Annotated in this window: 53 protein-coding genes (2 of these 53 only partly in view); 22 read left to right on the forward strand and 31 right to left on the reverse strand. The window is 72.7% G+C overall.

The window, feature by feature from the left end:
- Together MQN93_RS00965 and MQN93_RS00970 are read right to left on the reverse strand one after the other, a co-directional pair.
- On the reverse strand, window positions 1–896 hold the 5' portion of the coding sequence (locus tag MQN93_RS00965) for an MbnB/TglH/ChrH family RiPP precursor modification enzyme (protein WP_242707880.1). Its footprint begins 412 nt before the window's first position; 896 of the gene's 1308 nt are visible here — the first part of the coding sequence; its start codon is at window positions 894–896; its stop codon lies off the left edge, out of view.
- Window positions 897–1132: 236 nt separating this feature from the next.
- Complete coding sequence (locus MQN93_RS00970; RefSeq protein WP_242707881.1) at window positions 1133–1849, reverse strand: aminoacyl-tRNA hydrolase; 717 nt, start codon at window positions 1847–1849, stop codon at window positions 1133–1135.
- A gap of 51 nt (window positions 1850–1900) precedes the next feature.
- On the opposite strand from MQN93_RS00970, the gene MQN93_RS00975 reads away from it, so the two are divergent.
- Both MQN93_RS00975 and MQN93_RS00980 read left to right on the forward strand, forming a co-directional pair.
- Window positions 1901–2764, forward strand: coding sequence for an ABC transporter ATP-binding protein (locus MQN93_RS00975; protein ID WP_242707882.1), 864 nt, complete (start codon window positions 1901–1903; stop codon window positions 2762–2764).
- Window positions 2761–3432, forward strand: a complete 672-nt coding sequence (locus tag MQN93_RS00980; protein ID WP_242707883.1) for an ABC transporter — start codon at window positions 2761–2763, stop codon at window positions 3430–3432. Before MQN93_RS00975 ends, MQN93_RS00980 begins: the two co-directional genes overlap by 4 nt.
- Before the next feature lie 510 nt (window positions 3433–3942).
- On the opposite strand, the gene MQN93_RS00985 is transcribed toward MQN93_RS00980, so the two are convergent.
- The 10 genes from MQN93_RS00985 to zapE form a co-directional block, all read right to left on the reverse strand.
- Window positions 3943–4131, reverse strand: coding sequence for a hypothetical protein (locus MQN93_RS00985; protein WP_016432053.1), 189 nt, complete (start codon window positions 4129–4131; stop codon window positions 3943–3945).
- Between the two features lie 18 nt (window positions 4132–4149).
- A complete protein-coding gene (locus MQN93_RS00990) occupies window positions 4150–5004 on the reverse strand; it encodes a polysaccharide deacetylase family protein (RefSeq protein ID WP_242707884.1) in 855 nt (284 codons plus the stop codon).
- A gap of 85 nt (window positions 5005–5089) precedes the next feature.
- On the reverse strand, window positions 5090–5941 hold the full coding sequence (locus tag MQN93_RS00995) for a PPK2 family polyphosphate kinase (RefSeq protein WP_242707885.1): 852 nt from the start codon (window positions 5939–5941) through the stop codon (window positions 5090–5092).
- Window positions 5942–5968: 27 nt separating this feature from the next.
- Complete coding sequence (locus tag MQN93_RS01000) at window positions 5969–6520, reverse strand: YbhB/YbcL family Raf kinase inhibitor-like protein (RefSeq protein WP_242707886.1); 552 nt, start codon at window positions 6518–6520, stop codon at window positions 5969–5971.
- A 33-nt stretch (window positions 6521–6553) separates the two neighbouring features.
- Window positions 6554–7921, reverse strand: coding sequence for a PhoX family protein (locus tag MQN93_RS01005; protein WP_016432049.1), 1368 nt, complete (start codon window positions 7919–7921; stop codon window positions 6554–6556).
- A 93-nt stretch (window positions 7922–8014) separates the two neighbouring features.
- Window positions 8015–8833 carry a slipin family protein gene (locus tag MQN93_RS01010; protein WP_016432048.1) on the reverse strand — a complete coding sequence of 273 codons (819 nt, stop codon included), beginning with the start codon at window positions 8831–8833 and terminating at the stop codon, window positions 8015–8017.
- A gap of 120 nt (window positions 8834–8953) precedes the next feature.
- Window positions 8954–10459, reverse strand: coding sequence for a SulP family inorganic anion transporter (locus MQN93_RS01015; protein ID WP_242707887.1), 1506 nt, complete (start codon window positions 10457–10459; stop codon window positions 8954–8956).
- Between the two features lie 8 nt (window positions 10460–10467).
- Complete coding sequence (locus MQN93_RS01020) at window positions 10468–11046, reverse strand: carbonic anhydrase (protein WP_016432046.1); 579 nt, start codon at window positions 11044–11046, stop codon at window positions 10468–10470.
- A 77-nt stretch (window positions 11047–11123) separates the two neighbouring features.
- Window positions 11124–11273 (reverse strand): hypothetical protein, encoded by a 150-nt coding sequence (locus MQN93_RS01025; protein ID WP_016432045.1) that lies wholly within the window; start codon window positions 11271–11273, stop codon window positions 11124–11126.
- 187 nt (window positions 11274–11460) lie between these two features.
- Window positions 11461–12576 (reverse strand): cell division protein ZapE, encoded by a 1116-nt coding sequence (gene zapE, locus MQN93_RS01030; protein ID WP_242707888.1) that lies wholly within the window; start codon window positions 12574–12576, stop codon window positions 11461–11463.
- 37 nt (window positions 12577–12613) lie between these two features.
- Between zapE and MQN93_RS01035 the strand changes: the two genes are divergently transcribed.
- From MQN93_RS01035 to msrB, 4 genes are all read left to right on the forward strand, one after another.
- Window positions 12614–13399 carry a pyrimidine reductase family protein gene (locus MQN93_RS01035; RefSeq protein ID WP_242707889.1) on the forward strand — a complete coding sequence of 262 codons (786 nt, stop codon included), beginning with the start codon at window positions 12614–12616 and terminating at the stop codon, window positions 13397–13399.
- A 133-nt stretch (window positions 13400–13532) separates the two neighbouring features.
- Window positions 13533–14006, forward strand: coding sequence for a hypothetical protein (locus MQN93_RS01040; protein WP_016432042.1), 474 nt, complete (start codon window positions 13533–13535; stop codon window positions 14004–14006).
- 83 nt (window positions 14007–14089) lie between these two features.
- Window positions 14090–15478: a UDP-N-acetylmuramate--L-alanine ligase gene (murC, locus tag MQN93_RS01045; RefSeq protein ID WP_242707890.1), complete on the forward strand. Its 1389-nt coding sequence runs from the start codon at window positions 14090–14092 to the stop codon at window positions 15476–15478.
- A gap of 13 nt (window positions 15479–15491) precedes the next feature.
- Window positions 15492–15899 carry a peptide-methionine (R)-S-oxide reductase MsrB gene (gene msrB / locus MQN93_RS01050; RefSeq protein WP_016432040.1) on the forward strand — a complete coding sequence of 136 codons (408 nt, stop codon included), beginning with the start codon at window positions 15492–15494 and terminating at the stop codon, window positions 15897–15899.
- A 40-nt stretch (window positions 15900–15939) separates the two neighbouring features.
- On the opposite strand, the gene MQN93_RS01055 is transcribed toward msrB, so the two are convergent.
- Entirely contained in the window at window positions 15940–17079 is a 1140-nt protein-coding gene (locus MQN93_RS01055; protein ID WP_242707891.1) for a sensor histidine kinase, read from the reverse strand.
- Entirely contained in the window at window positions 17076–17744 is a 669-nt protein-coding gene (locus tag MQN93_RS01060) for a response regulator (RefSeq protein ID WP_016432038.1), read from the reverse strand. The genes MQN93_RS01055 and MQN93_RS01060 overlap by 4 nt, the downstream gene beginning before the upstream one ends.
- 213 nt (window positions 17745–17957) lie before the next feature.
- Here MQN93_RS01060 and MQN93_RS01065 point away from each other — a divergent pair, with 213 nt between their 5' ends.
- Both MQN93_RS01065 and MQN93_RS01070 read left to right on the forward strand, forming a co-directional pair.
- On the forward strand, window positions 17958–19205 hold the full coding sequence (locus MQN93_RS01065) for a DUF418 domain-containing protein (RefSeq protein ID WP_242707892.1): 1248 nt from the start codon (window positions 17958–17960) through the stop codon (window positions 19203–19205).
- Between the two features lie 106 nt (window positions 19206–19311).
- The gene (locus MQN93_RS01070; RefSeq protein ID WP_016432036.1) at window positions 19312–19809 is read left to right on the forward strand and encodes a hypothetical protein; all 498 of its coding nucleotides are present in this window, start codon (window positions 19312–19314) and stop codon (window positions 19807–19809) included.
- Window positions 19810–19823: 14 nt separating this feature from the next.
- On the opposite strand, the gene nhaA is transcribed toward MQN93_RS01070, so the two are convergent.
- The 3 genes from nhaA to MQN93_RS01085 form a co-directional block, all read right to left on the reverse strand.
- Window positions 19824–21701 (reverse strand): Na+/H+ antiporter NhaA, encoded by a 1878-nt coding sequence (gene nhaA / locus MQN93_RS01075; protein ID WP_242707893.1) that lies wholly within the window; start codon window positions 21699–21701, stop codon window positions 19824–19826.
- Between the two features lie 44 nt (window positions 21702–21745).
- On the reverse strand, window positions 21746–21946 hold the full coding sequence (locus MQN93_RS01080) for a hypothetical protein (protein WP_242707894.1): 201 nt from the start codon (window positions 21944–21946) through the stop codon (window positions 21746–21748).
- Window positions 21947–22062: 116 nt separating this feature from the next.
- Window positions 22063–22968, reverse strand: coding sequence for a lysylphosphatidylglycerol synthase transmembrane domain-containing protein (locus tag MQN93_RS01085; protein ID WP_242707895.1), 906 nt, complete (start codon window positions 22966–22968; stop codon window positions 22063–22065).
- 613 nt (window positions 22969–23581) lie between these two features.
- Here MQN93_RS01085 and MQN93_RS44340 point away from each other — a divergent pair.
- Window positions 23582–23863, forward strand: a complete 282-nt coding sequence (locus MQN93_RS44340) for a hypothetical protein (protein WP_372504237.1) — start codon at window positions 23582–23584, stop codon at window positions 23861–23863.
- Window positions 23864–24022: 159 nt separating this feature from the next.
- The gene (locus MQN93_RS01095; RefSeq protein WP_242707896.1) at window positions 24023–26956 is read left to right on the forward strand and encodes a SpoIIE family protein phosphatase; all 2934 of its coding nucleotides are present in this window, start codon (window positions 24023–24025) and stop codon (window positions 26954–26956) included.
- Window positions 26957–26963: 7 nt separating this feature from the next.
- On the opposite strand, the gene MQN93_RS01100 is transcribed toward MQN93_RS01095, so the two are convergent.
- Window positions 26964–28307: a hypothetical protein gene (locus MQN93_RS01100; RefSeq protein ID WP_242707897.1), complete on the reverse strand. Its 1344-nt coding sequence runs from the start codon at window positions 28305–28307 to the stop codon at window positions 26964–26966.
- Between the two features lie 114 nt (window positions 28308–28421).
- Here MQN93_RS01100 and MQN93_RS01105 point away from each other — a divergent pair, with 114 nt between their 5' ends.
- Together MQN93_RS01105 and MQN93_RS01110 are read left to right on the forward strand one after the other, a co-directional pair.
- Entirely contained in the window at window positions 28422–29639 is a 1218-nt protein-coding gene (locus MQN93_RS01105; RefSeq protein ID WP_242707898.1) for a molybdopterin-dependent oxidoreductase, read from the forward strand.
- On the forward strand, window positions 29639–30094 hold the full coding sequence (locus MQN93_RS01110) for a hypothetical protein (protein ID WP_242707899.1): 456 nt from the start codon (window positions 29639–29641) through the stop codon (window positions 30092–30094). The genes MQN93_RS01105 and MQN93_RS01110 overlap by 1 nt, the downstream gene beginning before the upstream one ends.
- Before the next feature lie 372 nt (window positions 30095–30466).
- On the opposite strand, the gene MQN93_RS01115 is transcribed toward MQN93_RS01110, so the two are convergent.
- From MQN93_RS01115 to MQN93_RS01125, 3 genes are read right to left on the reverse strand one after another with little or no spacing between them, the layout of a single operon-like run.
- On the reverse strand, window positions 30467–31246 hold the full coding sequence (locus tag MQN93_RS01115; protein WP_242707900.1) for a class I SAM-dependent methyltransferase: 780 nt from the start codon (window positions 31244–31246) through the stop codon (window positions 30467–30469).
- Window positions 31243–31851 carry a TIGR04282 family arsenosugar biosynthesis glycosyltransferase gene (locus MQN93_RS01120; RefSeq protein WP_242707901.1) on the reverse strand — a complete coding sequence of 203 codons (609 nt, stop codon included), beginning with the start codon at window positions 31849–31851 and terminating at the stop codon, window positions 31243–31245. The genes MQN93_RS01115 and MQN93_RS01120 overlap by 4 nt, the downstream gene beginning before the upstream one ends.
- Window positions 31848–32561 (reverse strand): glycosyltransferase family 2 protein, encoded by a 714-nt coding sequence (locus MQN93_RS01125; RefSeq protein WP_278190307.1) that lies wholly within the window; start codon window positions 32559–32561, stop codon window positions 31848–31850. The genes MQN93_RS01120 and MQN93_RS01125 overlap by 4 nt, the downstream gene beginning before the upstream one ends.
- A 157-nt stretch (window positions 32562–32718) precedes the next feature.
- Between MQN93_RS01125 and MQN93_RS01130 the strand changes: the two genes are divergently transcribed.
- Both MQN93_RS01130 and MQN93_RS01135 read left to right on the forward strand, forming a co-directional pair.
- Complete coding sequence (locus tag MQN93_RS01130; RefSeq protein WP_242707902.1) at window positions 32719–33495, forward strand: response regulator transcription factor; 777 nt, start codon at window positions 32719–32721, stop codon at window positions 33493–33495.
- 2 nt (window positions 33496–33497) lie between these two features.
- Window positions 33498–34610, forward strand: coding sequence for a sensor histidine kinase (locus tag MQN93_RS01135; protein ID WP_242707903.1), 1113 nt, complete (start codon window positions 33498–33500; stop codon window positions 34608–34610).
- A 60-nt stretch (window positions 34611–34670) separates the two neighbouring features.
- On the opposite strand, the gene MQN93_RS01140 is transcribed toward MQN93_RS01135, so the two are convergent.
- The 3 genes from MQN93_RS01140 to MQN93_RS01150 form a co-directional block, all read right to left on the reverse strand.
- Window positions 34671–35672: an NAD-dependent epimerase/dehydratase family protein gene (locus tag MQN93_RS01140; RefSeq protein ID WP_242707904.1), complete on the reverse strand. Its 1002-nt coding sequence runs from the start codon at window positions 35670–35672 to the stop codon at window positions 34671–34673.
- A gap of 92 nt (window positions 35673–35764) precedes the next feature.
- Window positions 35765–37201, reverse strand: coding sequence for a sensor histidine kinase (locus tag MQN93_RS01145; protein ID WP_242707905.1), 1437 nt, complete (start codon window positions 37199–37201; stop codon window positions 35765–35767).
- A complete protein-coding gene (locus MQN93_RS01150) occupies window positions 37198–37953 on the reverse strand; it encodes a response regulator transcription factor (RefSeq protein WP_016432020.1) in 756 nt (251 codons plus the stop codon). Before MQN93_RS01150 ends, MQN93_RS01145 begins: the two co-directional genes overlap by 4 nt.
- A gap of 91 nt (window positions 37954–38044) precedes the next feature.
- On the opposite strand from MQN93_RS01150, the gene MQN93_RS01155 reads away from it, so the two are divergent.
- The 4 genes from MQN93_RS01155 (at window position 38045) to MQN93_RS01170 (ending at window position 43932) form a co-directional block, all read left to right on the forward strand.
- Window positions 38045–39382, forward strand: coding sequence for a ferredoxin reductase family protein (locus tag MQN93_RS01155; RefSeq protein ID WP_242707906.1), 1338 nt, complete (start codon window positions 38045–38047; stop codon window positions 39380–39382).
- Window positions 39383–39399: 17 nt separating this feature from the next.
- Complete coding sequence (locus MQN93_RS01160) at window positions 39400–39798, forward strand: FMN-binding protein (RefSeq protein WP_016432018.1); 399 nt, start codon at window positions 39400–39402, stop codon at window positions 39796–39798.
- A gap of 22 nt (window positions 39799–39820) precedes the next feature.
- Window positions 39821–40543 (forward strand): FAD:protein FMN transferase, encoded by a 723-nt coding sequence (locus tag MQN93_RS01165; RefSeq protein WP_242707907.1) that lies wholly within the window; start codon window positions 39821–39823, stop codon window positions 40541–40543.
- Between the two features lie 251 nt (window positions 40544–40794).
- Complete coding sequence (locus MQN93_RS01170; protein WP_242707908.1) at window positions 40795–43932, forward strand: ATP-binding protein; 3138 nt, start codon at window positions 40795–40797, stop codon at window positions 43930–43932.
- 8 nt (window positions 43933–43940) lie between these two features.
- On the opposite strand, the gene MQN93_RS01175 is transcribed toward MQN93_RS01170, so the two are convergent.
- Complete coding sequence (locus MQN93_RS01175) at window positions 43941–44735, reverse strand: ABC transporter permease (RefSeq protein ID WP_242707909.1); 795 nt, start codon at window positions 44733–44735, stop codon at window positions 43941–43943.
- On the reverse strand, window positions 44732–45694 hold the full coding sequence (locus tag MQN93_RS01180; protein ID WP_242707910.1) for an ATP-binding cassette domain-containing protein: 963 nt from the start codon (window positions 45692–45694) through the stop codon (window positions 44732–44734). The genes MQN93_RS01175 and MQN93_RS01180 overlap by 4 nt, the downstream gene beginning before the upstream one ends.
- 234 nt (window positions 45695–45928) lie before the next feature.
- On the opposite strand from MQN93_RS01180, the gene MQN93_RS01185 reads away from it, so the two are divergent.
- Genes MQN93_RS01185 through MQN93_RS01195 form a run of 3 tightly spaced genes read left to right on the forward strand, consistent with a single transcriptional unit; the run spans window position 45929 to window position 48473 of the window.
- Entirely contained in the window at window positions 45929–47083 is a 1155-nt protein-coding gene (locus MQN93_RS01185; protein WP_242707911.1) for an ABC transporter ATP-binding protein, read from the forward strand.
- On the forward strand, window positions 47080–47808 hold the full coding sequence (locus MQN93_RS01190; protein ID WP_242707912.1) for an ABC transporter permease: 729 nt from the start codon (window positions 47080–47082) through the stop codon (window positions 47806–47808). Before MQN93_RS01185 ends, MQN93_RS01190 begins: the two co-directional genes overlap by 4 nt.
- Window positions 47805–48473, forward strand: coding sequence for an ABC transporter permease (locus MQN93_RS01195; protein WP_016432011.1), 669 nt, complete (start codon window positions 47805–47807; stop codon window positions 48471–48473). Before MQN93_RS01190 ends, MQN93_RS01195 begins: the two co-directional genes overlap by 4 nt.
- 78 nt (window positions 48474–48551) lie before the next feature.
- On the opposite strand, the gene MQN93_RS01200 is transcribed toward MQN93_RS01195, so the two are convergent.
- From MQN93_RS01200 to MQN93_RS01215, 4 genes are read right to left on the reverse strand one after another with little or no spacing between them, the layout of a single operon-like run.
- On the reverse strand, window positions 48552–49154 hold the full coding sequence (locus tag MQN93_RS01200; protein WP_016432010.1) for a GTP-binding protein: 603 nt from the start codon (window positions 49152–49154) through the stop codon (window positions 48552–48554).
- Window positions 49141–49557: a DUF742 domain-containing protein gene (locus MQN93_RS01205; RefSeq protein ID WP_016432009.1), complete on the reverse strand. Its 417-nt coding sequence runs from the start codon at window positions 49555–49557 to the stop codon at window positions 49141–49143. The genes MQN93_RS01200 and MQN93_RS01205 overlap by 14 nt, the downstream gene beginning before the upstream one ends.
- 22 nt (window positions 49558–49579) lie before the next feature.
- On the reverse strand, window positions 49580–50059 hold the full coding sequence (locus MQN93_RS01210; RefSeq protein ID WP_016432008.1) for a roadblock/LC7 domain-containing protein: 480 nt from the start codon (window positions 50057–50059) through the stop codon (window positions 49580–49582).
- On the reverse strand, window positions 50056–53079 hold the full coding sequence (locus MQN93_RS01215; RefSeq protein ID WP_242707913.1) for an ATP-binding protein: 3024 nt from the start codon (window positions 53077–53079) through the stop codon (window positions 50056–50058). The genes MQN93_RS01210 and MQN93_RS01215 overlap by 4 nt, the downstream gene beginning before the upstream one ends.
- A 357-nt stretch (window positions 53080–53436) precedes the next feature.
- On the opposite strand from MQN93_RS01215, the gene MQN93_RS01220 reads away from it, so the two are divergent.
- A complete protein-coding gene (locus tag MQN93_RS01220) occupies window positions 53437–54393 on the forward strand; it encodes an ABC transporter substrate-binding protein (RefSeq protein WP_016432006.1) in 957 nt (318 codons plus the stop codon).
- A gap of 79 nt (window positions 54394–54472) precedes the next feature.
- Here the strand turns inward: MQN93_RS01220 and MQN93_RS01225 are convergent, their stop codons facing one another.
- A protein-coding gene (locus tag MQN93_RS01225; RefSeq protein ID WP_242707914.1) for a glycoside hydrolase family 43 protein crosses the window boundary here: on the reverse strand, window positions 54473–55612 show its 3' portion. Its footprint extends 255 nt past the window's final position; only the last 1140 of its 1395 coding nucleotides appear in the window; its start codon lies beyond the right edge, outside the window — the gene reads right to left on this strand; it ends in the stop codon at window positions 54473–54475.

Raw genomic sequence — 55612 nt, forward strand, 5'->3', positions numbered from 1 at the left:
GCGTCGGTGGCCGCGGAGGGGGTGGCCAGGGTGTCGTGGCCGGTGGGCGTCGCGGCCTCGGCCCGCACGGCCGCGCCCTTCTCCACGGCGAGGCGGATCGCCGTCAACTCGCCCTCCAGCTCCGCCGGTTCGGGGAAGTTCTCGTCCCGCTCCAGCAGCACGCCCGGCGGTGCGACGCGTGAGGCGAGGTCGGTCAGGATGTCCAGGACCGGCCGCGGCACCGGGTGGGCGTGGCTGTCGTGCCAGACGCCGTCGCGCTCGAAGCCGCCCGCGACATGGACGTACGCGATGGCCTCCAGCGGCAGCTCGGCCAGCGCCTTGGCCGGGTCCTCGCCGCGGTTGACGTGGTTGGTGTGCAGATTGGCGACGTCGATCAGGAGCCGTACGCCCGTCCGGTCGGCGAGCTCGTACAGGAACTGCCCCTCCGTCATCTCCTCGCCCGGCCAGGAGATCAGTGCGGCGATGTTCTCGACGGCGAGCGGCACCGGCAGGGCGTCCTGCGCGATGCGGACGTTCTCGCACAGCACGTCGAGGGCGTCCCGGGTGCGCGGCACGGGCAGCAGATGCCCGGCCTCCAGGAGCGGGGAGGCGGTCAGCGGGCCGCCCGCCCGTACGAACGCGATGTGCTCGGTGACCAGCGGCGAGCCCAGCGCCTCGGCCCGCTCGGCCAGCGCGGCGAGCCGCCCGGCGTCCGGGCGGTCCGCGCCGCCGAGGCCCAGCGAGACGCCGTGCGGGACCACGGTGACGCCGCGGGCGCGCAAACGCTGCAGCGAGTCGGGGAGGTGGCCCGGGCACACGTTCTCGGACACGGCCTCGACCCAGTCGATGCCCGGCATGCGCTCCACGGCGTCCGCGATCTCCGGCCGCCATCCGATGCCCGTTCCCAGTCGCTCCATGGTGTTTCCCCCTCCTCGGCCGTGTCCCGGCGTCCGGCCGTGTCCCGATGTGCGGCCGTGTCCCGATGTCCGGCCGTGTCCCGACACCCGGCTGCGTCTCGATCCGGTGATCGTCCTCGGCGATGCGTCTCCTTCGGTACGTCAGCGTCGACGTGACGGAGGTATGGCCCCGCCGCCGGGAGCCGAATCCCGACCCGCGCACCTTCAGAGCAAGATTTGAGGTTGTTCGAGGTTGTTCAGCGCAGCGCCGGGTGATCGGCCACCACCGTGCACGAGCCGGGGGCGATCTCCGTGAAGCCCGCGTCGCGCACCAACGGCAGCCCGGCCAAGGTCAGTTCGTCCCAGTGGGCCGGGTCGGCGGTGCGCACGGCGAGGGCGAAGCCGGTCTCGCGCCAGGCCGTGCGCTCCTCGTCCGACAGCTCCCACCAGGCCAGTTGGGCGGCGTGGCCCGCCTGTGCCATCGCCTTGCCCGCGGACATGTCCAGACCGGGGTTGAGCCACAGGACGGGAAGCGTGCCATCCGGGCGGGCCGGGGGCTCCGGGTCGTCGAGATCGGTGCCGGACACCTGCAGCTTGACCAGGTCCTTGGGCCAGCCGTCGAGCGGAACCGGCGGGAACACCCGCACCTCGGCCGTCTTCCCGCTCACCGTGATGCCGGGCAGCGCCTCGGCCCGCCGCCACTCCGCGCCGCGGGCACGCCGCACCACCTTGCGGATCCGGGCGTCCTGCCAGTCCCGCACCGCCTCGGCCCACTCGCCGTCCCCGAGGGACCGCTCGTCGCTGAGCATCACCAGTACGGCACGGGCGGCGGTCTCCAGCGCGTCGGTGCGCGCAGGTGGCGCGGTCTTCTCGATGCGTACGACGAGGGGGAGTACGAACTGGGGTGCCTGGTCGCGCTCGCTGGGCTCGGAGCGGAAGGGGCTGTCGGCGGAGGACGTCACATCATGGCTCACATCGGTCAACCCTAAGGGCGTGGGACAGTGCTTCTTTGCGAGGATGCCTGCATGCGAAGCGATCTGCGGCTGGACGGCGTCGGCCGCCGCTACGGCCTGCGCGGCCCCTGGGTCCTGCGCGGGGTCCACCTCGCGGTGACGCCGGGGACGCTGACCCGCGTCGAAGGAGCGAACGGCACCGGAAAGTCGACACTGCTGCGGCTGCTCGCCGGCATCGACGCCCCCACCGAGGGGCGTGTCATCGGCCGCCCCCGCACCGCCTACGTCCCCGAACGCTTCCCGGCGGCGCTCCCCTTCACCGCGCACGGCTATCTCACCCACCTCGGCGCCGTCCACGGCCTGTCCCGCACCGCCGCCGCCCGCGCCGCGGAGGAGTGGCTGGAGCGTTTCGGCGCGGCCGGGTACGCCCGCACCCCGATGGCCCGGCTCTCCAAGGGCAGCAGCCAGAAGGTCGCCGTGGCGCAGGCGCTGCTCGCCGAGCCGGAGCTGCTCGTCCTCGACGAGGCCTGGACGGGCCTGGACGCCGCGGCCCGCGCGGAGCTCGAACGGGCCGTGGCCGAGCGCACCGCCGGGGGCGGGGCCGTGGTGTTCGTGGACCACGATCCGCGGCGCCTCGCGGGGGCGCCGTACACCATGTACACCGTGCGCGACGGCGCGCTGGAGAGGCGTACGTCTGCTGCCTCCGTACCGGACGACGGCCCGCTGGTCGTGATCGAGGCGCACGGCCCGCAGGGCGCGCAGCCGCCCGCCGGCGCACTGGGCGCGCTCTTCTCGGCCGAGGAGCACGCGCCGGGGCGTCACCGCCTCACCGTCCCCGCGTCCCACTCGGACGTCGTGCTGCACGCCCTGCTGACGGCCCGGCCGCCGTGGCACGTGGCGGGCGTGCACCCCCTCGACAAGGACAGCCACCGATGATCGCCCTCCTGCGCTACCAGGCCGCCCTCCTCCTGCGCTCGCAGCGCTGGCTGCCGCCGGTCATCCTGTACGCGGCCTTCCTCGGCATCGGCGTCCAGGGCGGGCAGCCGGTGCTCGACTCGCTCGGCTACGCGGCCGCGGCGCTGCTGCCCGTCGCCGCCTGGCTGGTGCGGATCTGCGTGACCGTCGAACCGCCCGCGGCACGCGCGTGCGTGGCCGCCGCGTCCGGGCCCGGCCGAACGCATCTGGCCCGGCTCCTGGTGGCGTTGACGGCCGCTACGGCGCTCGGTACGGCCGCGACCCTCCTCGTGACGCTGATCAGCGACCCGACGACCACCGACCACCACACGCGCGTACCCCTGCTCCCCGCTGCCGCGGCCGGCCTCCTCGCCACCCTGGCCTGCGCCCTGCTGGGCACAGCCGTCGGCGCCCTCACCAACTGGCCCGTACTACGCACCCCCGGCCGCGCCGTCCCCACCATGCTCCTCGCCGCCCTCCTCTCAGCGGTGGCCACAGGCTCCCCGGCCCAGGCAGCAGTCAGCGGCCTGGTCACGGGCTCACAGTCGGGCAAGGTCCCCGCCCCCCTACTACCCCTGTCCGCAGCCACCGCCCTAGCGGCAGCGGCAACAGCGACGGCGTGCACCCTGTCGTCCCGACGTTCGACCTGACCGGGCAACCAGCCCGAGGTGCCGGGCCCGCGCTGCTGCCGGTGGTGGGTTCGGGATCCACCGGCCCAGGCGCCTTTGCCGCCGCTCCCGTCGGCCGCGGCAGCCGTCCTGGCGGTGCCGGCGACCGCGGTGGCCTGCACGCTCCCGTCCTGGCGCGCGGCTTGAGCAGCCGCTCGCCCGAGTCGCCGTCCTGTTGCCGCGCTGCTGTCGCTGCGGCGACTCGCCCAGGCGCCGGTCAGCGGCCTGGTAGCGGGCTCGCGGTGGGGCAGCGTACCTGTGCCCTCTCCGGCCGGCCGCGGCAACCGTGCTCGCTGCGGCGCGCTGTTGTCCCGCCGCTCGACCTGACGGGCCGTTCGGCCCGAGCCGGCGGTGCGCCGTGCCTCCCGCTACTCGTACACCGCGCACATGGTGATCCCCGGAAGTCCGTGTGCCTCTGCTCCGGTCGGCCGCGGCGGTGGTGCCAGCGGTGGGGTGCGCGCTGTCGTCACGCCGCTCGGCCCGATCGGTCGATCAGCCGGAGCAGGCTGTGCGTTGGGCCTCCTGCCACTCGCAGACCGGGCACAACGTGATGCCCTTGTACGACTCCGGGTATTCGGTCGGTTTGCGGCACAGGACGCAGTCGGCGTAGGGCGGGCCGTCGGCCTTGGGGGGCCTGGTGGCGTCGATCAGGCAGTAGGTGTCGTCGCTGTCGTCGCTCATGTCTTCAGGGTAAGGCGGTCAGCGGTGTCCGCTCGTGGCGCCGATCAGCTGGGACACCTTCACGAACCGGAAGCCCTGTGCGCGCAGCTCGGGCACGATCGTGCGGAGGGCCCGCTCGGTGACCGGGGCCGCGCTGCGGGTGCAGTGCATGACGACGACCGAGCCCGGCCGCACCCCGTCCAGCACCTGCCGGGCCACCGCGTCCGCGTCCGTCGCGAACGCGTCCCCGCTCACCACGTCCCACTGCACGGCGGTGGCGCCGGTCGGAGCCAGCGCCTTGAGCGCCTGCCGGTCGTAACACCCGCCCGGGAAGCGGAAGTACGGCATCGCGTTCGGCACTCCCGCCCGGCGCAGTGCGGTGTACGCCCGCTCCACGTCCGGGCGCAGCCGGTCCACGGAGAGGGTCGGCAGGCCGTAGCAGCTCCCGGTGAAGGCGTAGTGGCTGTAGGAGTGGTTGGCCACTTCGAAGAGCGGATCGCGGCCGATGGAGCGTGCCTGTCGCGGATACTCCTCGGCCCATCGCCCGGTCATGAACACGGTCGCCGGCACCTTCAGCCGCCGCAGCGTCGCGATCAGCTGCGGATTGTCGAACCGCTCGCCCGCCTCGGCCCGCGGCCCCTCGTCGGCGGTCATGTCGGCGTCGAAGGTGAGCGCGACGGTCCTGCCCCGCGTGCGCGGGCCGTGCTCGAAGACGCGGGCGAGCCCGGCGGGGCCGGGAGCGAGGGTGGGCGGCCGGGACGGCGCGGCGGAGGAGGCGGAGGGCGCCGGGCGGGCGGCGGGGGGCGCGTCGGGCGCGCCGCAGGCGGTGAGCACGGCGCCGGCTGCACAGGCGAGAGCGCAGAGGGCGGCCACGTGGCGTACTTGAATGATCACCGCATGAACATAACGGTGCAAAACGGGCAATCAGCGGACCGGCACGCTCACCCAGACCCGGCACGCTCACCCAGGACCGGCCCGCTCACTCCCCGAGCAGCCGCCGCCGACACTCCTCCACGTCGTAGCCCGGCTTCGGGTACTGCGGATCCAGGGCCCGCATATGTTCCAGGAGCAGCCGTCCCACCGCCCAGTTCCGGTACCACTTGCGGTCGGCCGGGATCAGATACCAGGGGGCGTGCGGGGCGTTGCAGCGGCTCAGAGCGATCTCGTACGCCCTCTGGTACGCGGGCCACAGCGCGCGGTCGTCGATGTCGTCGGGGCTGAACTTCCACTGCTTGTCGGTGCGGTCGAGGCGCCGCAGCAGACGGCGGCGCTGCTCCTCGTAGGAGATGTGCAGGAAGCACTTGACGAGGGTGACCCGGTCGTCGGCCAGGCGCTGCTCGAAGCGGTTGATCTCGTCGTAGCGGCGCTCGATTTCCTCGGGCGGGGCGAGTTCGCGGACGCGGACGGCGAGGACGTCCTCGTAGTGGGAGCGGTCGAAGGTGCCGATCTCGCCGGCCCGGGGGACCTCCTTCTCGATGCGCCACAGGAAGTGGTGCTCCCGCTCCTCGGCCGTGGGCGCCTTGAACGCCTTGGTGTGGGTGCCGTACGGGTGGAGCATCCCGATGACGTGCTTGACGGTGCCGCCCTTGCCGCTGGTGTCCATGCCCTGCAGCACCAGCAGCACCCGGCGCGGGTCACCGGCGGTGCTCGACGCCCACAGCCGGTCCTGGAGGCCCGCGAGCTCCTCGCCCATGTCGGCCGTGGCGGCCAGGCCCGCCTTCTTGTCCCGTGGGCCGCCGGGCTTCGCCCCCGCGTCGTACGCCGACAGATCGACGCCGCCGGCGGGCACGCGCAGCAGCTTGCGCAGAGGGGTCTTGCCTTGCTCGGGCACGGGTTCTTCCCCTTCGTCGGCGGTGGGTCAGCGGCCGTAGCGTCCGGTCAGGGAGCCGTAGGCGAGGGCGTGGCCCTTCAGCGCCTGCTTCAGGTCGTCGGCCGAGGCGTCGGAGGGCAGACGGAGGGCGCGGTCGACGGCGTAACCGGAGAAGACGTAGTGGTGCGGCTTGCCCTGGGGCGGGCAGGGGCCCGAATAGCCGTTCTTGGTGAAGCCGTTGCGTCCCTGGGCGGCGTCCCGCGGCACCTGCCCGGCCGGCCAGCGGGTCTGCGACGGGTCCGCGTCGTACACCACCCAGTGCGTGAAGGGGCCGCGCGGGGCGTCGGGATCCTCGACCAGGACCGCGAGGCTCTTCGTGCCGGACGGCACCTTGGAGAAGGACAGCGGGGGCGAGATGTTCTCGCCGTCGCAGGTGTGGCGGCGCGGGATCGTGCCGCCGTCGGCGAACGCCGAGCTGGACAGGGTGAGCCGCTCGGAGGCGCCGAATGCGGGGGCCGACGAGTCGTCGCCGTCGTCCCCGCACCCGGAGGCGAGCCCCACTGCCGCCGCGAGGGCGACGATCACGAGCCTGCGCTGCATGGACGGAACGCTAGTCGCGCCGCTGTGCCGCCGCTACCTGCGCCAGGGCCCCGTGACGGCGAACGTCGTGCCCGGCGTGTAGCAGTTGACGTACATCGTGCGTCCGTCGGGGGAGAAGGTGACCCCGGCGAACTCGCCCCACTCCGGGGCGTCCGGTGTGCCGATGTTCTGTCTTCCGCGGGCCATCGCGTAGACCTCGCCGTGCCGGGTGACGCCGAAGACGTGCTGGGCGCCGTTGCCGTCCTCGCAGACCATCAGGCCGCCGCCGGCCGCGAGGCAGATGTTGTCCGGCGACTCGCCGGGCAGCTGTACGTCGGTGTCCGGGCCGAAGACGATCACCAGGGTCAGCCGGCGCGCGGCGGGGTCGTAGCGCCAGATCTGGCCGAAGTGGTCGGCCGCCGAGCCCTCGGCGCTGTGCGCGAACGACGACACGAAGTACACGCACCGCCCGCCCCAGTAGCAGCCCTCCAGCTTCTGCGCGTGTGTGATGCCCTTGGGTCCGAAGTCCTGCAGCCGCACGGGGGTCTCGGCGGCCAGCGGGTCCGGTACGTCCACCCACTCGATGCGGTCGAAGGTCGTGCCGGTCTCCTGCACGGTGGACAGATCGGGTACGCCCGGTACGCGCATCGCCTGCAGCCGGCCGCCCGCGCGCAGTGAACCGACGCCGCCCTTCGGCTTGTTCGGCAGGAAGCGGTAGAACAGGCCGAAGGGCTTGAGGAAGGCGTCCTCGGTCTCGTAGACGACCCCGTGTCTCGGGTCGATCGCGATCGCCTCGTGCTGGAAGCGGCCCATCGCGGTCAGCGGTACGGCGCCGGTGCGGTGCGGGTCGGCCGGGTCGACCTCGAAGATGAAGCCGTGGTCCTTGGTGTAACCGCTGGTGCCGGCCTTGTCCTCGGTCTCCTCGCAGGTCAGCCAGGTGCCCCACGGGGTGGGCCCGCCCGCGCAGTTGACGGCCGTACCGGCGATGGCGACCCGCTCCGACAGGACGTTGTTGTGCCCGTCGAGCGTCAGCGCCGTACAACCGCCCTTGCCCTGCGGGTCGTAGGTGAGGCCGGCGACGGTCGGGACGGCGTGCGTCGCCGTGGGGCGGTTCTCGTGGTTGCGGACCAGATGGACCCGGCCGCGCCCGGCGGGCAGGGCGGTCATGCCGTCGTGGCTGGAGGGGACGGTGCCCTCGCCGGAGCGGAGCTGGTCGCCCTCGCGGGAGAGGACCTTGTAGCGGAAGCCCTTCGGCAGGTCGAGGAGGCCGTCCGGGTCGGGGACGAGGGGGCCGTAGCCGCTGTGGCCGAGGTCCTGCGCGGCGGCGGTTCCGGCGAAGAGTTCGGACAGGGCGCCGGTGAAGGCGATCCCTGCTCCCAGGGCACCGGATCGGGCAAGGATCTGACGTCGTGTCGCAGACATGGGGGTGCAACCTTCCTGCTGGCGGACAGGAACTGTGACCCCGCTGTGTCTATCACCCGCTGCCCGGCTCGGGAACCACGCGCGTAGCTCGTGTCACGGCTCCAGTCGGCGGCCGTCCTCGGCGCGCCCGGGGAGCCGGTCGTCCTGCGGATGCTCCTGCGCCTTCTCCAGGAAGCGCAGCAGCTCCACCGGGAAGGGCAGGACGAGCGTGGAGTTCTTCTCGGCGGCGACCGCCGTCACCGTCTGCAGCAGCCGCAGTTGGAGCGCGGCGGGGGTGTCCGCCATCTGCTGGGCGGCCTCGGCGAGCTTCTTCGAGGCCTGGAGTTCGGCGTCCGCGTTGATGATGCGGGCCCGGCGGTCACGGTCGGCCTCGGCCTGCCGGGCCATCGAGCGCTTCATCGTCTCCGGCAGGGAGACGTCCTTGATCTCGACGCGGTCGATGGTCACGCCCCACTCCACCGCCGGGCTGTCGATCATCAGCTCCAGTCCCTGGTTGAGCTTCTCGCGGTTGGAGAGCAGGTCGTCGAGGTCGCTCTTGCCGATGATCGAGCGCAGGGAGGTCTGCGCCATCTGGGAGACCGCGAACTTGTAGTCCTCGACGTTCACGAGCGCCGCCGCCGCGTCGACGACCTTGAAGTAGACGACGGCGTCCACGCGCACGGTCACGTTGTCGCGGGTGATGCCTTCCTGCGCGGGAATGGGCAGCGTGACGATCTGCATGTTGACCTTGCTCAGCCGGTCCACGAACGGGACGATCATGGTGAAGCCGGGTGATCGCACCTCACCGGCCAGCCGGCCCAGGCGGAACACCACACCGCGCTCGTACTGCTTGACGACCCGCGCCGCGGCCGCGAGGTAGACCACCCCCGCGGAACCGGCTGCCACGACCGCCGTCACCAGCTCGGGAACCATGACGACCCCCTTTGTCAGAGGTCTCGCACCATCAGAGGTCTCGTATGTCTGCTCCTGCAACGATATGCCCGGTCACCGGTCCCGGACCACGACGGGCTCCGGGACCGGTGAGCAGGGTGGCTACGGCTCTGTCGGCCGGGCCTGTTCCGTCGGCGCCGTCACCCGGACCGGCTCGGTGCCGGCCGCGCTGTGCCGCTCGGCCCAGCTCTCCAGTGCGGTGCGGCAGGCGTGGTCCAGGTGGTGCAGCCCGGTCATGTCCAGCTCCACCGGGCGGTCCTGGGGCAGCGCCTCCAGGCTGTCGAGGATCTTCGGCAGCCTGAGGAAGGTCGCATTGCCGAACAGATGGGCCTGGACCGGGCCCGCGCCCTTGTCGACGATCTCCAGCTTGAGGTGCGAGGCCTCCCAGGCGGCCTTGACGACCGAGAGCGCCAGACCGATCAGCACGCCCTCGAACATGCTGACCGCGACGATGCACACGGCCGTCGCCACGAGGATCAGCGCCTCGCCGCGGTGTTCGCGCCACAGCGTCACCAGCCCGCGCAGGGGGATCAGCTTGGCGCCGGAGTACACCAGCACGCCGGCGAGGGCCGGGATCGGGATGTAGGCGAGGCCGCCCGGCAGCAGGGCCGCGAACAGCAGCAGCCATATGCCGTGCAGCACCCGGGACGCCTTCGTGCGCGCGCCCGCCCGGACGTTCGCCGCGCTGCGCACGATCACCGCGGTCATCGGCAGGGCGCCGAGGGCACCGCACAGGGCGTTGCCCGCGCCCTGCGCGACCAGCTCCCTGTCGTACTCGGTGCGCGGGCCGCGGTGCAGCCGGTCCACCGCGGCGGCGCTGAACAGCGACTCGGCGGAGGCGATCAGGGTGAAGGCGACGACGGTGCCGAGCACACCGACGTCCGTCAGGTGACCGAAGGCGCTCGGTGGCGGCGGCTGGACGGAGCCCAGCAGACCGTGCACCTCGACCGTGGCGACCCGCAGCGAGAACACCACCGTGACGAGTGCGGCGAGCCCGACCGCGGCGAGCGGCGCGGGGATCGCGCGCAGCTGCTTCGGCATCCGCGCCCACAGCACCAGCACGGCGATGGTGCCGGCGCCCACGAGGAGCGAGGTGAGCGGCCGGGCGCTGCCCAGGGCGCCGACGAGCGCGCCCGGGAGCCGGACCAGCTTCTCCGGGCCGGACGCGGGCGCCGCCGCGTCCGCCATCGAGTAGAGCTGCCCGGCGATCAGTACGAGTCCGATGCCGGCCAGCATGCCCTCGACGACCGAGACGGAGATGGCCCGGAACCAGCGCCCCAGCTTCAGGACGCCCATCAGGATCTGGAGCAGGCCGGTGGCGAGCACGAGCACGCCGAGGACCGGCAGCCCGAACTCCCGCACGGCCTCCAGGACCAGCACGGTCAGGCCCGCCGCGGGCCCGGAGACCTGCAGGCTGCTGCCGCGCATGAGGCCGGTGACGAGGCCGCCCACGATGCCGGTGACCAGGCCCAGCTCGGCCGGGACACCCGAGGCGACGGCCACGCCCACGCACAGCGGCAGCGCGACCAGGAAGACGACCAGTGAGGCGGCGAAGTCCTGCCGCAGATGGGGGTGCCGCGAAAACGCCGTCCTGAGCATCGTCCTCATCGCGGTGCTCACAGGGCCGTGAAGGCGTCGGTCTGCGGGTCGTGCGCCCGGACGGCGCCGGTGTGGACCTCGTAGAACCAGGCGTGCAGGGCCAGTTGGCCGTCCCCCAGTTTCTTCTCGATGCAGGGGTACGAGCGCAGTCGCAGCAGCTGGGTCAGGACGTGGCCCTGCACGCCCTCGGCGACGGCCGGATCCTGCTGCTCACCCGCCGGGCGCGGGGTGGCGTGGGTGAGCCAGTCCCGCACGGCCGGTACGGCGTTCAGGTCGTCGCCGCGCACCAGGGCGCCGACGGCGCCGCAGTGCGAGTGCCCGCAGACCACGATGTCGCGCACGCCGAGCACCTGGACCGCGTACTCGATGGTGCAGGCCTCGCTCGTGGGGTGCGCGGATGTGTACGGCGGGACGATGTTGCCCGCGGTGCGCAGCTCGAAGAGCTCGCCCGGGCGGGCGCCGGTGATCAGGGCCGGGACGACCCGGGAATCGGAGCAGGTGATGAAGAGCACCTGCGGGGACTGGCCTTCGGCGAGTTTGGCGAACTCCTCAGGGCGCTGTCCGAACAGACGGGCGTTGTCGATGAGGGGCTGCATGGTGTGTGACTCCTCCTGGCGCGCCGCGGGGTGCGCGTCGGTGTGGGCAGGACAGAAGTGGGGGTACTGCTCTGCTGTCAGCGTTCGTTTTCGGGCGCTGCTTTGGCCTCGGCTTGACGGATCGTGTGCGCGGATGCGAAGGGTTCGGCGAGAGCGAAGAACCGGACGGCGGGCAGGGTCGCGGCAAGGAGCGCGAGCGCACTCCGGCCCGCGGCGATGCGGAACATGCGCCCCCTTCCAGGTGCTTCGCGCCGTTCGATCGCACCAAAGGCAGCTCAATCATTGGCCAATGAAAGGTCTGCAGCGAGTCAACGGCTGGTCAAGAAGCAGGTTAACCCGGCGAGGTTCTTTGCAGGGTCAACTTCACGCTGCGAACCCAAGAGAGCCTGAAATGCGCTGCTGGGGTGGCGAGAACTAGTCGCTCTCGGTGAGTCCCTTGGCGTCGCGCGCCAGCGCGGTGAGCCGGGAGATCGCCCGGAAGTACTTCTTGCGGTAGCCGCCGTTCAGCATCTCCTCGCCGAACAGCCGGTCGAAGGGCTGCCCGGAGGCCAGGACCGGCACCTCACGGTCGTAGAGCCGGTCCGCGAGGACGACGAGCCGCAGCGCCGTCGACTGGTCGGGGACGGGCTGCACATCGGTGAGGCAGACGGCGCTCAGTCCGCCGGTCAGCGCGCCGTAGCGGCTGGGGTGGACCTTGGCGAGATGGGCGAGAAGCCGCGGGAAGTCGTCGAGCGAGGCGCCCGGGGTGGCGTACGCCGCCTTGGTGACCTGTTCGTCCGAGAAGGGCGCCGGTGCCTCGGGCAGACCGCGGTGGCGGTAGTCCTCGCCGTCGATGCGCAGGGTGCGGAAGCGGGCGGACAGGCCCTGGATCTCCCGCAGGAAGTCGGCCGCCGCGAACCGGCCCTCGCCGAGCTTGCCGGGGAGGGTGTTGGAGGTGGCGGCGAGCGCCACACCGGCGTCGACCAGCCTGCCCAGCAGCGTGGACACGAGGACCGTGTCGCCCGGGTCGTCGAGCTCGAACTCGTCGATGCACAGCAGCCGGTGGCCGGAGAGGGTCTGCACGGTCTGCTGGAAGCCCAGGGCGCCGACCAGATTGGTCAGTTCGACGAAGGTGCCGAACGCCTTGAGCGCGGGCTCCGCCGGGGTGGCGTGCCACAGGGAGGCGAGCAGATGGGTCTTGCCCACGCCGTAGCCGCCGTCGAGGTAGACGCCGCGCGGACCGGCCGGGGGCTTCGGTGCCCTGGCCCTCCCCAGTCCGAGGAAACCGCGCCCCGCACGCTTCGAGCCGCCCACGGCGTGCGCCCCGCCGAGGCCCGCCGCGAAGTTCTCGAGGACTGCGACGGCCTCGGTCTGGCTCGGCTGGTTCGGGTCGGGTATGTAGGTGCTGAAGCGCACCGAGTCGAAGCGCGGCGGGGGGACCATCTCGGCGACCAGCCGGTCCGCGGGGACGTGCGGCATGCGGTCGCACAGCGACAGCGGCCCCGCGTCGGCTATCGGACTGCGGTCGGTGGCGGAAGGGGAGGACGACACGGTTCACCATGCTAAGCGCCGTGCCACACTGCACGACATGCGACGCCTGTTCCCTGTGACCGATGAGACAGTGCCGAACACGCACGGTGACGGCGAGTGGAGCTTCGCCGAACTCGCCGCGGCCTACGCCTACCCCGAACCGGCCGGCGGCGCGGGGCCCGTGCCCTGGCTGCGGGCGAACATGGTGTCCACGCTGGACGGCGCCGCCCAGCACGACGGCGGCTCGCGGCCCATCTCCAGCGCGGCCGACATGCGGATCTTCGGCACCTTGCGGCAGCTGGCGGACGTCGTGATCGTGGGCGCGGAAACGGTACGGCAGGAGGGGTACCGGCCCGCCCGCGAACGGGCCGACTTCGCGCAGCGGCGCAAGGCGGCCGGGCAGACGGTGGCGCCGGCGATCGCGGTGGTGAGCGCGAGCCTCGACCTGGACCTGTCCTCGTCCCTCTTCGCCGAGCCCCTGGTGCCCACCCTGATCCTCACCGGCGCGGCGGCACCGCCCGACCGCATCGCCGCGGCCGAGAAGGCGGGGCCGCGGGTGGTGATCGCCGGCGACGGCGTCGGAGTCGACCCCGTCCGTCTCGTGCGGGAGCTGGGGGAGCTGGGGCACACCCGGCTGCTGACGGAGGGCGGTCCCCGGCTGCTGGGGCAGTTCGTGGCCGCCGGGGTACTGGACGAGCTGTGCCTGGCCGTGTCCCCGATGCTCACCGCCGGCGACGCGCAGCGTGTCGCCGGCGGTCCCCCGGTCGCGGTCCCGCAGCGCCTCGTCCTCGCGTCGGTCCTGGAGGAGGAGGGGTTTCTCTTCACCCGTTACCGGCGGACCTGATATTCGGTCAGCGGTGCCTTCGGTCCCGAAAACGGCGGAATCAGCCGTTCCGCTTGGTGTCGGGCGGGCACACTGAATTTCGCAGTCCCCGTGACACCACGGGGCAGGATGGTTTCCGCAGAAGGGGCGCCCGGTGTTCACAAGCGTATTGATGATCGAGAAGGCCCTGACGTCCGCAGACGTGGAGTTCGTCACCGGCCTGCACGGGGACGAGGAGGTCTTCTTCCACGTGCTGCTCCAGCCCCGCGGCGATCAGGCGGACCGCCTGCTGCGGGCCATCGACGACGTGGCGCTCGGCGAGCTGGACGAGGCGGCGCGGGAGCGCGAGGTCCCGGAAGGGGACGCCGCGAAGGACTTCGGCACCCGGGCCCTGGAGGTGTCCCTGCAGGCGCTGCGGTCCTCCGGGAGCGAGGCCGAGGGGCGGTTGATCGAGGATCATCCGCTGGACGCGCTCAAGGGGCTGGTGACCGAGGTCGGTGCGGATGAGGTGATCGTGCTCACCGATCCCCACTACGTGGAGGAGTTCTTCCATCGGGACTGGGCGTCGCGTGCGCGGCACAAGGTGGGGGTGCCGGTCTTGAAGCTGTTCTCGCACAGCAAGGCGTGACGGCTTGAGGGAGGTGCGGGCACCCGCCTCGCATAGGGTGGCGGCTGAACGTCCGTCGTACGCAGCACGCACAGGAGAAACGCATGGCACCCGGCCTCCCTCCCGCCATGGATCGACCGCACTTCATCGGCATCGGTGGGGCCGGGATGTCGGGGATCGCGAAGATCCTCGCGCAGCGCGGGGCGAAGGTGGCGGGCAGTGACGCGAAGGAGTCCGCGACCGCCGGCGCGCTGCGGGACCTGGGCGTGACGGTGCACATCGGGCACGCGGCCGCGCACATCGCCGACGACGCGAGCTGTGTCGTCGTGTCGTCGGCGATCCGGGCGGACAACCCGGAGCTGGCCCGGGCGGCCGAGCTCGGCATCCCGGTCGTGCACCGCTCCGACGCCCTGGCCGCGCTGATGGACGGTCTGCGCCCGATCGCGGTCGCCGGCACCCACGGCAAGACCACGACGACCTCGATGCTGGCGGTGTCGCTGAGCACGCTCGGCCTGAAGCCGTCGTACGCGATCGGCGGCGACCTGGACGCGCCCGGCTCCAACGCCCTGCACGGCGAGGGCGAGATCTTCGTCGCCGAGGCGGACGAATCGGACCGCAGCTTCCACAAGTACGCGCCCGAGGTCGCGATCGTCCTCAACGTCGAGCTCGACCACCACGCCAACTACGCCTCGATGGACGAGATCCACGAGTCCTTCGAGACCTTCGCGGGCCGCATCGTCCCCGGCGGCACGCTGGTGGTCAACGCGGACCACGAGGGCGCGCGCGAACTGACGCGGCGGCTGGCGGGTGCGGTGAAGACGGTGACGTACGGCGACGCGCAGGACGCCGACGTACGGGTGCTGTCGGTCGTGCCGCAGGGCCTGAAGAGCGAGGTGACCCTCCTCCTGGAGGGGCAGGAGCTCACCTTCACCGTGTCCGTCCCCGGCCGCCACTACGCGCACAACGCGGTCGCCGCGCTGGCCGCGGGCGTCGCAATGGGTGTCCCGGCCGCCGAACTGGCCCCGGCCCTCGCGGCCTACACGGGGGTCAAGCGCCGGCTGCAGCTGAAGGGGGAGGCGGCCGGGGTCCAGGTGATCGACTCCTACGCCCACCACCCCACGGAGATGACGGCCGACCTGGAGGCGATGCGGGCCGCGGCGGGCGAGTCGCGGATCCTGGTCGTCTTCCAGCCCCATCTGTTCTCCCGCACGCAGGAACTCGGCAAGGAGATGGGCCAGGCACTGGCCCTCGCGGACGCCTCGGTCGTCCTCGACATCTACCCGGCCCGCGAGGACCCGATCCCCGGCGTGACGAGCGAGCTGATCATCGACGCGGCGCGGGCCGCGGGCGCGGACGTGACGCCGGTCAGCGACAAGGCGGAGGTGCCGGCGGTGGTCGCGGGAATGGCGAAGCCCGGTGATCTCGTTCTCACCATGGGCGCGGGCGATGTCACCGATCTCGGACCGCGCATTCTGGACCGACTGACGCAGTAAGGGGCTGAGGCTCATGTCGTACGACGTCGAAAAGCCGGACGAGCAATGGCGCGCGGAGCTGACCCCCTCCGAGTACGCCGTGCTGCGCCAGGCCGCCACCGAGCCCGCCTTCACGGGTGAGTACACCAACACCAAGACCAAGGGCGTCTACTCCTGCCGCGCCTGCGGGGCCGACCTGTTCACCTCGGAGACCAAGTTCGACTCCCACTGCGGCTGGCCGTCCTTCTTCGACCCCAAGGACACCGACGCGGTCGAGCTCATCGAGGACCGCTCGCACGGGATGGTCCGCACCGAGGTGCGGTGCGCCCGCTGCGGGTCGCATCTCGGGCATGTCTTCGAGGGCGAGGGCTACGGCACTCCCACGGACCAGCGGTACTGCATCAACAGCATTTCGCTGCGGCTGACCGAGGACGAGGGCTGACGGGGCCGACGAGGGCTGACGAGGGCTGACGAGGGTGGCGTCATCCGGCGTGTTCCGCTCGGTCGGGGTCCGTACGGGCGTCGGCCGGGAGGGTCAGGCACAGGGTGTGGCCGCCGTCGGGTGTGGGGCCGGAGGTGACGGTTCCGCCGAGCAGGGCGGCGCGTTGGCGCAGGCCGACCAGGCCGTGGTGGGCTCCGGGCAGGCGCAGCGCGGGGCGGGTGGCCGCGGTGTTGGTGACGGTGGCGCGGAGAGTGTCGCCGCGGTGCCGGATGCGGACGGTGGCGGTGGCGCCCGGGGCGTGTTTGCGGACGTTGGTCAGGGCCTCCTGGACGGTCCGGTAGACGGCGCGCTGCAGGGCGGGCGGGAGGCCGTCGGGCAGATCCGTCTCCAGGACGGTCTCTATGCCGCTTGCGTCGATCAGCCGGCGGAGGTCGGTGAGCGAGGGCTGCGGCGTCAGCTCGGTGGGGCGGCTGCCCGAGGCGCGCAGGACGCCCACCATGTGCCGCAGCTCCTCCAGCGTCTGGACGCTGAGCCGGCGGATGGTGGCCGCGGCCGCTCTCGCCTCGGCGTCCGGGCTGCCCACCTGGAGGGCGCCGGCCTGTACGGCGATCAGGCTGACCTGGTGGGAGACGACGTCGTGCATCTCGCGGGCGAGTTGCGCCCGTTCCTTCGCCAACACCGCCTGTGCGGTGAGCAGTTGCTCCTGCTCGCGGGCCTCGGAGATCTGCGCGAGCCGCAGTGACAGCTCACGCCGGGCCTGGACGAGCTGGCCGAGGAAGACGGGTGCGGCGGCGGTGGCGAGGGTGAAGGTGATGTCGACCAGGGTGTAGGTCTCGCCGAGTTCGTCGACCTCCAGGGACGTCCACGGCCAGGGCATGAAGTCGCTCACCGCGAAGGTCAGCGCGCAGACCGCGAGCAGGCCGCGGCGGCGGCTGAGCGAGGAGAGCGTGTACAGCGCGGCCATCGTGGCGAACACCGCGTCGCCGGTCAGGGCGGTGGGGAGGGTGAACGCGAAGGTGAGCAACGGCCGGTGGCGGCGCAGCAGCAGGGCCAGCGCCGCGACCAGGCCGCACACGCGCGGCAGACGGTCCTCGCTGTCGACGTTCGCCCACACGTCGAGCAGCGCGGCCACGACCAGGACCAGGTCCAGCAGCAGGGCGGGCGGACGGCGGGAGCTCATCGCGCGGCTCCGCCCCGGGGCGGCCCGAGCAGGCCCGCGCGCTGGGCGACCAGCGCGGCCTGTACGCGGTTGTCGACGTGCAACTTCTCGAAGACCGCGCTGACATGGCCCTTCACGGTGCCGGTGCTCAGATGGAGCCGGTCGCCTATGTCGGTGTTGGAGCGCCCCTCGGCCATCAGGGCGAGCACGGCACGCTCGCGCTCGCTCAGCCGGGAGACGAGACGCACGGCGTAGGGCTCGCGCAGGCCCTGTCCGAGGAAGCCGTCCACCACGGTGCGGGTGACCTGCGACGACAGTACGGTTCCGCCGTCGGCCAACGTGCGTATCAGATACGGCAGTTGCTCGGGGTCGGTGTCCTTCAGGAGGAAGCCGGCGGCGCCGGAGCGCAGCGCCGCCTCGACGTACTCGTCGGTGTCGAACGTCGTCAGCATGGCGACGACCGGGGGGTCGGGCGTCCTGCGCAGTTCGGCCAGGACCGTCAGTCCGTCCACGTCGGGCATCCGCACGTCGAGCAGGACGACATCGGGACGCAACTCCCCGGCGGCCCGCACCGCCTGACCACCGGGCACCGCCGCCACGGCCCTGATGTCCTCCGCGGCGTCGAGGATATGGGTGAAGCCCGTACGGACCAGGGCCTCGTCGTCGACCACCAGTACACGGATCATGCGCACTCCGCTCCACGGCTGTCCACCGCTCGATGAGTACCAGCCCGACCGCCACCCACCAACGGGTCACGACTCGGCTCCGGTCGGTCGAGGACTGGGACCGGCCGGGCGGTCCTGTGGTTCCGGGCGGTTGTGTGGTTCCGGCCGGTTGGTGGGGGTGCTTCGGACAGTTGTCGGGTGGGCCGTGGGGGGTGGGCCGGGGACGGTGGTGGCATGACTCATGACGCTTCCCCCGCGGCATCGTCGACGGCGTCCCCCGAGTCGCAGGCACGGCCCCCTGCCCCGCGGACGGCCGCGCGATTGGTCGGGGTCGATCTGGCGCGTGGGCTGGCCGTGTTCGGGATGTACTCCGCGCATGTCGGTCCCGACGTCACGGTCGGTGGGCCCGTCGGCTTTCTGCTGGAGACGGCGCGTGGCCGGTCCTCCGCGCTGTTCGCGCTGCTGGCCGGGTTCTCGCTGGTCATCATCACCGGACGCCCCCGGCCCCGGACCGGACGCGCGGGGCGGCAGGCGGTGGTCAGGATCGTGATCCGGGCCGTGGTCCTGCTGCCGCTCGGCTACGCCCTGACCGCCCTGGACACCGAGGTCGACGTGATCCTCAGCTTCTACGGACTGCTCTTCCTCGCGGTCCTCCCGCTGTACCGGCTGCGCGCCTCGACCCTCGCGCTCCTCGCCGCCACCGGCGCCCTCGTCCTGCCCCAACTCCTCTACACCACGAAGTCGATCGAGGAGGGCACCTGGGCCGACGCGGTCGTCGCGCATGATCCGCTGGCCCGGCTCACCGGCACGGACGGCGTGGTGGAGCTGCTGTTCACCGGCGAATACCCGGTCGTGACCTGGGTGCCGTTCCTGCTCGCGGGCATGGCGGTGGCCCGGCTGGACCTCGGCCGGCCCGGCCTCCGCGCCCGGCTCGCCCTGACCGGCGCAGCGCTCGCGGTCCTCGGCTACGGCGGCTCCTGGCTGGCCCTGCACCTCGCCCCGCACGCGCTGACCACCATCGCGTCGGCCACGGACGGCGGTTCGGCGTCGTCGGCGTGGTGGTCCGACGCGGTGGGCGAGCCCTACGACGTCACGCCGCTGTCCTGGCTGCTGGTGGCCGCACCGCACAGCCAGACCACGTTCTCGATCCTCGGCAACACCGGAGTGGCGCTCGCGGTCGTGGCCGGGTGTCTGACGGTCGCCGACCGGGCACCGCGCCTCACCCGCCTCGCCTCACCCGTCTCCGCGGTGGGCAGGATGGCGCTGACCGTCTACGTCCTGCACATCGTCGCCCTCTGGCTCCTGGTCGACGTCCGGTACGTGGCCGTGGTCGACGCCGACACCATGTCCGCGCTGCCCGTGCTGCTGGCCTTCGTAGCGGCGGCGATGCTCCTGGCCACCGTGTGGTCCCACTTCTTCCGGCGCGGTCCCCTGGAGCAGCTGCTGCACCTCGCGACCAGGCCCGCGCGGTACACCCCGTAGCCCACACCCCGCAGCCCCACCCTGTCCGGCAGGCGCGATGGCGACGGCGGACGGACCGCGCGACCCCGCGCGGATGCCGTCGACACCTGCTGGGAGACTGCCGTTCATGAACACCACACCCGAGCAGATAAGCGCCCGCACGGCGGCCGCGTGGACCGCCGCGCTCGCGATCCTCGGGGGAATCACGGGCTACGTGTGGGAGGGTCCGTTCCTCGCCGTCGCCTGCGCCCTGTCCCTGGGTGGCGGCGGTGCTCTGGGTTCCCTCCTGTCCCGCCGCCATATGATCGCGACCGTCCGGGAGAGCCGGGGCAGGGCCGCCGCGCTCGGCTACGCCGACGGCATCGCGGACATGATGATGCTCGGGATCTCGGCGTACAGCGCCGCCGTCTTCCCCCTCTCCGGCCCCGACGCGGTGGACGCCGCCGAGCGCAGGGCGCGCCGCAACGCCGCCTACCACCTCACCGCCGCCGACGGACTGCCCCACGAGGTCCGCGCGGCCGCGGCCACCGCTCTCGCCGCGATCGACGACGGGCACGACCGCGAGACCCGGTCCGCGCTGCAGGACCTGATGAAGGTCGTCCAGCAGCAGCGCCGCGGAGCCTGAGCACTGCGGTCCCGTCAGCGTGACGGGTCCGCCTGCGCCAGTTCCGCCCGGTCGCGGGCGGCCCGTACGGCCCTGGACAGGGACGCGGCGTCGTAGGCGCCGTGGTGGCGGCGGCCGTTGACGAAGAATGTCGGGGTGCCGGTGACGCTGCTGAGGTCCGCCGACTCGACGTCCTCGGCCACCCGCTGCGCGCCGGTGCGGGCGCGCAGGTCGCGGCGGAATGCCTCGGTGTCGAGCCCGATCTGTTCGGCGTAGGCCAGTACGTCCTTCAGCCGCAGGTCTCCCTGGTGGCTGATCAGGATGTCGTGCATCTCCCAGTACATCCCCTGTGCCGCCGCGGACTCGGCCGCCTCCGCGGCGAGTTGGGCGTTCGGGTGGACGTCCGTGAGGGGCAGATGCCGCCACACGTAGCGCAGGTCGTCGCCGAACTCGGCGAGCAGTTCACGCACCACGGACTCCGCGAGACCGCAGTACGGGCACTCGTAGTCGCCGTACTCGACGAGCGTGACCGGCGCGCCGAGCGGGCCGCGCACATGGTCGCGCTCCACGTCGACGGGTTCGCTGAGATCCACGATCGTGTGGCCCTCGCCGAGCAGGGCGCGGGTGCGCGCCCGCGGGGACAGCATCGCGATGACCCGCGTCACCGACCAGGTGATCAGGAAGGACGCCAGAACGGCCGTCAGGATGCCGACCTTCGCCTGTTCCAGTTGCGTTCCGTCGAAGGCGAGCGTGGCGATCAGCAGCGACACCGTGAACCCCACACCGGCCAGACTCCCGCCCGCCGCGACGGCACCCCAGCCGACCGCCGGGCGCAGCCGCCCCCCGCTCACCCGGGCCGTGATCCAGGTGGCGCCCAGGATGCCCGCCGGCTTGCCGACGACGTAGCCGAGCAGGATGCCGAGCGTGACCGGCGAGGTGAAGGCGCCCGTCAACTGGTCGGCGTCGATGGCGAGTCCGGCGTTGGCCAGCGCGAACAGCGGCACGATGACATAGCTCGTCCAGGGGTGGAACATGCGCTGGAGCCGCTCGTTGGGCGAGAGCGCGGAGGCCAGACCGCGGCGCACGGTGCGTTCCAGTTCGGGCGTCGGCTGCTCCCGGAAGCCGCGGAAGAGCCGGCTGACCCGCTCCAGGGCGTGCCGCTCGGCCGGGTGGGCGTAGGTGAGCAGGCCCACGCTCAGCCCGCTGACCACCGGGTCCACACCCGACCGCAGCAGGGCGCCCCACAGGGCGACGGCCAGCACCGCGTACACCCCCGAGGTCCGTACCCCCGCGGAGCGCAGGACGAGGAGCGCGGCGAAGATGCCCAGTGCCGTGAGCAGCGCGGGCGGATGGATCTCGTCGCTGTAGGCGAAGGCGATGACGGCCAGGGCCAGCAGGTCGTCGGTGACCGCCACCGTCAGCAGGAAGACGCGCAGACCGCCCGGCAGCCGCGCACCGAAGACGGCGAGCATGCCGAGCGCGAAGGCCGTGTCCGTGGACATGGCCGCGCCCCAGCCGTGCAGGGAGGGTTCGCCCGCGTTGACGGCGAGATAGATCGCCGCGGGGACGAGCATCCCGCTGACCCCGGCGACCGCCGACAGCGCGAGCCGGCGGCGTTCGCGCAGCTCGCCCATGTCGAACTCGCGTCGTGCCTCCAGGCCCACGACGAAGAAGAACAGCGCCATCAGCCCGCTGTTGACCCACTCGCGCAGATCCAGGGACACCCCGACCGAGCCGATGCGCAGCGACATCTCGGTCCGCCACCAGGAGTCGTACGTCCCGGGCGCGACGTTGGCCCATACGAGCGCTGCCACCACGGCGCCGAGCAGGACCGCCGCGCTGCCCGTCTCGGTGTGCAGGAAGGTGCGCAGCGGGCCGTGCGCGCCCTTGCCGCAGGCGGTCTGCCCGGTCATGGAGCCGGTCGTGGCCGGCGATTCGTCGTGCACCCGCATCCCGATCAGTCCGCGGTGGTCAGGGCGTCAGTGTAGTGAGCAGGGGCGTGGTGGGGCAGGGTGAGGCGTGTGCGGCGGGCGCGGCTCAGCATGCTCGTTCCGCCCCGTTCGTCGCGCCCGCGCGCAGCAGCAGGGCGGGGCGCGGGCTCGTGGCCGGGCTCGTGGCCGGTCTCGGGTGCGGCCTCGTGCTGGGCGAGGGGGTTCATCTGGGGGCTTCCTCGGGGTGGGCGGGGCTGGCCGTGCAGGTGTGGGCAACGCGGTAAACAGATCTGTCTATTCCGCGCGGTGCCCCTCGCCTTCGGTGATCCGGTCGCCCGCGGGTTCACAGCACCTTTCGCTGCACCAGCGCGGAGAGCACCAGGGCGCCCGGCAGCAGGGGCAGCCAGACCGTCAGGACGCGATAGCCGATGACGGCCGTCGCCGACACCTCCACCGGGGCGCCGAGCGCGACCATGGCGACCACGACGGCCGCGTCGATCGGACCGATGCCGCCCGGTGCCGGTACGGCTCCGACCGCCGTGCTCGCGGCCAGGAAGGCGAAGGTGACCTGCGCCCAGGACAGCGGCGAGCCGAGCGCCGCCCCCACCGCGAAGATCACGCTCGCCTGCAGCACCGGGGCCGCGGCCGCCCCGCCCCACAGGGCGAGGACCCGGGAGGGCCTGGTGTGCAGCAGGCGTACGTCGGTGAGGGCGCAGCGCAGGGCGTCGAGGAGCGGGCGGCGCAGCGGGCGCACGGTCGCCACGAGCAGGGCCGTGAGCCCGAGACCGAGCGTCGCTCCCGCGGCGACCAGGAACAGCGTCCCCTCGTCCGGTACGAGGTCGCCCGCCACCAGCACACCCGGGCAGGCCACCAGGAAGACCAGGAGCACCAGCGTCTTCGCGATCGGCCTGACCACCGAGTAGAGGGCGAGGGAGGCGGTGGCCCGGGCCAGGGGGATGCCACGGCCCAGCAGAAAGCGCAGGGTGACGGCGTGGGCGCCGATACTGGCCGGCAGCACATGATTGGCCGCCCCGGCGGCGAACTGCGAGGCGATCAGCAGCCCCGTCGGCAGCCGTTCCGGCAGGGCGCCCTGCCGGACACACGCAGCGGTCAGCCACCCCAGGCACGTGAACACCAACGCGAGCAACAGCCACCGGGGGTCGGAGCTGGCAAGCCGCACGATCCCGTCACGGACGGTACGCCAGTCGAGCACGGCCCACAGGGCGACCAGCAACAGGGGGAGGATCACCAGGATTCGGCGCAGGAGACGGGGGGTGGGGGTTGGGCGGAGGGTGAGAGTGGGGGAGAGGGGGAGCGAGGGGGGTGGGCTGGGTGACGGGGAAGGGGAGGGCGAGGGTGACGGGGGTGGGGAGGGTGCGGGCGAAAGGGAGAGCGAGGGGGACGGCGGCGGGCAGGCCGGGAGGGGAGCGGAGGGTGAGGGCGGCGGGGGTGAGCAGGCTGGGAGGGGGCCGGAGGGCGAGAGTGGCGGAGATGGGCGCGCCGCGAGGGAGGCGGAAGGTGAGGGAGGAGGGGATGGGCAGGCCGGGAGGGAAGCGGAGGGTGACGGGAGAGGGGGCGGGGAGGGTGTCGGGGTCGGGGGAGGCGTGGGGGACCCGGTGGGGGGTGTTTCGCGGACGTCTTCGAGCGGGAGCGGGGACACGGCGCACGGCGTCCTTTCACGTCGGCTCACATCGGCCCGGGCGACGGGGTGCGGCGCGAGGCAGGAGGGGACGGCGGAACCGTTCCCGCCCGGCGTGACGAGGCGGTGTCCGGCAGCCAACGGCGCGCGGGCGGGCGGACGACGCGGCAACTGGAGTCCGACGGCGCGGTCATCCTCCGGCCGCAGAGCCACGGACGGCGACGTGAACCCAGGTGCCGGTGCGTCGGTGCCGCCGCTGGTGATCGGTATCGGCGCCGGCGGTACCCGTAACCGCGCGGTCCTCGTGGATGCGGTGGACGGCGGTGTCCTCGGCGAGGGGGTGGCCGGTCCGGGCAACGCCCTCACGGTCCCGCCGCCGTCGGCCGACCATCCTGCCGAGGCCGTCGCCCGGGCGGTGCCCGAGGCGGCACCCCGCGCTGCAACGCCCTCCTCGGCCTGCCCGGCGGCGGCGCGGTCTGCGCCCTGTCCACGCTCGCCGGGGTGATGCTCGTCCGGACGGCCGTCGCCGAGGCCGCCAGGCTGCTCCTCGACTCCGGCGAACGCCCACCGGGGTTGACGTCCGTGGCGGGGGCGGCTCGGGGCTGGCGTTGTGGCGTAGGTCACACGAGGGCTAGGGTGAATGTCGCTTGGAGGACGTCCGGGCGTGCCGATCGGCGGCGTGCGCGCGGGCCTGCTCCGGGTGAGGGAAGTGATCTCGTTGTCCGTCGCCTGGGACGACATCGGCGGACTCGTCGATGCCCATGAACGTTTTCTGGCCGGCGCGAGCGTCGACGCCGATGTCCGGGGCCCGGTCCTGGAGTCCTGGAAGCGCTGCCGCTCGGTCGGGCTCCAGCCGCAGCATCTGCTCCTTCCCTACGAGGCCGGCCTCACCCTGGACGACCGCGTCCTGCGCGCGGCCGAACCCGTACTGGCCGACCTGCGGACCACGCTGGCGGAGATGGGGACCGCGATCGCCCTGTGCGACGCGCGGGGCCGGCTGATCCAGCGGCTCGGCGGGGACAGGCACCTGCGCGACCGCCTCGACGAGGTGCACTTCGCGCCGGGGTTCGACGCCTCCGAACCGGTGGCGGGCACCAACGGCGTCGGCACCGCTCTCGCCCAGCGTGGCCCCGTCTACGTCGTCGGCCGCGAACACTTCGCCGACTGCCTGCAGCCCTTCGCCTGCGCGGGCGCGCCGGTGCGCAACCCGCTCAGCGGGCGCATCGAGGCCGTACTGGACCTCACCTGTCTGCGCGACGACGGCGACCCCGCCATGCTGCGGCTGGTGCGTACGGCCGCCCGCGACATCGAGGGCCTGCTCCTGGACCAGGCCACGGACCGGGAGAAGGCGCTGCTCGCCGCGTACCGGCGGGCCGGACTCGAGGCGGGCGGAGCGCCACGCTCCGGCCGGTCGGTCCCGGGGCACGGCGCCGACCACGACGGCGTGGCGCTCGGCCGGATCGACCTGGCCGTGCTGCGGGAGAGGGCCGAGGAGCTCATCGCCTCCCCACTGCGCACCCTCGACGAGGTGGCCCTGCCCAGCGGCCGGGTCGCCACACTGCTGCGGCGCCGGATCACGGGCGCCGCCGGGGAGGCGGGCGCCGCCGTCGAAGCGCGCATCCTCGGCGGACCACGACTGACCGGCTTCGGACTGCCGACCACATCACCGGATACACCACCGGTAACGCCGCCTGCCACACCGCCCACCGGCGCCACGCAGCCCGCGCCGCCAACCACACCACCGGTCACACCACCCACCGGCGCCACGCCCCCCACGCCGCAAGCCACCGCTGCAGCCGCGGCAGGCGCACCCCCGGCCCCCCAACCCCCCGAAACCGTCGGCGACCTCCTCGACGGGGCCGAGCAGCGGCTGTTGCTCGTCGGGGAGCCCGGGGTCGGGCGGCTGGCCGTACTCGCCCGCAGACGGCTGGAGTTGCTGCACGAGGCCGGTCTTCGCATCGGCACCACGCTCGACGTCACCCGTACCGCGGAGGAGCTGGCCGAGGTGACGGTGGACCGGTTCGCCGACTTCGTCGCCGTAGACCTGCCCGACGCGGTGCTGCGCGGCGAGGACCCCGAGACGCTCGGCGGCCTGAGCGCGCTGCGCCGGGTGGCCATCCGCTCCGTACGCACCCGCCCGGCCAATCTGTACGACGTCGGCGACACCGTCGAGTACGTCCCCTCCACGCCGCAGGCCCGCTGCCTGGAGACCCACCAGTCCGTCATGGAGTCGGTCCTGGCCGAGGCGGGCGGCTGGCTCGCCCAGGATCCGGCCCGGCTGGAACGGGTGCTCGCCGCGGGCGCCCACTCCCTGATCGCCGTACCGCTGCGGGCCCGTGGCACCACGCTCGGCGTGGTCAGCTTCTACCGCTCCGTGCGGCCCGCCTCCTTCGAGGAGGACGACCTCTCCCTCGCGCAGGAGCTGGTGCTGCGCGCCGCGGTCTGCATCGACAACGCCCGCCGCTACACGCGCGAGCACAACACCGCCCTCACCCTGCAGCGCAGCCTGCTACCCAAGGGCCGCCCCGAGCCGAGCGCCGTCGAGGTCGCCTACCGCTATCTGCCCGCGCACGCCGGTGTCGGCGGCGACTGGTTCGACGTCATCGCGCTGTCCGGCGCCCGGGTGGCGCTGGTCGTCGGCGATGTCGTCGGCCACGGCCTGCACGCCGCGGCGACCATGGGGCGGCTGCGCACCGCGGTGCACAACTTCTGCTCCCTCGACCTGCCGCCCGACGACCTCCTCGCCCATCTCGACGACCTGGTCGGACGCCTCGACCACGGCGAGGGCTGGGCGGTGGAGAGCACCCAGGCCGACTCCGGCATCGTCGGCGCGACCTGCCTGTACGCCGTCTACGACCCGGTGTCCCGGCGCTGCTCCCTCACCCGCGCCGGGCACCCGCTGCCCGCGGTCGTCGCGCCGGACGGCACGGTCGAGTTCGTCGACCTGCCGGCCGGGCAGCCCCTGGGGCTGGGCGGCATGCCCTTCGAGACCGTCGAGCTCGAACTGGACGAGGGCAGCCAACTGGTGCTCTACACCGACGGGTTGGTCGAGGACCGGCTGCGTGACATCGACGCGGGCCTGGACCGGCTGCGCACCGTACTGGCAGCCGTGGGCCGGACTCCCGAGGACACCTGCGAGGCGGTCCTGGACTCCCTGCTGCCGAACCGGCCGAGCGACGACGTGGCCCTGTTGGTCGCCCGCACGCATGCCCTCGGCCCGGACCGCGTCGCCCAGTGGGACCTGCCCAGCGACCCGGCCGTCGTCTCCCGCGCCCGCACCGCGGTCACGGGACAGCTCGCCGCCTGGGACCTGGACGACCTGGCCTTCACCACCGAACTGGTCGCCAGCGAACTCGTCACCAACGCCATCCGCCACGCCACCGGCCCCGTCCAGCTGCGCCTGCTGCGCGACCGCGCGCTGATCTGCGAGGTCTCCGACGGCAGCAGCACCTCGCCCCGGCTGCGCCGTGCCCGCACCGAGGACGAGGGCGGCCGCGGACTCTTCCTGGTCGCCCGGCTCACCGAACGCTGGGGGACACGGCACACGCCGTACGGCAAGGTGATCTGGGCCGAGCAGCCGCTGCCCCGGCCCCGTTGAGCAGACGTCACCAGCCCGTCAGCAGCAGGTGGTTGACCAGCAGGGCGAGCACGGCCTGAGCGGCCAGCCACGCGCGCGGACGCGGCAGGAGCGCGCAGCACGGCAGCAGCCACATCGCGAACGGCAGCCAGATGCGTTCCGTCTCCGCCTTGCTCATGCCGGAGATGTCGGCCGCGAACAGGGCGAGCAGGGCGGCGCCCACGAGGACGCCGAGCCGCAGGGCGGGCGCCGGTGAGCGTCTGAGCAGGGTGGCCCCGGCACGGGGCAGGGCGGCCGCCGTCGCCGGGCCGACGATGCACACGGTGCAGGCGAGATTCGCCCAGATCCAGTAGCCGTACGGGCGCACCGCTGCCGCGCCCTGGTAGTAGCGGGTGACCAACAGGCGGTACGCCTCCCACCAGTTGAAGCCCAGCGCGGTGAACACCGCCGGGACGACCGCGAATCCGGCGAGAAGGAAGGGAAGGAGGCGGAGGAACGGGAGGGAGGGGCGACGGCGGGTGAGGCGGAAGCCCAGGAAGAGGACGGCGGCGGCGATCAGGGCGAAGAGCGTGAGGCCGTAGGACAGATACGCGGTCAGGCCGAACAGCAGGCCCGAGGCGAGACCCGTACGGCGCGGGTGGTGGCCCGTCGCCGCGAGGGCCAGCAGCGCGACGGCCCAGGCCGCGACCGCCGTGAAGTAGCCGTCCGCCGACGTGCCCATCCACACCGCGCCGGGCGTCAGCACCAGGAAGGGCGCCGCGCGGCGGGCGAGCCGTTCGTCGGCGAGGGTGCGTACGGCGATCAGGACCGCCGCCGCGGCGGTCGTGCCGACGGTGATGACGAAGGCGCCCGCCCAGCCGCCGCCGTGCAGACCGATCCGGTCGAGGAACACGAAGGTGAGGGTGGCCGCCGGGGGGTGGCCCGCGATATGGGCGGGCCAGTGGTCGGGGGAGTTCAGCAGGATGTGCTGGGTGAAGTCCCGCAGGGTGTGCGGGATGTCGTGGAACCGGTCGATGACCTGGAGGTATTCGTACCGCGTGGTCAGCCGCCGGGCGATGCCGCGGTCCCAGCCGTCGATCAGGGCGAGGGACCAGGTCCAGGCCATGGCGGTGCCCCAGGCCGTGAACAGCAGAGTCCGCCAGGGCAGCCGGGCCGCGAGGGCGGGGCCGTAGGAGACGACGGCCAGCGCGACGGCGACGGCCGCCGGGGTGCCGGGGCCGACATGGGGTCCCCAGCTGGCCAGGAACGGTGGCCAGTCGACGCGGAGCGTTCCGTGGCGGTGCTCGATGGACCGGCCGACCAGGACGGCGGCCAGGACCAGGAGCGCGGCCGCGGCGGCGGCGTACAGATCTCGGCGCAGATCGCGTTTCACGGCGCAAACGCTAGGCGGCCGAGCTTCCTCCGAGCGGCTGACGTGCGCGGACGTCAGAGTTTCGTCATGGTTCACGGACCCTCTCGTGGGGTGGTTGCGACCTACGGTCGGGGCATGAGACGCACTCCCTTCTCGCCCTCCTTCTGGCGCAGCCCGCTGCGCGGCCCCTGGTTCACCTCGGTGCTCGGCGTCGTCCTGCTCGTCGGGATCACCGTGCTGTTCGTGACGGGACTGCTCTCGTACGCCGCGTACAACCCGGACCTGTCGCCGGTGAACGACAAGACACCCGACAAGGGCCTGCTCGGCTTCTATCTCTTCTCCTGGCCGACCGACCCGCACTGGCTGTACCGGCTCACGCAGGGCGTCCATGTCACTCTCGGGATCACGCTGATCCCGGTCCTGCTGGCCAAGCTGTGGTCGGTGGTGCCCAAGCTGTTCACGCTGCCGCCGGCCCGCTCCGTCACGCACGCGCTGGAGCGTCTGTCGTTGCTCCTGCTGGTCGGCGGGGGCCTGTTCGAGTTCGTCACCGGTGTGCTCAACGTCCAGCTGGACTACATCTTCCCCGGCTCCTTCTACCCCCTGCACTTCTACGGCGCCTGGGTGTTCTTCGGCGCGTTCCTCGCCCACGCCGTGCTGAAGATGCCGACGGCGTGGCGCAACCTGCGTCAACTGCGCGAGGAACGCAACGACTTGGTGTCCGTGAACCCCGATCCGCCGACGGTGTCCCGGCGCGGGGCGCTCGGGCTGGTCGGGGGCGGGTCGCTGCTGCTGTTCGGCACGACGGTGGGGCAGGGCTTCGACGGGCTGCGGTGGAGTGCCGTGCTGGCCCCGCACGGCGCCGATCCGGGCAGTGGGCCGGGCGGCTTCCAGATCAACAAGACCGCCGCCTACGCCGGGGTCACCGCGGCCGACCGGAGTGAGGAGGCGTGGCGGCTGGTGGTGCGGGGACGCACCGGCACGGTCCGTCTCAGCCGTGCCGAACTGCTCCAACTGCCGTTGCACAGCTCGTCGTTGCCCATCGCCTGTGTGGAGGGATGGTCGACCTCCGACCAGTGGTGGCGCGGTGTACGGCTGCGGGATCTCGCGGCGCTCGTGGGGTACGACGGTGATCCGCCGGACGTGTTCGTGCAGTCGCTGCAACGCCATGGCGCCTTCCGCCGGGCCGCCCTGCGGGCCAACCAGGTCGCCGACCCGCGCTCGCTGCTCGCCCTGTTCGTCAACGGTGAGCCCCTGACCCCCGACCACGGCCATCCGGCACGGATCATCGTCCCCGCGGCGCCCGGTGTGCTCAACACCAAGTGGGTGGCCGAGCTGACCTTCGGAGACCTGTGATGACACGCCCCCGCTTGACTCTGCCGCTCGGCAGCCCGCTCCAACTCCTGCTGCTGGCCTGCTCGTTCGCCCTGTCCGCCTACGCCGGGGTGCGGCTGCTGGACGGGGAGTGGTTCGAGATCGCCCTGTGGATCGTGGGGGCGGCACTCGTCCACGACCTGGTCCTGCTGCCGCTGTACGCGGCAGCGGACCGGTTGCTGGTACGGGCGTCCGGCCCGCGACGCACCTGGGTCGGATACGTCCGCGTACCCGCCGCCCTCTCCCTGCTCCTCCTGCTCGTCTGGTTCCCCCTGATCACCGGCCAGGTAACAACCCGCTACACCGCCGCCACCGCCCTCCCCGCAGACCGCTTCCTGGAGCACTGGCTCCTGACAACGGCGACCCTCTTCGCGGGTTCGGCGGTGCTGTTCGTAGGCCGACGGAGAAGAAAGCCGACTGCACCGCGGGGTCGTTGAGGCAGACCCGGTTCCACCAGCGCCCGGCGCTGCCGCCCGTACCGGGGTCGCGGCTGCGCAGGGCGGCGAAGGAGCGGCCGTCGGTCATCCCTGACCGACGGCCCTCTGGCCTGGGCGGGTGTGCGGGGTGGTGCAGCGGGGCCCGGGGGGGAGGGGCTGCGGGTCGTGCTCCGGAGGTCGGCCTCCAAGTCACTTGTCCCGCGCGCTAGTTGCGGCGGCCCGAGCCGATTGACGCCCGTTGCCGCCCTCCGTGCTGCGGTTGAGCGGGGCGGCGAACGAGCGGTCACCGGTCGTCCATGAGCCAACACCCCGCCAGCCGGCGCCCTGCGCGTGGCCCGGCAGCACTCCGGGGTGCCGGTGGTGCCCGGGCGATCAGTGCCCGGTGTTGCCCTCCATGCCGCCCCCGCGGCTGCGTAGTGCCACGAAGGAGCGGCCGTTGGTGGTCCATTGGGCGGTGGCGTGCCAGCCGGTGCGGTGGGCGTGGCGTAGGAGGGCCGGGGTGCCCAGGCGGGCCCAGGGGAAGGAGCTGCCGGTGGCGCCGCGGGCGTCGGTCACGTGGACGTCGACTCGCTCGTCCACGGAGGGGTCGTTCACCGTCTCGGCGATCAACAGGCCGCCGAGGGCGAGGAGTTGGGCGGTGCGGGCGAGCAGGGCTGCCGGGTCGCCGCCGATGCCGATGTTGCCGTCGATCAGGAGCACGGTGCCCCAGCGGCCCTCGGCGGGCAGCGGCTCGAAGACGGAGCGCTGCAGGGCCTGCCCGCCGAGCCCGATCGTGCGGGACACGGCCGCCTCGCTCACGTCGATGCCGAGCACCGGGCAGCCGCGGGCGCCGAGTTCCACGACCAGCCGTCCCGGCCCGCACCCCACGTCGAGCACCGAGCCCTCGCAGCGCCGCAGCACCTCGAGATCGGCCGCGTCGGGGTCCGCGCACCAGCGCTCCACCTCCAGCAGCAACAGCCACCCGTCGGCACGGCGCAGGAAGAGGGGGCCGCGGCCGGTGCGCAGGGCGTCGGCGTAGGGGTCCGCTGTCCAGGTGTTGTCGTCGTAGGTGGTGGCGGTCGGGGCGGTGCCGTCGGCCCCCGTGTCCCGCCCGTGCCGAACCGCTCCCTGCTGCGGGACCGGCCGTGTCGTCACATCCGGGGCGCCGCTCATCGGGCCGCCGCCGTGAGCCGCTTCAGTTCCGCGGCGAAACGGCCGCCGGGCGACGCCGAGGCGACCAGTTCGGCGTCCCGTGCCGTGTCCACGTCCCGCAGCGGCGGCAGGTCCCGCACGCGCAGTCCGGCCAGCCGGGCCCGCTGCACGGCGCCCGTGCGGGACGTCGACATCGGGACGCCGAGCAGCAGCGCGGGGTCCGGTTCGGCCAGCCCCAGCGCCCAGAAGCCGCCGTCCTCGGCCGGTCCGAAGTACGCGTCGCAGTCGGCGAAGTCCACCGCCAGCAGCTCCGGCGTCACCTGGGGCGTGTCCATGCCGATGAGCAGGGAGGGCCCCGTGCAGTGCGCGAACGCGGCGGCCAGCCGCTCGTCGAGGCCGCCCGGACACTGCCGTAGGACCTCGAAGCCGGACGGCAGCCAGGGGCCCGGCTCGCCGTCGAGGACCAGGACCCGGCGGCGGGCCGGCGTCCGGGCCACGACCTCCAGGGTGTCCGCGAGCGCCGCCTCCGCGAGCGCGGCGGCCTCCCGCGGAGTGAACGGCGGCGTCAGCCGCGTCTTCACCCGCCCGGGCCGGGGCTCCTTCGCGACGACGAGGAGCGTGGTCATCGGCGGGCTCCTTCCGCCGCCACCGGGCGCGGCGCCGGCGGCTCGGCCAGCACCCGGCTCATGTCGCGCACCGCCTGCCAGGTGCCGCGCCAGGTGCCGGTCACCTTGGAGGTGCCCGCGCGCGGGCGGTAGGGGACGTCGTACTCGGCGATGCGCCAGCCCGCGTCCGCGGCGCGCACCACCATCTGCAGCGGATAGCCGCTGCGGCGGTCGGTCAGCCCGAGGGAGACCAGGTCCTCCCGGCGGGCGGCGCGCAGCGGCCCGAGGTCGCGCAGGCGCAGCCCGGTGCGGCGGCGCAGCAGCCGGGCGAGCGCGAGGTTGCCGGCCCGCGCGTGTACGGGCCAGGCACCGCGGGCCTGCGGGCGCCGGCGGCCGAGCACCAGATCGGCCTCACCGGCCACGATCCTGCGCACGAACGGCACCAGGTCGGCCGGGTCCAGCGAGGCGTCGCAGTCGCAGAAGCAGACGATGTCCGCGCTGGCGGCACTGAGCCCCGCATGGCAGGCGGCACCGAAGCCGCGTCGCTCCTCCCGTACGACCCGGGCGCCGAGGGCCCGGGCGATCCCCGCCGAGCCGTCGGTCGAGCCGTTGTCCACGACGAGCGCGCGCCAGCCGGGCGGGATGCGCTCCAGCACCCGGGGCAGCGCCTCGGCCTCGTCGAGGCAGGGCAGGACGACGTCCACGGACGCCGCGACCGGATTGTCGACCAGATCGTCGACCGGTCCTCTTTGGTCTTCGTCGGAAGGGCTCGTCACGGCTTTCACCCTACGAGCGAGAAACCGGCAAACCGGACACCGGCACCTTACGAAACACGGACGTCAGGGCCCGGTGGCGGCGCTCGCGGGCGCGCGGTGCGACGCTGGCAGCATGGAGCAGCAGCAGTACGGACAGACCGGGGCCCGGGTGCTCGTCGTCGACGACGATCCCACCGTCGCCGAGGTCGTCACCGGATACCTCGACCGGGCCGGATACGTCGTCGACCGGGCCGGCGACGGCCCCGACGCGCTCGCCCTGGCCGCCGCGAACTGGCCGGACCTCGTCGTCCTGGACCTGATGCTGCCCGGCATGGACGGCCTGGAGGTGTGTCGCCGGATGCGGGGCCAGGGACCCGTGCCGGTCATCATGCTCACCGCGCGCGGCGACGAGGACGACCGCATCCTCGGCCTGGAGGTCGGCGCCGACGACTACGTCACCAAGCCCTTCAGCCCCCGCGAACTCGTCCTGCGCGTCGAGTCGGTGCTGCGCCGCACCCGTCCGGCCGCACCGGCCCGTGTGCTGCGCGCCGCCGGGCTCTCGATGGACCCGGCGGCCCGCCGCGCCCTCAAGAACGGCACCGAACTCGCCCTCACCATCCGGGAGTTCGACCTCCTCGCCTTCTTCCTGCGCAACCCCGGCCGGGTCTTCAGTCGCGAGGACCTGATGCGCGAGGTGTGGGGCTGGGACTTCGGCGACCTGTCCACCGTCACCGTCCATGTACGGCGGCTGCGCGGCAAGGTCGAGGACGACCCGGGCAGGCCCCGGCTGATCCAGACCGTGTGGGGCGTCGGCTACCGCTTCGACGGCTCCGGCGACGGCCGCGGCGCCGGACCCGGGGGCGGCTCCGGCGCCGAGCAGCCCGGCGACGGCTTCCGAGCGGAGGCGTGAGCATGCGCGACAACCTCCTCATCGCCCTGTTCGCCTTCCTCGGCGCCGCCGCGGCCGGACTCCTCGGCGCCGGCGTCCTGCTGCTGGTCCGGCGCCGCTCGCTCGCCCTGCACCTCGGCGTGGTCGCCGCCGTCGCCGTCACCGCCATGCTCGCGGGCACCCTCGCGGTCGCGCAGGCCATGTTCCTGTCCGCGCACGACCTGAAGGTCGTCACGACCGTCGTCGCGATGGCCGCCGTGGTCTCCCTGGTCACCGCCCTGCTCCTGGGCCGCTGGGTCGCCGCGCGCAGCCGCGCCCTGGCGCTGGCCGCGCGCTCCTTCGGCGACGGCGGCGACTTCACCTCGCCCGACGGCCCCGCCACGGCCGAACTCGCCGCGCTGAGCCGCGAGTTGGAGGCCACCAGCGTCAGACTCGCCGAGTCCAGGGAGCGTGAGCGCGCCCTGGAGACCTCGCGCCGTGAACTCGTCGCCTGGATCTCCCACGACCTGCGCACGCCGCTCGCCGGGCTGCGCGCCATGTCCGAGGCCCTGGAGGACGGCGTCGCCACCGACCCCGACCGCTACCTCAAGCAGATGCGCGCGGAGGTCGAACGCCTCAACGGCATGGTGGGCGACCTCTTCGAACTGTCCCGCATCCACGCGGGCGCACTCGCGCTCAGCCCGAGCCGGATGTCCCTGTACGACCTCGTCGGCGACGCCCTCGCCGGCGCCGACCCGCTGGCGCGCGAGCACGGCGTACGGCTGGTCGGCGACCGGATCGAGCCGGTGCCGGTGGAGGTGGACGGCAAGGAGATGAGCCGCGTGCTGGGCAATCTGCTGGTCAACGCGATCCGCAGGACGCCCGCCGACGGCACGGTCGCGGTGGCCGCCGAGCGCTCGTCCGACGGCGTCGTGCTGTCCGTCACCGACGGCTGCGGAGGCATCCCCGAGGAGGATCTGCCGCGCGTCTTCGACACGGGCTGGCGCGGTACGCATGCCCGGACTCCCCCCGCGGGCGCGGGACTTGGGCTGGCGATCGTGCGCGGCATCGTGGAGGCCCACCAGGGCACGGCCACCGTGCGCAACGTCCCGGGCGGCTGCCGCTTCGAGGTGGTGCTGCCCGCCGCCGCTTCGTGAAAGGCGGGCAGCACCACCGGTTCGGGAAAAGCCCGAGAAACCGAGAAATCTCCGAGGAACCTACGCCCCGCGCAGCCCGGCGCGTGCGAACTCCCGCATTCCCTCGTCGAAGCCGACCTCGGGCTTCCACCCCAACTCCGAGCGCAGCAGCGCCGAGTCGGCGGTGATGTGCCGTACGTCGCCCAGGCGGTACTCGCCCGTGACGACCGGCTCGGGGCCGCCGTAGGCCGCCGCCAGCGCGCGGGCCATCTCGCCGACGGTGTGCGGCTCGCCGCTGCCGGTGTTGTAGACGCTCAGCGCGCCCTCGCGCGAACCGGCCTCCAGCGCCGTCGCGTTGGCCGCGGCCACGTCCCGCACATGCACGAAGTCCCGCCGCTGCCGGCCGTCCTCGAAGACCCGCGGAGCCTCGCCCCGGGCCAGCGCCGAGCGGAAGAAGGAGGCGACGCCGGCGTACGGGGTGTCGCGGGGCATCCCCGGCCCGTACACGTTGTGGTAGCGCAGCGACACCACCGAGCCGCCCGTGGCCCGGGCCCAGGCGGCCGCCAGATGTTCCTGCGCCAGCTTGGTCGTCGCGTAGACGTTGCGCGGGTCGGCCGGGGCGTCCTCGCCGACCAGGCCGGGGGAGAGGTCCGCCCCGCACACCGGGCACGGCGGTTCGAAGCGGCCCGCGTCCAGGTCGCTCACGGCACGGGGACCGGGCCGTACGACACCGTGCCGGGGGCAGGTGTAGCGGCCCTCGCCGTAGACCACCATCGACCCGGCCAGCACCAGCCGCCGTACGCCCTCCTCGGCCATCGCGGTGAGCAGGACGGCGGTGCCCAGGTCGTTGTGGGAGACGTAATCGGCCGCGTCCCCGAAGCCGGTGCCCAGACCGACCATCGCCGCCTGGTGGCACACGGCGTCCACCCCGGTCAGCGCCCGGCGCACGGCGGCGGGGTTGCGCACGTCGCACGCGGGGTCGGCACGGAGGTCGTACACGACGGGCTCGTGCCCGCGCTCCCGCAGAGCCGTCACGACATGGGACCCGATGAACCCGGCACCGCCGGTGACCAGTACACGCATACGGCCACGCTAGGGCCGTGACCGACCACGCCGGGCCGCCACGCCCGTCACGTCACCGCTCCGTAAGACCCTGCTCCCCGAGGCCCGTCACGTCACCGCAGCGGCAGCGTCACCGTGAACACCGTCGCCCCCGGACCGCCGCTCAGCCCGATCGTGCCGCCGTGCGCGCCGACCAGGGCAGAGGCGACGGACAGCCCGAGGCCGCTGCCGCCGCGGTCGCGGCTGCGGGCCTTGTCGACGCGGTAGAAGCGGTCGAAGACGCGCTCACGGTCGGCGGGCGGCACGCCGGGGCCCGCGTCCTCGACCCGCACCACCGCGCTGTCGTCCTCCTGCGCGACCCGCACCGACACCCGCGTACCGGCCGGGGTGTGCACGGCCGCGTTGGTGAGCAGGTTGTCCAGGACCTGCCGGATGCGGTGCGGGTCGATGCGCAGCTTCAGCGCGGCCGGACCGGAGGCGAGGGCCAGCGGGCGATCCGGGTGGCTCGCCCGGAAGGCGGCGGCGGCTTCCTCGACCAGCTCCACCAGGTCCGCCTCCTGCAGCCTGAGCGGCGCGTCGACCTCCGCCGCGTCGAGCCGGGCGAGCAGCAGCAGGTCGTCCAGGAGCACCCCCATCCGCGCGGCCTCCGCGCGCAGCCGCGCCAGGTGCCTGTCGCGCTCCTCGGGTGCGTTGGCGGCGGCGTACTGGAACAGGTCCGCATACCCCCGTACGGACATCAGCGGGGTGCGCAGTTCGTGCGAGGCGTCCGCGACGAAGCGGCGCAGCCGCTGCTCGGCCTCCGCGCGGACGGCGAGCGAGTCGTCGATGTGCTCCAGCATCGTGTTGAAGGCGGTGCGCAGCTCCTCGACCTCGGGGCCGCCGCCCCGCTTGTCGGCGCGCAAAGGCAGCCGTGCCGCCGACTCCGTCAGATCGTGCGACGCGATGCCGTGGGCGGTGTGCGCCATGTCGCTCAGCGGGTTCAGGCCCCGGCGCAGCATCCGCCGGCCGAACACCACCAGCGCCAGCAGCGCCAGCCCGAACGCGATCACCTGGACCGTGATGAGCCGCCGTACCGTCTCGCCGATGGCGTCCGTCGGCGCGCCGCTGACGAGGACCACCCCGGGCTTCACCTCGCAGGCGCGCAGCCGGTACTCGCCCTCGCCCGTCAGATGCGCGGTGCGCAGCATCTCGGTGTCCGCGGCGGACTGCGCCCTGGCCAGCGAGGTCAGCGGGGCGATGTCGCGGGGCAGGTCGTCCGGCTCCTCCGGCTTGCGCAGCACGGCTTTGCCGCCGGAGACGTCGTAGACCGCGTAGTACCAGTGGTAGTACTTCTTGCCCTGGAGCGTGCCGTTCTGCGCGATGCTCTTGGACTGGGCGACCTGGGCGAGCCCGAGCTGGTCGTCGAGCTGGTTCGACAGATAGTCCCGCATGTACGTCGTCAGGGCCGTGCCGACCACCGCGAACACCACCAGCGCCAGCGCCCCGAGGCCCAGCGCCAGCCGGGTACCGAGCCGCAGCCGCCGGTACGCCGCGAGCAGCCGGCCGATCACTCGCTCGCCTGCCGGACGACGTAGCCGAAGCCCCGCACGGTCTGGATCAGCGGCTCGCCGGTGCTGCCGGCGTCGAGCTTGCGGCGCAGCCGGCTGACGACCAGCTCGACGACGTTCGAACGGCCGCCGAAGCCGTACTCCCACACATGGTCGAGGATCTGCGCCTTCGTCATCACGGTGGGCGACTTGCGCATCAAAAAGCGCAGCACCTCGTACTCGGTGGGCGTGAGCGTGAGCAGCTTCTCGCCGCGCCGCACCTCGCGGGTGTCCTCGTCCATCGACAGATCCGCCACCCGCAGCACCGACCGCTGGAAGGCCGGTCCGGCGCTGCGCCGCAGCACGGTGCGCAGCCGCGCCATCAGCTCCTCCACCGCGAACGGCTTGACCAGATAGTCGTCGCCGCCCCGGGTCAGCCCCGCCACCCGGTCGGCCACCCCGTCCCGCGCGGTCAGGAACACCACCGGCACCATCGTCCCGGACCGGCGCAGCCGGTCGAGCACACCGAAGCCGTCCACGTCCGGCAGCATCAGGTCGAGCACCACGATGTCCGGGCGGAACTCGCCGGCCGTCCGCAGCGCCTCCTCACCGGAGTACGCGGTGACCGCGTCCCAGCCCTCGTAGCGGGCGACGGTCGCGACGAGATCGGCGATGGGCGGGTCGTCGTCGACGACGAGGAGGCGTACTTTTTCCACCCGCTCATAGTGCGCCACATGGCTGACAAGGCCATGTCGCGGGGCTCGCGGCAGGGACATCGATAAGGACTTGTAAGTTGTCCGACAGCTTTCCGACAGCTCCCGCCGGTCAAGCTCGTGATCCAGGACCCGATCAAGGAGCTGCCGTCCCGTGACGACCGTCCAATCACGCCCTGCGCCCCCCACGGCGATACGCCCCAGGGTGGTGGCCCGCACGGGCCTCTACGCCGTGCTGGCCGTCAACACGGCCGTGGTCGCCTACTTCTTCGCCCAGGCGGGCTTCGCCTCCAACGCGCTGATCGTCATCGGCCGCCTCTTCGGCCTCTACGGCGCCCTCGTCATGGCCTTCCAGCTGGTACTGGTGGCCCGGCTGCCGTGGCTCGACCGCCGCATCGGCATGGACCGGCTGACCTCCTGGCACCGCTGGACCGGCTTCGCCCTGCTGTGGACACTCCTCGCGCACGCCGCCTTCATCACCTTCGGCTACGCCGACGGCGCGGGCGTCGGCCCGGTCACCGAGATCGTCGACCTCGCCGAGACGACCGAGGGCGTGCTCCGCGCGATCGTCGCGTTCGGCATCCTCCTCGTGGTCGCGGCGGTCTCGGCCCGCGCCGCGCGCCGCCGGCTCGCCTACGAGACCTGGCACTTCGTCCACCTGTACACCTACGTCGCCGTGGTGCTCGCCTTCACGCACCAGGTCGCGACCGGGACGACCTTCACCGCGTCGTCCGCCGCGAGGACGTACTGGTACGGGGTGTGGGCCGTGGCGCTCGGCGCGGTCGTCCTCGGGCGGGTGGTGCTGCCGCTGTGGCGCAACGCGCGCCACCGGTTCCGGGTCGCCGCCGTCGTCCCCGAGTCCGACGACGTCGTCTCGATCCACATCACCGGCCGCGACCTCGACAAGCTGCCCGCGCGAGCCGGGCAGTTCTTCCTGTGGCGCTTCCTGACCCCCGACCGCTGGTGGCAGGCCAACCCCTACTCCCTGTCCGCCGCCCCCGACGGGCGCAGCCTGCGCCTGACCGCGAAGGCGGCCGGCGAGGGCAGCGCCGCCCTGCGCCATGTGAAGGCCGGCACCCGTGTCTTCGCCGAGGGACCCTACGGCGCCTTCACCGCCCTGCACCGCACCCGCAGCGAGTCCCTGCTGATCGCGGGCGGCGTGGGCGTCACGCCGATCCGCGCCCTGCTGGAGGACCTGGACGGCCACACGGTCGTCATCCACCGCGTCACCGCCGAACGCGACGCCGTCCTCCACGACGAGCTGCGGGAGCTGGCGATCGCCAAGGGAGCCGAAGTGCACCTGGTCACCGGCCCGCCCGTGCCCGACCGGCTGGCGCCGCGCGAGCTGGCGCGGCTGGTGCCGGACATCGCCGAGCGGGACGTCTTCCTGTGCGGGCCGCCGCCGATGATGAACGCGGTCCTGCGCACCCTCGCCGACCTCGGTGTGCCCAAGCAGCAGATCCACTTCGAGCGCTTCAGCCTGGCGGGCTGAGAGAGACGGGACAGATCATGAAGCGAGCCGTACCCGTCGTCGTCCTGAGCATCGCGGGCCTGGTCCCGGTGTGGCGCTACGAGCCCTCCCTCGGCGCCGCGACCTCCACGCCGGAGGCGGCCCCGACGCCGTCCGCGTCCGCCGGTTCCGCCTCCGGCACCGTCGTCAAGGGGACGACGATCAGGACGGAGAAGGGCCCCGTCGAGGTCCAGGTCACCTTCGACGGCGACAGGATCACCGCGGTGCGGATGCTGCAGCAGCCGAACCATCCGCAGACGACCGCTGCCGTGCCGAAGCTGGTCGCGGAGACGCTGACGGCGCAGAGCGCGGACATCGACACGGTGTCCGGAGCGACCATCACGAGCGAGGCCTACAAGGAGTCCCTGCAGGCGGCGATCGACGCGAAGGGTGCCTGAGGTGCGCCGGGTCGAGCACGTCATGGGATTTCCCGTCTCGCTGCGCGTCGACGACGAGGACGTGCCCGTCGCCCGGGCCGCCGACGCCGTCTTCGCATGGCTGCGCGAGGTCGACGCACGGTTCAGCCCCTTCCGGGCCGACAGCGAGGTGTCCCGCTACGACCGGGGAGACCTGGAGCGGCACCAACTGAGCGACGACCTCGTGGAGGTGCTGGACCTGTGCGAGCACTACCGCCTCGCCACAGGCGGCGCGTTCGACGTACGGCTGCCGGGGCGCGGGCTCGACCCGTGCGCGGTGGTCAAGGGGTGGTCGGTGCAGCGGGCCGCGGACCTGCTGACGGCTGCCGGGGCACAGCGGTTCGTCCTCAACGCGGGCGGCGACGTGGTCGTCTCCGGCGGGCCCTGGCGGGTCGGCGTACGCCACCCCGAACACGCCGACAAGCTGTGCACCGTACTGGAGTTGACCGACGCCGCGGTGGCCACCTCCGCCCGCTACGAACGCGGCAACCACATCCTCGACGCCCGCACGGGCCACCCGGCGACGGGACTTCTCGCCATGACGGTCGTGACGCCCACCTTGACGGAGGCGGACGCGGTCGCCACGGCCGCCTTCGCGATGGGTGCCGAGGGGATCGGGTGGGCTGCCTCGTTGCCGGGGTGTGAGGTGTTCGCTGTGGATGGCGAGGGGAGGGTGCTGCGCACCGGGGGCTTTCCGGCGGTCCGCGGGAGTACGGCCGCGGCGTGATCGCTCGCGGCGGCCGCACCCGAGGCCCGGAGGCCGGCTGCTCGGGGTGACGGTCGCAGGCGTCGACCGTGACGGAGGGGGACGCCGTTGTCACGGCTGCGTTCGCGATGGGGGTGGAGGGGATCGGGTGGGCTGCCTCGTTGCCGGGGTGTGAGGTGTTCGCTGTGGATGGCGGGGGGAGGGTGCTGCGCACGGAGGGGTTTCCGGTCGCCGCGTGACCGGTCGCGTCCGGTGCTGATTAACCTGACGCGGTGACCATCGAGCTGACGTTGCTGACGTCCGTCGCTCACCGGGGGCGGGAGATCACCGCGCCCCGGTTGCGGGGGCTGCTCGCGTTGCTGGCCGGGGAGTTGCGGGCGGGCTGCAGCACCGGGCGGCTGGTCGACGGGCTGTGGGCGGACGAGCAGCCGGACAACCCCGTCAAGGCGCTGCAGATTCTCGTCTCGCGGGCCCGGCGGCAGCTCGGTGCCGAGGTCGTCGTCAGCACCCCCGCCGGCTACCGCCTGGGCCTGCGTGAGGATCAGGTCGACGCGGGTGCCGTCCGGCTGTACGCCGCCGCGGCCGACGGGAAGGCACGCGACGGGGACCACGCGGGGGCCCTCGTCGAGGCCGAGCGGGGGCTCGCCCTGTGGGAGGGTGCCGCCGTCGGGGAGGAGGCCGCGCCCGGCGACCCCGTGGGCGAACTGCGCGCCGCACGCGCTGGGACGTATCACGCGCTGGTCCGCTCCCGCGCGCTCGCGCTGGCCCGCACCGGCCGCCGGGCCGAGGCGGCGGGCCCGCTCGCCGAGCTGGCCCGGGCCCGGCCCCGCGACGAGGAACTGCTGCTGGAGCTGATGCGCTGCCAGTCGGCCACCGCAGGCCCGGCCGCCGCCCTTGCCACCTACGACGCCCACCGGCGCCGCCTGCGCGACGAACTCGGCACCGACCCCGGACCCGCCCTCCAGGAGCTGCACCAGGAACTCCTGCGCGGCGAGGCCCCCGTCGTACGGCGCGGCGTCCCGCACGAACCCAACCCGCTGCTCGGCCGGGACGACGACATCGCCGCCGTGACCCGGCTGCTGCACGGCGCCCGGGTCACCTCGGTCGTCGGACCCGGCGGGCTCGGCAAGACCCGCCTCGCGAGCGCCGTCGCACGCGACGCCGAGCAGCGCGTCGTCCACCTCGTGCCACTCGCCGGTGTCCGCCGGGACGCCGACGTCGCGGCCGAGGTCGGCTCCGCGCTGGGCGTCGGCGAGAGCCTGCGACCCGGCGCCGGGGGCGACGTCGTCACCGGCATCCTGGGCGCGCTGGGTCCCGGGCCCGCCCTGCTCGTCCTCGACAACTGCGAACAGGTCGTCCAGGGAGTCGCCGACCTCGTCCGCACGCTCGTCTCGCGCACCCGTGACCTGCGCGTCCTCACCACCAGCCGCGCGCCCCTGGGCCTGTCCTCCGAGACGGTGTACCCGCTGCCGGAGCTCGATCTCGCCACCACCGTCGAGCTGTTCGAGCAGCGTGCCCGCGCCGCCCGCCCCGGGATCGACCTGCCCGCCGACGCAGTGGCCGCGCTGTGCCGGCGCCTCGACGGACTGCCACTGGCCACCGAACTCGCCGCCGCGCGCGTACGCGTGATGTCGGTCGCCGAGATCGCCGCCCGTCTGGAGGACCGGTTCGCCCTGCTCAGGGGCGGCCCCCGCGACGCACCGCAGCGCCACCGCACCCTGCACGCCGTCGTCGACTGGAGCTGGAACCTCCTCGACGACGACGGACGGTCCGCCCTGCGTGCCCTGTCCGTCGTCCCGGACGGCTTCACCGCCGGGACCGCGGGACAACTCCTCGGCAGGACCGACGTGTTGGAGGTCCTGGAGGACCTCGTCGACCAGTCCCTGCTCAGGGTGACCGACACGCCGTACGGGACCCGCTTCCGGCTGCTGGAGACCGTACGGGAGTTCGCCGCGGCCCACCGCGAGCGGGCCGGGGAGGACGCCGCCGTCACCGACCGGTTCCTCGACTGGGCACGGCAGTTCGGCGTCGCCCACCACGACGGCCCCTTCGGCCCCGACCCCCTCGCCTCCTGGCAGCTGATCCGCGCCGAACAGGACAACCTCGTCCACGCGTTGCGGCTCGCGCTCGCCCGCGAGGACCTCGACTCCCTGGCCGCGGTCGCCGCGGTGCTCGCCGGACTGTGGAGCACGGAGGCCAACTACCCACGCCTGATCGCCCTCGGCGAGGACTGCGCCCGGCCCCTGTCGCACTACCGGCCCGGCCCCGCACACGTCGAACCGGCCCGCACCGCGGCCACCCTGCTGGCCACCAACCTGTTCATGGGCATGGGGTCCGGCGCGGCCCGCAGCCTGGTCACCCTGCGCCGGCTGCCGCCCGCCGAGCCCGACACGATGGTGCGGGCCATGGCGACCGTGCTGTGCGCCTTCCCGCGGGTACTGACGGACCACGCCGCCCTGAACGCCCTGTGCGACAGCGGGAGACCGCTCCTCGCGGGCGTCGCCAACTGCGTCGCCGGCTATGTGTGGGAGAACGAGAACCGGCCCGACCGCGCCCTCGCCGCCGCCCGCCGCATGGTCGAGGCCCTCGGCGACCGGGACGTCCCGCTGCTGCGGATCTGGCCCGCCTCCCGGCTCGCCGAACTCTGTCTGCGCAGCGAGCGCGGCGCCGAGGCGGTGGTGCATCTGCGGGCGGCGCTGGACACCCTGGAGAGCCTTGGCGCCTGGCACGACGCGATCGGCATCCGGTGGGGCATGATGCTCGCCCATCTGCAGACCGGTGACCTGGACGCGGCCGAGCACTGGCTGGAGGAGGCCCTGAAGCACCAGCCGGAGGGCGCGGGTCCCGACATCTTCACCCCCGACCTGGGCGCCCGCGCCGAGATGGCCCTCGCGCGCGGCGACGTCGAGACCGGGCTCGGGCTGTGGCGCCGGGCCCTGCAACGGCTGGAGCAGGGCCGCACCCCGCCGCTCGCCGGCGACGAACTCCACCTGGAGGGCTGGGTGCTGGAGCTCCAGTCGGTCGCCCTGACCGCCCACGCCCGGCACGGCCGTACCGACCTCGTGGCCCCGCTCGCCGCCGCGCTCCTCGGCCGCCTCACCGCCCTGCTCACCCACCGCGGGTCCCGGTCGCCCTCGTCCACGGCCGAGTTCCCGGTGTGCGGCACGCTGCTGCTCGCCCTCGGGGCGGCCGCCCTGGCCGAAGGCGAGGGCGGGCGCGGGGCCCGTCTGGTCGCGCTCGCCGAACGGTTCCGCGCGCTGCGCAACTTCCAGCCGACCATGTCCTCGGCGCGCGCCCGCGAGGAGGCCGTCGACGCCGGCGGGGCGGCCTACGAGGACGCGGTGGCCTCGTACGCCGCCCTGGACGGGGAGGGACTGCGGCAAGCGGCGCTCGGCGCGGTCACGGCCTGACCAGCGGTTCAGCGGGTGTCGCGGTCGAACAGGCGGAGCGACCACACGAACCCGAGGACCGTGATCCCGAGGCTCCACGCCACGGCCATCCAGCCGTTGTGGCCGATCTGCGTGCCCGTCAGCAGTCCGCGCACGGTCTCGATGACGGTCGTGAACGGCTGGTACTCGGCGAACCAGCGGATCCACGACGGCATCGAGTCGACCGGCACGAACGTGCTGCTGACGAAGGGCAGCAGGAACGCGACCGGCAGCGGGGCGTTGCTCGCGCCCTCGGGCGTCTTGCTGATCAGCCCCAGGGCGACCGAGAGCCAGGTCAGCCCGAGCACGAACAGGACGAGCAGCCCGCCCGCGGCCAGCCACTCCCCGTAACCCGCGTCGGGGCGGAAGCCGATCGCGAGGGCGACCGCGGTCACCAGGACCAGGTTGATCACCGTCTGGATGACCGATCCGACGACATGGCCGACCAGGATCGACGGCCGGGAGATCGCCATCGTACGGAACCGGGCCACGATGCCCTCCGCCATGTCCGTGCACACGGCGACCGCGGTGGGCACCGATCCGGTGCCCGCGGTCATCAGCAGGATGCCGGGCACGAGATAGGCGAGGTAGGCGGTGCGGCCGCCGCCCTGGCCGATGCCCGTGCCGAGTGCGTCCCCGAAGACGTACACGAACAACAGCAGAAGGAAGACGGGGATGAGGGCGACCTGGAGCGTCATCGAGGGGTAGCGGCGGGCGTGCAGCAGGTTGCGCCGCAGCATGGTGAGCGAGTCGCGGGCGTGGAGGACGTGGACGTTCGTACTCATCGGGTCTGCACCTTCTCGTGGCCGGGGCGGTCGGTGACCGCGAAGAAGACGTCGTCGAGGTCGGGGGTGTGGACGGTCAGGGAGTCCACCTCGACCGAGGCGTTGTCGAGCGCGTCGAGCAGCGCCCGCAGGGTGTGCACGCTGCCGTCGCCCGGCACCTGGAGGGTGAGCGCCTCGTCGTCGCGCACTCCCGTGCCCAGCACCTCGGCGGCACGGCCGAGCTGGGCCGGATCGAGGAACCGGAGGCGGACGTGGCCGCCGGGGACCAGCCGCTTCAGCTCCTCGGCCGTGCCCTCGGCGACGATCCGGCCGCCGCTGAGGACCGCGATGCGGTCGGCGAGCTGGTCCGCCTCCTCCAGGTACTGGGTGGTGAGGAAGACGGTGACCCCGCCGGCGACCAGGTCGCGGACGATCTGCCACACCGCGTGCCGTGCGCTCGGGTCGAGGCCGGTCGTCGGCTCGTCGAGGAAGATCACATCGGGGGAGCCGATCAGGGTCATCGCGATGTCGAGGCGCCGCCGCATGCCGCCGGAGTAGGTGGCGGCGGGCTTCCTCGCGGCGTCCACCAGGTCGAAGCGGTCCAGGAGTTCGGCGATGATCCGCCTGCCCTCGTGGCGGTCCAGATGGTGCAGGTCCGCCATCAGCGCCATGTTCTCCTCGCCGGTGATCAGGTTGTCGACGGCCGAGAACTGGCCGGTGACACCGATCGCGGCGCGCACGGAGTGCGGGTCGGCGGCCAGGTCGTGCCCGGCGACCCGGGCGGCGCCGCCGTCGGCGCGGATCAGGGTGGAGAGGATCTGCACGGTGGTGGTCTTGCCGGCGCCGTTCGGGCCGAGCAGCGAGAAGACCGAGCCCCGAGGGACGGTGAGGTCGATGCCGTCGAGGACGACCTTGTCGCCGTAGGCCTTGCTCAGGCCGGTGACGTCGATGGCGGCTGATGCCGGGTGCGTCGGGTTCATGCCGCAGAGCGTGCCGGGGGCCGGATTCAGTACGGCTTCACGGCGGTTTCAGCGCGGTGGGCGGGCCGAAACCGTGCGCACCCGGTTCGCGCGCACCCCCGGACCGGGCGCAATTTCGCCAGACGCCCGCAGAATTACTGCAACACAGTCGGTCTAGACTCTCCCCCCAACGGCCCGCTTGACCGAGGCCACCGTGCGGACGGCCTCTGCCAGACCCGAAGGGTATTCGGCGTTTTGATACGGATAGATTCAGTCACCAAGCGGTACCCCGACGGCACGGTCGCGGTGGACAACCTCTCGCTGGAGATACCCGACCGGTCCATCACCGTCTTCGTCGGCCCCTCGGGCTGTGGCAAGACGACGACCCTGCGGATGATCAACCGGATGATCGAGCCGACCGAGGGCAGGATCCTGCTCGACGGCAAGGACCTCGCCCAGCAGCCGGTGAACACACTGCGCCGCTCCATGGGCTACGTCATCCAGAACGCGGGGCTCTTCCAGCACCGCACGATCGTCGACAACATCGCGACCGTGCCCCGGCTGCTCGGCTGGAGCAAGGACAAGGCACGGGCGCGGGCCCGGGAGCTGATGGACCGGGTCGGGCTCGACGGCGCGCTCGCCAAGCGGTACCCGTACCAGCTCTCCGGCGGACAGCAGCAGCGCGTCGGAGTCGCGCGGGCGCTCGCCGCGGATCCCCCGGTCCTGCTGATGGACGAGCCGTTCTCGGCCGTCGACCCGGTGGTGCGCAAGGGACTGCAGGACGAACTGCTGCGCATCCAGGAGGAGTTGGGCAAGACCATCGTCTTCGTCACGCACGACATCGACGAGGCGGTGAAGATCGGCACCAATGTCGCCGTGATGCGCACCGGCGGCCACCTCGCCCAGTTCGCGCCGCCCGCCGAGCTGCTGTCCAACCCCGCGGACGACTTCGTCGAGGACTTCCTCGGCGCGGACCGCGGCATCCGGCGGCTCTCCTTCTTCTCCACCGCGGACCTCGGCCTGCTCACCACCCCGATCGTGGCCGTCGACTCCACCGCCGAACAGATCAGCGAGCGCAGCGCAGGCGACGTACCGTATCTGCTCGTCACGGACGTGGAGGGCAAGCCGCTCGGCTGGAGCGAACCGGCACGGCTGACCGCGGGCGCCGTCGACCCCGAGCGGCTGCTGCCGTACGGGCGGCCCTTCGAGCACGGCAAGGAGTCGCTGCGCGCCGCGCTCGACGGCGCCGTGCTCTCGCCCACCGGCTGGGCCGTGGCGGTGAGCGCCGACGGCCGGGTCACCGGCGTCGTCTCGCAGCAGACCATCGGCGAGGCGATCCGTGCCGCGCACGCCGAGGGCGACCCGGACGGACGGACCGACGGACGCACCGACGCGAAGGTCGCGGGATGAACGGCGGCATCTTCGACATACCCAGCGACCTGCAGAACACCTACTGGGGTCTGGTCGGCCTGCATCTGCGCCTCGCCCTGATCCCGGTCGTGGCCGGGCTGCTGGTGGCGCTGCCGATCTCCCAGCTGTGCGTGATGCTGCGCTGGCTCTACCCGCCGGTGCTGTGGGTGACGACGATCCTGTACGCGATCCCGTCGCTGGCCTTCTTCGTCGTCCTCATCGACTACACCGGCCAGACCGAGCTGACCGTGATGATCCCGCTCGGCGTCTACAGCCTGGTGGTGTTCGTCCCGGCGATCGTGGACGGTGTGCGGTCCGTGCCGCAGGAGACGCTCGACGCCGCCACCGCGATGGGACTCGGTCCCTGGCGCCGCTACTTCCAGGTGCAGTTGCCCATCGCCGCGCCCGCGATCATCGCGGGGCTGCGGGTGGCGACGGTCTCCAGCATCTCCCTGGTCAGCGTCGGCATGCTGATCGGCAACCAGGGCGGGCTCGGCAACCTGCTCAACGACGGCATGATCTACCACCAGCCGCGCCTGGTCTGGCTGTCCGTGATCGGCACGGCCGTCCTCGCCATCCTCGCGGACGCCTTCCTGGTCCTCGTACGCATCCTGGTCACGCCCTGGATGCCGCGCGGCAACCGCAAGCCCCGTCCCGTCGACGAACCCGAGCCCGAGTCCCGGCCCGAACCGGCAGCCGCAGCACTGGAGGACGCCGTCCGATGAACGTCCTCCACTTCATCAACGCCTTCTTCAGCGACAGCGCCCACTGGCACGGCTACGACGGCATCCCCACCCGGATGCGCGAGCACATCCAGTACTCGCTGATCGCGCTGGCCATCGCCGCCGCCATCGGCCTGCCCGTCGGCCTGCTCACCGGACACACCGGACGCGGCGGCAACACCGTCGCCTTCGTCGCCACCGCGGGGCGCGCCCTGCCCAGCTTCGGCCTGCTGGTGCTGATGTTCGTGCTCCTCGGGCTCGGACTGACGCCGGTGATGATCCCGCTGGTCGTCCTCGCCATCCCGCCGATCCTGGTCACCACCTACGAGGCGGTGCGCTCCGTCGACCCGTCCCCGGTGGACGCGGCACGCGGCATGGGCATGGCCGAGTCACGGATCCTGTTCAACGTCGAACTCCCGGTCGCGCTCCCGCTGATCCTCAGCGGACTGCGCTCGGCGGCCATCCAGATCGTCTCGACCGCCACCATCGCCGCGTACGTCTCGCTCGGCGGCCTCGGCCGGTACATCGTCGACGGCCTCTACCAGCGCAACTACGAGAAGGTGGTGGGCGGTGCGACACTGGTCGCCGTCCTGGCCCTGGTGACGCTCGGCTTCTTCTGGGCGGTGGCCCGCTTCACGGTGTCGCCCGGCGTACGCCGCAGCAGCTGACGCACCCCGAAGACCGCGGGCCCGGGGCGGATCCTCCATCCGCCCCGGGCCCGCACCCTTCTCACCGCCGCGTGCGCGTCACGCCTCCGTGCGGGCCAGCGCCTGCTCCAGTACGACGAGCAGCGCGTCCCGCACCGAGCCCCGCTCGCGCGCGTCGAACACCACCACCGGGACGCGCTCGGCGACGTCGAGCGCCCAGCGCACCTCCTCCAGGCTGTGCTCCACCTTCCCGTCGAAGGCGTTGACGGCGACGGCGAACGGGATCTGCCGGTGCTCGAAGTAGTCGACGGCCGCGTAGCAGTCGTCGAGGCGGCGGGTGTCCACGATGACCAGGCCGCCGACCGCGCCCTCCACGATGTCGTCCCACATGAACCCGAACCGCTCCTGGCCGGGCGTGCCGAACAGATACAGCTTCAGGGTCGGGTCGATGGTGATGCAGCCGAAGTCCATCGCCACCGTGGTCGTGGTCTTGCGCGGGGTGTGGCTCAGATCGTCCACGCCCGCCGCGACCTCCGTGATGGCGGCCTCGGTCGTCAGCGGCTCGATCTCGGAGATGGAGCCGACGGCGGTGGTCTTGCCCACGCCGAAACCGCCCGCGATCACCAGCTTCACCGGCAGCGGTGGTCTGACGGCGGCCACCGGGGCGGCCGCGACGCGCGCGGCCGGATCAGTCCGAGTCACGGATTACCCCTCGGGAGTCGGGGATGGCACGCAGGGCCTCGATGACCCTGCGCAGTACGGAGGCGTCGTGGATGACGCCGGAGTCGGGCACGTGCACCACCAGGTATCCGGCGGCGCGCAGATCCTCGGCGAGGACCCGGGCCACGTTCAGATGCAGCCGCAGCCGGGCCGCGAGTTCCGCGATGGACTGCGGCTGCCGGCAGGCGGCGACGATGTCGTGCTGCTCGAAGGAGAGCCCGTCGAGCACGGCGAGACCCTCGGTGGTCGCCACCACCTGGGTCTCGACCGGTACCGGCCGGCCGGCCGCCGTCGGCGCCACCCGGCCCGCGGTGACCAGGAACGGCCGTACGGCGGGGGCGGGGCCGACCGGGTCCGGGCCCGGAGGTGGGGTGCCGTCCGCCATGAGGTCGTCGTCCGTCCCTCGCTCAGAGAGCCGTGGGGGAGCCGACGCTGTTCTTCAGCGCGAGCACCAGCTGCGGGCTGAGCGCGTTGCCGGCCCGGTTGGCGAACAGCGTCATCTCGTAGGCGATGTTGCCCAGCTTGGCCTCCTTGTCGGTGACCACGCCGAGGACGGCGCCGCTGCCGATCGCGGAGACCAGGACGTGTCCGCCCTCCAGGTCGATGATGACCTTGTTGAGGCCGCCCAGGCCGTAGTTGCCGGACGCGCCGGCGGCCAGGCTGGTGATGCCGGAGACGATCGCGGCCAGCCGCTCGGAGTCCGCGTGCTCGCGCAGCTCGGAGACCGCGATCAGCAGTCCGTCCGAGGACACGGCGATGGCGTCCACGACACCCGCGGTCTCCGTGGCGAAACGATTGAGCAGCCAGGTGAAGTCGGCTGCAGCGGCCTGCAGTTCGGCATGCGTGGTGGCTCCCGCGTCGGGAGTGTCACCTGTCGACGTGCTCACTGCTCGGCTCCTTCCGGGAGGTGGTTCTGGTCCTGCGGGTCGGTGGTCGCGGGCCGGCCGTCGGCGCTGTCGCGGTTCGCCCGCTCCACGGCCGCCTCGAACTCGTCGAGCGCGCTGCGTACGGCGTCCGGGTCGGCGGGGCGCGGGGCCTGCCGCGCCGCGTGCTGGGCGGCGTCGACGGTCGTACGAAGAGTGGCACCGCGGACGCGGCGGCGCAGCGGGCGGGAGGTGCCGTCGCCGGCCGGGGCGGACACCGTTGTCGCGCCGGATTCGGCCTCGGACGACGATACCTGCCGCTCAACCCTGTCCCGGCGGACGGGTGTTGCGTCCTCGGCGCGGCCGTGAGCCTCGGCTGCCGCCGGCTCACGGCGGGGCAGGCGCCGCGGCAGCGGCTTCGGCCGCCCACCGCTCGCGGAGACGTCATCCGCCACCCCGAAACCCTCCTCGACGGCAACGGACGGATGGGGGCCCGGCTCACCGCCGGGACGAGCACCGCGACCCGGAGCGTCCCCATGGTCTCCGGCACCCACCGGGGTGCTTGCGGCACCTCGCGCCTGCGGGCCGATCCTCGGCGGCAGGGCGGCGGCCCCTGTGCCCGGGGTCTGCAAGTCTGCCTCGCCGGCCTTTGTGCCGGTGGTCGACGGCAGGTCGCCTGCACCTGGGGTGCCCGGGGCCGGCGCGCCGCTCGCGGCAGGCTGTGCGCCGGTGCCGGTGCCGGTGCCGGTGCCGGTGTCGGTGGTCGACGGCAGGCTTGTGGCGGCTGCTGCGCGGGGGGCCTGCGTGGTGCCTGCGGTGGCCCCCGTGCCGGGGGTCTGTGCGTCGGCCGCGGCAGCCCGCGTGCCCGGGGCGGACGGCAGGTCGCCTGCACCTGGGGTGCCCAGGGCCGGTGCGCCGCTCGCGGCAAGGTGGGTGTCGGTGGTCGGCGGCAGGCTTGCGGTGGCACCCGTGCCGATGGTCGGCGGGGTGCCTGCCGTGGTCCCCGTCGGTGCGCCGCTTGCGGCAGCACCCGTGTTGGGGGTGGGGGTCAGGGGGCTCATGGCCAGGAGGAGGGAGGACGGTACCGTCACCTCGGCCGTGAGGCCGCCCCCCGGGGTGCGGGAGAGTTCGACCGCGACGTCCCAGCGGCGCGCCAGGGTGCCGACCACGAACAGGCCGAGCACCTTCGTCGGCACCAGGTCGAGACGCTCGCGGCGGATCAGGCGGGCGTTCTCCTCGGCGAGCCGCTCGGCGCTCATGCCGAGGCCGTGGTCGGAGATGACGATGGTGGCGCCCCCCGACGGCGAGGCGTCCAGGCCGGAGGCGTCGCGTACGTACACCTCGACGGGGCTGCCCGCGGGCGAGAACGACACCGCGTTCTCCAGCAGTTCGGCGATCATCAGGGTCAGGTCGCCGATGATGTCCGGCTCCACCAGGACCTCGGTGCGCGCATGCAGCTGCACCCGCTGGAACCCCTCGATCTGACCGAGCGCCGCGCGCACCACGTTGGTGAGCGTGGTGGGCCCTGAGTCGAGGACGGTCTCGCGGATGCCGGCGAGCAGCATCAGGCTGTCCGCGTTGCGGCGCAGACGCACCGCGATGTGGTCGATGGAGTAGAGCCGCTCCAGCAGCGCCGGGTCGGTCTCCCCGCGCTCCACCGCGTCGATCAGCGCGAGCTGGCGGGTGGTGAGGTTGCTGACGCGCCGGCCGACGTTGCCGAACATCTCGGCGACGTTGCGCCGGCTGAGCACCTGCCGCTCCAGCAGCGCGATCGAGGTGGTCTGCACGCGGTTGAACACCTCGGCCAGCTCACCGATCTCGTCGCGCGCGGTGACCGGCATCTCGCGCAGCCTGGGCGGCCCCGCGTCCTCGGCGTCGTCGTCTGCGACGCGGGCGAGCTCGCGGCCCGCCACGTCGGCGACCTCCTGCGCGGCCCCGGTCAGGGCCTGCACCGGCCGCACCACCGAGCGGCGCACCAGCACCGAGAAGGCGAGCCACAGGACGAAGCCCAGCAGGGCCGCGGCCAGCAGCAGACCCGCGCGCCACCACGCCTCGGTGGACGAGCGGTCCGCGGTGTCGGCGATCTGGTCGATCAGCGACGAGGTGATCTTCAGCCGGCCGGCCGCCTGTTGCGGATAGGCGGGGTAGTCGGCCAGCGCGTTCTGGAACGCCGCCTTGATCTGCGCCGGTGTGGTCGCCTGCAGGGTGCTGGGCGCGACCTGGAGCTCGGCGTAGGCCTCGGCGATCTTCTGCTGGGCGGCGCTGTGCTCGATGCCGGAGAGCTCGTCGGCCTGCCGCTCGGTGGCGAACCGCGCGAAGCGTTCCGCCTGGGTGGTGTAGAGCTGGTACGCGCCCACGGCGGTGGTGAACTCGATCTGGGCGTTGGTGTCACCGGTCGTCGCGGAGAACACCCCGGTCTCGAAGGAGCCGTGCGCGGCGTCGGCGCGCAGCAGCGAGTCCAGCAGGTTGCCGGTGAAGGTGGCGGCGAGCCCCTCGTTGCGGTCCAGGCTCAGACCGGCGATCACGGTCCTGGCGGCGTTGTCGTAGGCCGGGTCGATATTGCTCGCGGGCAGATAGCTCTGCTCGACGGTGCCGCGCAGGCTGGTCAGGCCCTCGACCTCCTTGAGCGCCTGCGTCTCGCCGTCCGGCAGTGTGTCGCCGAAGCTGTCGCGCACCTTCGCGACCTGGGCGTCGACCGCCTTCTGCGCCTTGCGGTAGTCGGAGAGCGTGGACTTCGTGCCGCCGCCGGCCTCGTAGCGCACGGCGAGCAGGATCGCGAGCTGGTGCTCGGCCTCGATCTTGTTGACCAGGGAGGCGACCTGCTCGCTGTTGCGCACGAGGTCCGCGGCGGAGGCCGCGTCCCGGGCCTGGCCCACCTGGCCGGCGATCAGATAGGAGAGCAGGACGGCCACGACGGCGAGGGGGACGCCGACCAGAAGATTGAGCTTGCGACGGAAGGGCCACCGGTCGGCGAAGCCTCGTATGCCGCCCCTGGATGGCGACGGGGCCGGCCGGACCGGCGCGTCCACCTCGGTCGTGGACACCGGACCTCCTTCATGAGGGGTCTCATCCCGCGCAACCACGCGGATGCGGATGATGACTGATTCTGATCGTTGGGGATGGTGCACGACGGCACCGCAGTGACCGCCGTGGCCGCGGTGACCGACGCCAACTGCCGTGAGACTACCGCCTCATTGAACGATCAAGACCGTCGCCCTAAGTCAAGAATCCATTACAAAGAGCCTCCGCTTCCCCGCTGATCTGTTCACACTGCATTCACAACCGATCACGCATTGAGGCCAATTGGTGACCGTGCTGGTCTTGACTGAGTAAGAACAGGCTGGATTGGATCAGTTCCAGAGTTTGCTTCTCATCAATCCCCCGAGTCCGGAACGGGAATCGTGACTTCCAACGCCCCACGCAGCAGGTCCCTCAAGAGCTACTCCGCGGCGGCCGTCGCGCTTGCCGCGACCACGGCCCTGCTGGCGGGATGTGGCTCCTCCGACGACGACAAGTCCTCCGACCCGCTCCAGGGCGGGAAGTCCGACGGCAAGACGGTGGTCGTCGGATCGAACAACTTCGCCGAGAGCATCCTGCTCGCCGACATCTACGGCGAGGCCCTGAAGGCCAAGGGCATCAAGGTCACCTACAAGCCGAACATCGGCAGCCGCGAGACCACGTACGGGCTGCTGAAGAACGGCTCCATCACCGTGCTGCCGGAGTACAACGGCGCGCTGCTGGCCTACCTCGACCCGAAGGCCGCGCCGAAGACGGTCGAGGCCACCACGGCCGCGATCGAGGCGAAGCTGGACTCCAAGCTCACCCTGCTGGAGCCGGCCTCGGCGCAGAACAAGGACTCCGTCACGCTCAACAAGGCCACGGCCGACAAGTACAAGCTGACGGACAAGTCCAGCATCGCGGACCTCAAGGACGTCGCCAAGGACCTGACCATCGGTGCCTCGCCGGAGTTCCAGACCCGGCAGCAGGGCCTGGTGGGCCTGAAGTCCGTATACGGTCTGGAGTTCAAGGGCTTCAAGGCGCTGGACGCGGGCGGCCCGCTGACCCAGGCGGCGCTGAAGAAGAACACCGTGCAGGCCGCGGACATCTTCACCACGGACCCGACCATCGCCAAGGAGAAGTTCGTGGTCCTGCAGGACCCGAAGCTCCTCTTCGGCTTCGAGAACGTGCAGCCGCTGGTCTACAAGAGCGGTCTGTCCTCGGAGGGCGTCTCCGCCCTCAACGCGGTCTCGGCCAAGCTCGACACCGCGGCCCTGCTGGATCTGGACACCCAGCTGCAGGACAACAAGGACCCGCTGGACGTCGCCAAGGCCTGGCTGAAGTCGGCCGGCCTCGACTGATCGGCGTCGCAGGACGAGAGCATCAGGGTGCCCCCTCGCCGAGGGGGCACCCTTCGTCCGTCGGCGGCGGGTGCGGGCGTCAGTACCCCACGCGGAACGTCGCGTCCTGCCGCTCCGTGGCGGTGGAGACCGGATCGATGCGCAGGGCGTAGTCGTAGTGGCGGATGTACCGGGTCGGGTTGTTGTACGAGCGGAACGACGCCCAGGACGCGTCCGCCAGACCCGCGGTCCGGTGGAACGTGGCGTCCGCGGTGAACGTCGAGGTGCCGTCGCTCTCGTCGAGCCGCAGCGCGTAGTCGTGGTGCCGCAGATAGCGGGTCGGGTAGTTGACCGACTGGAAGGACACCCCCGAGCTGTCGGCGAGGCCCGGCACCAGCTTCCACTGGGAGTCGGCGTACGGGTCGAAGGCGTACGCGTCGATCCGGCCGACGAAGTCGGCGTGGCGGACGTAGCGGTCCGGGTAGTTGTAGGACTTCAGCCGGTTCCAGGCGGGGGTGCCCCATTTGGCGAGCAGGTTGCCGTACTCGGCCATGGTGATCGGGTGGATGCCGCAGTGCTTGGAGTTGAGCGGCTGGGTGTACGTCCTCTGGTTGAGGGCGGTCCAGGTGCCGGCCGCCAGGCTGCTGCTCCGCCAGGCGTAGAAGACGCCGTTCGGCGACCAGGTGTCGCCCCACAGGTACCAGGTCGAGCCGGAGGTGAGGGACCTGACCAGGGTCGGGGCCTCGGTGCCGCCGTGTGAGACGGCGGTGCTGAACTCGGTGAAGCTGCCCGGGTCCAGTGAGGTCGAACGCGCGCCGACCAGCGTCGAGTTCTTCTTGAAGTAGAGGTAGTTGACGCCGTTCACGCCGACCGCCAGATCGCCGTCGATGACGTCGTAGCCCGGGTCGAAGAAGACCTGGGGGCTGCTCGCGGTGACGAAGTCGCTGGTGTGGTTGACCATGATCACGTTGTGGCCGCTGGAGTTCACGGCCGAGTAGATCACTCCGTACCGGCCGCGGCTCGCGTCCCAGTAGGCCTCCGGGGCCCAGCTGTGGGTGTTCATGTCGTGCAGCTTCATCCGCCGGTAGCCGGTGAAGGTGCGCAGGTCGGTGGAGTCCCAGACATGGATGTACTGGCTGACGTACGACCAGTCGGTGCCCAGCAGGTCGGTGGCGAGCACGACGAAGGTGCCGTCCTGCTTGCGCAGGACGAAGGGGTCGCGCAGACCGCCGGAGCCCGC

The sequence above is a fragment of the Streptomyces spinosisporus genome, assembly GCF_022698145.1.
GTDB lineage: Bacteria > Actinomycetota > Actinomycetes > Streptomycetales > Streptomycetaceae > Streptomyces > Streptomyces spinosisporus.

What these genes read in the sequence shown, in the direction of transcription:
- MQN93_RS01055 (WP_242707891.1), bottom strand. Translation starts at nt 17,079, where the DNA reads ATGAGCTCCCGCCGTCCGCCCGCCCTGCTGCTGGACCTGGTCCTGGTC.
- MQN93_RS01025 (WP_016432045.1), bottom strand. Translation starts at nt 11,273, where the DNA reads ATGTTCCGCATCGCCGCGGGCCGGAGTGCGCTCGCGCTCCTTGCCGCG.
- MQN93_RS01035 (WP_242707889.1), top strand. Translation starts at nt 12,614, where the DNA reads ATGCGACGCCTGTTCCCTGTGACCGATGAGACAGTGCCGAACACGCAC.
- MQN93_RS01115 (WP_242707900.1), bottom strand. Translation starts at nt 31,246, where the DNA reads ATGAGCGGCGCCCCGGATGTGACGACACGGCCGGTCCCGCAGCAGGGA.
- MQN93_RS01175 (WP_242707909.1), bottom strand. Translation starts at nt 44,735, where the DNA reads ATGAGTACGAACGTCCACGTCCTCCACGCCCGCGACTCGCTCACCATG.
- MQN93_RS01110 (WP_242707899.1), top strand. Translation starts at nt 29,639, where the DNA reads ATGACACGCCCCCGCTTGACTCTGCCGCTCGGCAGCCCGCTCCAACTC.
- MQN93_RS01195 (WP_016432011.1), top strand. Translation starts at nt 47,805, where the DNA reads ATGAACGTCCTCCACTTCATCAACGCCTTCTTCAGCGACAGCGCCCAC.
- MQN93_RS01165 (WP_242707907.1), top strand. Translation starts at nt 39,821, where the DNA reads ATGGGATTTCCCGTCTCGCTGCGCGTCGACGACGAGGACGTGCCCGTC.
- MQN93_RS01205 (WP_016432009.1), bottom strand. Translation starts at nt 49,557, where the DNA reads ATGGCGGACGGCACCCCACCTCCGGGCCCGGACCCGGTCGGCCCCGCC.
- MQN93_RS01160 (WP_016432018.1), top strand. Translation starts at nt 39,400, where the DNA reads ATGAAGCGAGCCGTACCCGTCGTCGTCCTGAGCATCGCGGGCCTGGTC.
- MQN93_RS00985 (WP_016432053.1), bottom strand. Translation starts at nt 4,131, where the DNA reads ATGAGCGACGACAGCGACGACACCTACTGCCTGATCGACGCCACCAGG.
- MQN93_RS01135 (WP_242707903.1), top strand. Translation starts at nt 33,498, where the DNA reads ATGCGCGACAACCTCCTCATCGCCCTGTTCGCCTTCCTCGGCGCCGCC.
- MQN93_RS01005 (WP_016432049.1), bottom strand. Translation starts at nt 7,921, where the DNA reads ATGTCTGCGACACGACGTCAGATCCTTGCCCGATCCGGTGCCCTGGGA.
- MQN93_RS01020 (WP_016432046.1), bottom strand. Translation starts at nt 11,046, where the DNA reads ATGCAGCCCCTCATCGACAACGCCCGTCTGTTCGGACAGCGCCCTGAG.
- MQN93_RS01120 (WP_242707901.1), bottom strand. Translation starts at nt 31,851, where the DNA reads ATGACCACGCTCCTCGTCGTCGCGAAGGAGCCCCGGCCCGGGCGGGTG.
- MQN93_RS01105 (WP_242707898.1), top strand. Translation starts at nt 28,422, where the DNA reads ATGAGACGCACTCCCTTCTCGCCCTCCTTCTGGCGCAGCCCGCTGCGC.
- MQN93_RS01140 (WP_242707904.1), bottom strand. Translation starts at nt 35,672, where the DNA reads ATGCGTGTACTGGTCACCGGCGGTGCCGGGTTCATCGGGTCCCATGTC.
- MQN93_RS01065 (WP_242707892.1), top strand. Translation starts at nt 17,958, where the DNA reads ATGACTCATGACGCTTCCCCCGCGGCATCGTCGACGGCGTCCCCCGAG.
- MQN93_RS01130 (WP_242707902.1), top strand. Translation starts at nt 32,719, where the DNA reads ATGGAGCAGCAGCAGTACGGACAGACCGGGGCCCGGGTGCTCGTCGTC.
- MQN93_RS01190 (WP_242707912.1), top strand. Translation starts at nt 47,080, where the DNA reads ATGAACGGCGGCATCTTCGACATACCCAGCGACCTGCAGAACACCTAC.
- murC (WP_242707890.1), top strand. Translation starts at nt 14,090, where the DNA reads ATGGCACCCGGCCTCCCTCCCGCCATGGATCGACCGCACTTCATCGGC.
- MQN93_RS01080 (WP_242707894.1), bottom strand. Translation starts at nt 21,946, where the DNA reads ATGAACCCCCTCGCCCAGCACGAGGCCGCACCCGAGACCGGCCACGAG.
- MQN93_RS01015 (WP_242707887.1), bottom strand. Translation starts at nt 10,459, where the DNA reads ATGAGGACGATGCTCAGGACGGCGTTTTCGCGGCACCCCCATCTGCGG.
- MQN93_RS01070 (WP_016432036.1), top strand. Translation starts at nt 19,312, where the DNA reads ATGAACACCACACCCGAGCAGATAAGCGCCCGCACGGCGGCCGCGTGG.
- msrB (WP_016432040.1), top strand. Translation starts at nt 15,492, where the DNA reads ATGTCGTACGACGTCGAAAAGCCGGACGAGCAATGGCGCGCGGAGCTG.
- MQN93_RS00980 (WP_242707883.1), top strand. Translation starts at nt 2,761, where the DNA reads ATGATCGCCCTCCTGCGCTACCAGGCCGCCCTCCTCCTGCGCTCGCAG.
- MQN93_RS01010 (WP_016432048.1), bottom strand. Translation starts at nt 8,833, where the DNA reads ATGGTTCCCGAGCTGGTGACGGCGGTCGTGGCAGCCGGTTCCGCGGGG.
- MQN93_RS01150 (WP_016432020.1), bottom strand. Translation starts at nt 37,953, where the DNA reads ATGTCCCTGCCGCGAGCCCCGCGACATGGCCTTGTCAGCCATGTGGCG.
- MQN93_RS00975 (WP_242707882.1), top strand. Translation starts at nt 1,901, where the DNA reads ATGCGAAGCGATCTGCGGCTGGACGGCGTCGGCCGCCGCTACGGCCTG.
- MQN93_RS01060 (WP_016432038.1), bottom strand. Translation starts at nt 17,744, where the DNA reads ATGATCCGTGTACTGGTGGTCGACGACGAGGCCCTGGTCCGTACGGGC.
- MQN93_RS01180 (WP_242707910.1), bottom strand. Translation starts at nt 45,694, where the DNA reads ATGAACCCGACGCACCCGGCATCAGCCGCCATCGACGTCACCGGCCTG.
- nhaA (WP_242707893.1), bottom strand. Translation starts at nt 21,701, where the DNA reads ATGACCGGGCAGACCGCCTGCGGCAAGGGCGCGCACGGCCCGCTGCGC.
- MQN93_RS01000 (WP_242707886.1), bottom strand. Translation starts at nt 6,520, where the DNA reads ATGCAGCGCAGGCTCGTGATCGTCGCCCTCGCGGCGGCAGTGGGGCTC.